The following is a 55878-nucleotide window of genomic DNA, read 5'->3' on the forward strand; positions in this document are numbered from 1 at the left end:
TTGGCTGACGGCTGCATCAAAGAAGCGGTGCGGGCAGCCAGAAAAAGCGTTGTACTCAAAGACCATTGGAAAAGCCCGCGCTTTGACCAATTTGGTTTTAACGTATTGAAAAGAAAAACAGCGCTTTTTCACTACGGTGTTATTCAAATCGCAAGCGAAACAAGCCCGTGAAGAACCTCACGGGCTTGTTTCTAATCGGTGACTTCCATGACGACAAAGTATAATAATGTTAAAAGTGAAACCGTTGCAAACAAGGCGTCAATCATGCGGAAGGCCTCCTTTCATATTATATTGTAAGCGTTTTTATACACGCGGCAAAGCAACAAATCTCCTAAATTGACTTAGAGCTTCATATAGTACATGACTTGTAAGTTCGACCTATGATAAAATAAGAGAAACATGACAATAAAATAGAGAGGAATAAGCAGTCATGAAATTGTGGATGAGAAAGACCCTTGTGGTTTTATTTACCATCGTAACGTTCGGGCTCGTATCTCCTCCGGCTGCTCTCATGGCAGACAAGCCTTCAGGACAGCCGAGCAGTCTTGAGCAGAATGATTACACCGCTTTTTATGATGAGCATGATTTGTACGATGATTATGAATCGGAAGACAGGCGAGACCCCGAATTACTTTTTCAATCGTACAAGGAACAGCTCCTTGACAGCGCTGAAAATCAGTCTTTTTTGAAATTTGGCAGCAAAATTGCTCCGGTCATTGAAGATGACTATCGGAAAGAGATTCTGCCGAAAATCGAAAACGTCATATGTGACTTTTTAGCGACATTACAAGATGACGAAGCGTATCAAGATGTTGTGATTTCAAGCAAGCCTTCAGCGGGGAAAACGGAGAAAATCTTTCATGTTTACAATCGGACAACCGGAGAAGACCTCCTCAGGTTCCATGTGCGCAGAGATCACCCTCCTCATGACGGCTACTGGTTTAATTTTCATTATCATACAGCAGAAGATGGATTTCAATCACACCATGAGCTTGGGAGCATTTATTGGGACCGCAACACACCTCCCAACTGGATGAGTGCCTAAAGGAGATGCCATTAGATATGAAAAAGTACACAATGAATGAAATGGTCGATATAACAAAAGATATGCTGAACAAACGGGGCGTTATGATAGAAGATATTGCGCGTATTGTTCAAAAACTTCAGGAAAAATACAATCCAAATCTTCCGCTTAGTGTATGTATGGAGAATGTAGAAAAAGTACTGAACAAGCGTGAAATTATCCATGCTGTTTTAACCGGGCTGGCGCTTGATCAGCTTGCAGAGCAGAAACTGCTTCCTGAACCGCTGCAGCATCTTGTTGAAACAGATGAACCGCTGTACGGCATAGATGAAATTATCCCTCTTTCAATCGTTAATGTGTACGGTTCGATCGGCTTGACCAACTTTGGTTATTTGGATAAAGAGAAGATCGGAATTATTAAGGAGCTCGATGAAAGCCCTGACGGCATCCATACGTTTTTGGATGATATTGTGGCAGCACTTGCAGCCGCAGCAGCGAGCAGAATTGCCCATACGCATCAGGATCTGCAAGATGAAGAAAAAGAACAGGACGAAAAGCCTGTTGTCAGCTGACTTATAAAAAAAATCATTTCTGGGTTCAGAAATGATTTTTTATTGTGTTACACTACTATAAGACTACTTTTAAAGGATGAATAAAATGAAACAGTATAAAGAATTATGCCGACATGTTTTAGATCATGGTGAAAAAAAGGGCGACCGTACAGGAACCGGAACAATCAGCACCTTCGGCTATCAAATGAGATTTAATTTACAGGAAGGCTTCCCGATGCTGACCACAAAAAAACTTCACTTTAAATCAATTGCGCACGAGCTGCTTTGGTTTTTAAAGGGTGATACCAATGTACGCTATCTGCAGGAAAACGGAGTGCGTATTTGGAATGAGTGGGCCGATGAAAACGGCGAGCTCGGACCTGTATATGGTTCGCAATGGCGTTCGTGGCGGGGAGCTGACGGAGAAACCATTGATCAAATTTCACGTCTTGTTGAAGATATTAAAACAAATCCGAACTCAAGACGTTTAATCGTCAGTGCATGGAATGTTGGTGAAATTGATAAAATGGCCTTGCCTCCGTGCCACTGCCTGTTCCAATTTTATGTATCTGACGGCAAGCTGTCCTGCCAGCTTTATCAGCGCTCAGCCGATGTTTTCCTCGGTGTGCCGTTTAATATAGCTTCTTATGCGCTGCTTACGATGATGATCGCGCATGTAACAGGGCTTGAGCCGGGCGAGTTTATTCATACATTCGGCGATGTTCATATTTATCAAAATCACATTGAACAGGTTAACTTGCAGCTGACCAGAGATGTCCGCCCGCTGCCGAAGCTACGTTTTGCCAGAGAGGTTGATTCGATTTTCGGCTTTACGTTTGATGACTTTATCATTGAAGATTACAATCCGCATCCGCATATTAAAGGAGCGGTCAGCGTATGATTTCATTCATTTTCGCGATGGATGCCAACCGGCTTATCGGGAAGGACAATGATTTGCCGTGGCATTTGCCGAATGACCTTGCATACTTTAAAAAAATAACCTCAGGACATTCAATCATCATGGGGCGAAAAACATATGAATCAATTGGACGTCCGCTTCCGAATCGGAAAAATATTGTTGTGACATCTGCACACGATTCAGAATTTCCCGGTTGTACCGTCGTCAGTTCAATAGAGGATGTGCTCCAGATTACCTCAGATACTGAGGAATGCTTCGTGATCGGAGGCGCACAGCTTTACACGGCGCTGTTCCCTTATGCGGACAGGCTGTATATGACAAAAATTCATCACCAGTTTGATGGAGACCGCTACTTTCCTGAATTTGATGAGAGCAAATGGAAACTTGTTTCTTCTGAGCAAGGGACTAAGGATGAAAAAAATCCGTATGACTATGAATTTTTAGTGTATGAAAAAAAGAATGTATCATCTGAAGCGGGAGGATTTTAATTGATTCGCTACAGCTGTCTAGTGATTTACATTGTGTATATGCTGTTAAAAAATATAAAACAATTGTTTAATCAAAGAATGCTGGATCCGCGTCTGTCATACAAAAAACAGATGACGCTCGTTTACGAGCAGCCAAAGGCGTTTTTGGAAGGCTGTATCGGCATTTCAGGATCTGTCATCACCATTCATCAGCCAGAGCCGATACCGAGCGGTCCTGTTTTGTATGTGCATTCTCGTTTAGGATTGCCTGAACTTGCTTTGATTGCCGGGTATATTGAAGAACCAGCCGGATTTATCACAAATCCCAAAGTGTTTCGTTTACCGATTATCGGGCAATGGCTTGAACGGATGAATGTCATTCGAGAGAGCAGTTCAGACATGGTATATGAAGATATTTTGACCCAATTAGAAAAAGGCCAAAGCATGATTCTTTCTTTAGATGGCTGTATCAATCCATTGGAACTTGCAGCCCGCTGCAGCCTTCCGGTTGTAATGGTGGAAACGAAAGGAACCGATGAACTGCTGAAGGGATCGCTTGTTAAACGCTTAAAGCCAGCAGATATAGAAGTGTCATTTTCCAAGGCTTATATACCGGCAAGTGAGAAGCAATTACGGGCCTAAAAAAGCGCAGTCACTGAGACTGCGCTTTTTCATTAGGATAAAAACGGCACTTTCACACAATAGAACAGCACGCAGAAAAACATCGCCGCACTCCCGCCTAAAACAAAGCTGTGCCAAATGGCATGATGGAAGGGGATCTTTCTCCAAATATAAAAGATCGTTCCGGCTGAATACAACAGACCGCCAAGCAAAAGAAGGCTGAATCCAGCTCCTGTCAGTGAAGCATATAAAGGCTTAACCGCGATAATCATTAGCCATCCCATTAATAAATACATCAAGGTAGATAAAATGATAAACCGTTTTACGAAGAAAATTTTGAATACGATTCCGCCAAGGGCAAGCGCCCAAACGATGATCAGCAGGGTGAAGCCGAGTGTGCCTTTTAACGGTCCAAGCAGAAAGGGGGTATAGGTTCCGGCAATCAACACGTAAATGGCGCTATGGTCAATAATCTCCAAAATATCTTTCGTCTTTTTGTGCTGAATGCTGTGAAGCAGGGTGGAGCTCAAATATAGCAGCAGCATGGAAACACCAAATATGGTAAAACTGACGATATCCCATGCGGACCCGTAATTAGCCGCAAATATGATGAGAAACACTAATGCTGGTATGGATAAGAACACACCGATGCCGTGGGTAATGGCGTTGGCGATCTCTTCTTTTATTGTATACACGTACATTCTCCTCTCTTTAGCTGCTACATCATTTGTTTTTGCAGCGTTTCTAAAAAATTCAGCCCTTCTAAAGTGATTTTCGTGCCCGCACGTCCGCGGCTTTTTGTCACATACTCTTTCTTCTCCAAATAATCGAGACGGCTTCTGACCTGCTGCGGCGTTAAAGAGATTTGGCTGTTTTTGCTGCTTTCAGAGATAATCCGTCTGCTTGCCGGTTCGCCTTTTTCATTTAACACTTTTATGGTTTCCAAAATAAACAGAAACTCGGCTTTTTCCATTAAAGTCAGAAGCTTCGCTTTTTTCTTCGTCGTTTTTTCATTTAGCCCGTCCCGTATATACGGCGGCACGTCATACGGATGAATGGTTCCTCCGCTTGATACAGCCGCCATATAATCTGCAGCGTTTTTTAATTCTCTTACATTCCCATCAAAGGGATGCTGTTCAAGCAGCGGAAAGACTGAGGGGTCAATTAACAATTGCTGCCCCGATTCCGAAAGGAAATACTGGGTCAAAAGGGGGGTATCGCTTTTTCGCTCGGACAGCACCGGCAATGTGAGCGTTAAAATGTTCAGCCTGTAAAATAAGTCCTGCCTGAATGTATTTTCAGCAACTTCTGTTATCGGGATTGCAGAAGCACAGATGATTCTCGGTTTTTCCCCATCTGAGTCAAGTGCTTCTAGAAGCTTAGCTTGTACAGAAACCGGCATACTCCATACGTCATTAAGAAAAAGTGTACCTCGGGCGGCTTTTTGAAACGCACCCAAGGCATCATCAGCGCCAAAAAGCTCGTATGCAAGGCTTTCTTCTGAATGGGTGCTGCAATTGATACTGATCAATGGTTCGCCGTTTCTTGAAGAGCCTTGGTGTATGGCTTGTGCAAAATGATCCTTGCCTGTTCCGACCTTTCCTGTGATCAGGACAGGAAGCTCTGATAGGGCGAACTGCATGGCGACTCGTTTTGTTTCGAGAAATAGTTGATGCTCTCCAATTAAATTATGAAAAGTGCAAGGTCGAGGTGCGGTAATCATTTATTGGCTCCTTTTGGTTCTAATTGGTTCTATTATAGCATGCCTTTCAGATGAAAACATCTTTTATCTTTAAGAAACTTTTTTCTTAGGCTGCTGGATACAGGTCACGCAGATGTTATCACGGGTGGGGGGAACTTAGAATACGATCCATTTTTTTATTTACTAAATAAAAATAATTGTCTTATTATTTGAATATTCGTGTTATAATGGCATATTAAATAGGGATTTAAAACAAGAAAGGAATCTGTACATGAAACCGTTGCTTAAAGAAAACTCTCTCATCCAAGTGAAAGACATTTTAAAGGCTCATCAAAACGTGAAGGACGTTGTGACTCACACACCGCTGCAAAGGAATGACAGACTTTCTGAGAGATACGAATGCAATATTTATTTGAAACGAGAAGACTTGCAGGTAGTCAGATCTTTTAAACTCAGAGGGGCTTATAACAAAATGAAGCAGCTCTCTGACGAGCAGACTAAAAACGGAGTCGTGTGCGCAAGTGCCGGAAACCACGCGCAAGGTGTAGCGTTTTCGTGTAAACACCTGGGCGTTCACGGGAAGATTTTCATGCCTTCCACAACACCAAGACAAAAAGTGTCACAAGTTGAACTGTTCGGAAAAGGGTTTATCGATATTATTTTGACAGGTGATACTTTTGATGATGCGTATAAAAACGCAGTTGAATGCTGTGAGCAGGAACATCGCACCTTTATCCATCCGTTTGATGATCCGGATGTAATGGCCGGCCAGGGAACTCTGGCGGTTGAAATTTTAAACGATATTGATACAGAACCGCATTTTCTATTTGCAAGTGTCGGGGGAGGCGGGCTTCTTGCAGGGGTCGGCACGTATATGAAAAACGTGTCTCCTGAAACCAAAGTAATCGCGGTTGAACCGGCGGGTGCTGCGTCTTATTTTGAATCTAACAAAGCTGGACATGTTGTCACGTTAGATAAAATTGATAAATTTGTGGACGGAGCGGCTGTAAAAAAAATCGGCGATGAAACCTTTCAAGCGCTAGAAACCGTTGTTGATGACATACTTCTCGTGCCAGAAGGGAAGGTATGCACAGCCATTCTTGAACTATATAATCAATGTGCGATTGTCGCTGAACCGGCGGGTGCTCTTTCTGTCGCGGCTCTGGATTTATATAAGGAAGAAATTAAAGGGAAAAACGTAGTATGTGTTGTCAGCGGCGGCAATAACGATATCGGAAGAATGCAGGAAATGAAGGAGCGGTCTATGATTTTCGAAGGCCTTCAGCATTATTTTATCGTCAATTTTCCGCAAAGAGCTGGGGCACTCCGTGAATTTCTTGATGAAGTTCTTGGGCCGAATGATGACATTACGCGATTTGAATATACGAAGAAAAACAATAAAAGCAACGGACCGGCCCTGGTCGGCATTGAGCTTCAAAACAAAGCTGACTATGGACCGCTGATTGAACGGATGAATAAAAAAGCGTTTCATTATTTAGAGGTAAATAAGGATCAAGATTTATTCCATCTGCTGATCTGATTTTTTCGGCACAACCGCGCAAAATGACAGACAGCCCGGCCGGCATTGTATATAATAGAAGAAAACAATCAAAAAATGAGGATTGATAGCTTGTTACTCAAAAGCCTAGAGTTCAAACGCAGCGACGGGATTCAGGTGAAAGTGACAGAAATACCTGTGTTAAAGGAAGATGAACATTATTTCTTTATGCTGAATCAGCATTTGCAGATCTACTTAAAAGAAGTGTTTTCATCAAAAAGCAGGGCAAAAGTGTATTCTTTCCGACAATATATGAAGCGCCGGATGAAATGGACTGATTATCAGGCTGTTTTTCATCAAGAGGTGTTAAAACACAACGCGTGATACGCCGTTTATTCCTGTGTGTCCCCTTTGCTATGCCGCTCGCAGGCGGACGAAGGGGCATGCAGGAATTTTTTTTGCGGGTATAGAATTAAACAAGATGTAAGAAGGTAAGCGCGGCATTAGTAAGCGCTTTAAGCTGGAAAGGGTGAAGGGCATGAAGATGATCAAAGGGTTGGCGGCGGGGCTGATTTTTCTGCTTTTGTGTGCCTGCGGAGGACATCAGATTAAGGATCCGCTTAATTACCAAGTGGAGTCTTTTACTTTTAAAAACCAAGATGGCAAAAATGTTTCTTTAGACAGTTTAAAAGGAAAGGTTTGGCTCGCAGACTTTATTTTTACCAATTGTGAGACCGTGTGTCCGCCGATGACGGCTCATATGACAGATCTTCAAAAGAAATTAAAGGCTGAGAATATAGATGTGCGCATCGTATCCTTTAGTGTTGATCCTGAGAATGATAACCCGAAGCAGCTGAAAAAATTTGCGGCAAATTATCCTTTATCTTTTGATAACTGGGATTTTCTAACGGGATACAGTCAAAGTGACATCGAGACGTTTGCGTTTGATAGCTTTAAAGCGATCGTGAAGAAACCTGAAGGCCAGGACCAGGTCATTCACCAATCCTCTTTTTATTTAGTAGGCCCTGACGGTAAAGTGCTGAAAGATTACAATGGAGTAGAAAATACACCATACGATGACATCATCGCTGATGTGAAAGCGGCTAGTAAACTCAAGTAATCTCGAAGACAAGGCATTTTCAAATCTCCTAAAACATGATACACTTTCCACTAGTAGAATGGGGAGGAGCAACAAGATTGAAACTGCGCATTTTTGCACTCATGGCCAGTTTGATTTTGCTTCTTACTGCATGTACGAGCATACGTACAGCATCTGAGGGAAAACAAAAAGCCCATGAACTGAAAACGAAGGAACACATTGTCATTGCCGCTGTCGGAGATTCGCTTACAGAAGGTGTCGGAGATCCTGAGGGCAAGGGATATGTCGGCAAGGTGGCGGATTCTATCCGGTCAAATGAGCAAGTCAAAAAGGTTGACGTTAAAAATTATGCCGTCAAAGGGAATCGTTCGGAAGATTTGTTAGAGAAACTAAAAGATAAAAACGTTCAAAAAGGCATAAAAGATGCAGATTATGTCTTTTTAACAATTGGCGGTAATGATCTGATGAAGGTCCTTCGTCAAAACTTTCTGCAATTAACCGTCGAACCGTTTCAGGAAGAGGAAAAGCCGTACGAAAAGCGTTTTAAAAAAATCATTTCAGAAATCCGCGCACTGAATAATCACGCAGAGCTGATTTATGTCAGCATGTATAATCCGTTTACATTTACTTTATCTGAATTACAGGAAATAAACGGGGTAGTCACTGATTGGAACAACATTGCTAAAAAAGAGCTGAAAAAAGATAAACATGCAAAAATCATTAATATAGAAGACTTGTTCAATCAAAAAAGTGACAGTAAACGAATTTCTGAGGAAGATGATTTTCATCCTAATGGAACGGGTTATTCCTTAATAGCGAAGCGGGTCTATCAAGCAATTGAAAAAGAAGGATTACCGAAAGAGTAGGGTGAAATCATGAATAACTGGAAACGACTGTTTTTTATATTGCTTGCCATCAATATTGTATTAGCAGTAGGATTTGTGACGCTGGTCATGCTGCCGGGCAAGCAAGCGGAGGTAGAGGATACCTCTAAAAGCGAGTACGGATTTCAAGTGACAAGCACAAAAGAATCCTTAGCTGCGTTTGTCAACTCATATTTAAACGAGAAAGCGTCAAATCAGCTTGATTACAAAGTGGATATAGATGACGATGTCCATGTGGCAGGGAAAATCAAAGCATTTTCCACGTCAATTGACGCGTTTATCGCATTTGAGCCGACCGTGAAAAAGAATGGCGATGTCGAGCTGAATGTAACGAAATTTTCCTTAGGGAAATTGAGTATTCCTATTAGCTTTGTGTTAAATTATATGGACAGCTTCTATGAACTTCCATCCTTTGTACATGTTCATCCCGGCGATAAAAGCATTGAGGTTCGTTTGTCTGAAATGCCATTAACGAACGGTATGTATGTCAAAGCAGATAAAATTAATTTAGAAAAAGATGAAATTGAGTTTTCCTATTACCATCCTAAACAATAGAGGTGACTGAAATGAAGCGGATTTACCAGTATTTCAGTTTGTTATCATTTACGTTTTCCCTTTACTTCGGCTGGCTGGCTTATCATCATCTGGCGGCTGAGGATATGGATCAAATGTACTTGAACATTTCGTACTGCGCATTGTTTTTGAGTGTGATGGTGTTTACATTTGGCATGAAAGACCGAAAAAAAAACCGATAAATCATGAAAAAAAGAGACATGCTGCACCGTCTCTTTTTTCATGCGGCTGGACGAAAATATAAGAGAACAAGGAGAAGAAATGAAAGCATACGATTTTACGAAGGGAAACGTGCTGAGGCAGCTTATCCTGTTTTCGATGCCTATTATGCTGGGAAATGCTCTGCAGGTTTCTTTTCAATTCATAGACAGTTTATGGATCGGCAATTTGCTGGGGGCAAAAGCGCTTGGCGCGGCCGCGGTATCAAGCACGATAGTTTTAACCGTGCTGTCTTTTATTTTGGGACTTAATAATGCGACCTTAACCATTTTGTCTCAGCAAAAGGGAAAAGATGATGAGAAAGGAATGGCGTCTTATATAAATGCCTTTGTGGTTTTATTAACAGGCTTAAGCATCGGGTTCGGCGCAGCCGGTTTTTTCCTGTCAGAACCATTGCTGCGTCTTCTGCAAACGCCGGAGTCCATGATTCCGCTTGCCGAGATCTATTTGCAGATTCAATTTATCGGCATACTGTTTTTGTTTGGTTATAACTTTATCAGTACGGTTCTTCGGGCGCTAGGCGACAGCAAAACACCGCTGCGGTTCATCGCTTTTGCCGTTGTGCTGAATGCTGTGCTGGCACCGCTCTTTATTTCTGTTTTCCGCATGGGGATTGCGGGAGCGGCTTATTCAACTGTTTTGTCACAGGGCATTGCGTTTCTTTACGGTTTGTTTTATGTCATCAAACATCAGCTGGTTCCGTTTTCTATGCCAAGAGCACCTAAGTGGGAAGAGACTGCATTGATTCTAAAACTTGGTATTCCTGCCGGTCTGCAGATGATGGTGATTACAGGCGGAATGATGGCGATCATGAGCGTCGTCAACTCTTATGGAGAGCATGTGGTCTCTGGATTTGGCGCAGTGCAGCGGCTGGACAGCATCATCACACTTCCGGCTATGGCGGCCGGTACGGCGGTCAACAGCATGGCGGGACAAAATATCGGACTCGGAAACTATAAAAGAGTGGAATCGATTGCGAAGCTTGGTGTGATGTCTGTTTTTTCTTGCATGCTCGTAATTGCTATTATCATTTGGATATTCGGAAAATATTTAATGAGGTTATTTATTAGTGAGCCTGACGCGGTAGCGTTTGGTGAACAATATTTGCGGTGGATTGCGTTTTTCTATCCCTTTATCGGTATTAATTTTGTGCTGAACGGAATTGTCAGAGCCGCTGGGGCAATGATGCAGGTTTTGGTTTTAAATTTGATTTCTTTCTGGGTTTTGAGATATCCTTTCACGGCTCTGTTTTCAGCTTGGCTTGGACAGAAAGGGATCGGTCTCGGAATCGGTATGAGTTTCTTATTCAGCAGCTGTGCGGCGTTTTTGTACTACAGATACGGCCGCTGGAAAACGATGAAATTGTTTACTGAAAGATAAGAAAGGCGCTGCGAAAAGCACATACCCTAAATGGGTATGTGCTTTTTTTACCGTTTTTTATCAAGTTTGCTGAAAAGCTCGATTAATGTGGCGAGTTCAGTATCCGTATAACAATCAAAGCGTTTAAAGAAATATTCAGTTTTTTTCTCATTGAAATGCTGAACGATTTTTTCACCTGCTTCAGTGATATGGATGCGGATGATCCGCCGATCTTCCTTCGATCTGATTCTCGTGATCCATTCTTTTTCTACCAGCGCGTCAGTCACTGCGGTAATATGGCTTGCTGATACTTCCAAAATGGGCGCAAATTCCGTCACTTTCTTAGGTCCCTGTTCACTTAGAATGCGCAAAATGGTAAATTCATTCCGCGAAAGCTCTTTATCTAGAATATCGTTGATTTCATTGCGTATTTGTTTAAAAACTTTACGGAGTAAAGTTTCCATATCATACATCATTTGTGTTCTTACTTTCAAATTTGTGAACCCCCATTACATAATTGCTAATACTCAAAACCTATAGATTTTTATTGAAAAGCAGAATCATTTTCATTCTATTTTTACATGCTATAATATAATAATACCACGTATTAACAAAGGAGGCACCAGTATGTCTGAAAAAAAAGAACTCGCCACATTTGCAGGCGGCTGTTTTTGGTGTATGGTCAAACCATTTGACGAACAGCCGGGAATTGAAAAAGTGGTGTCCGGGTATACAGGCGGCCATACTGAAAACCCTACGTATGAAGAAGTATGCAGCGAAACAACAGGGCATCGTGAAGCCGTACAAATCACGTTTGAGCCTGATGTATTCCCTTATGAAAAGCTGTTAGAGCTGTTCTGGCAGCAAATTGATCCGACAGATGCAGGCGGCCAGTTCGCTGATCGCGGCAGCTCTTACCGTGCAGCGATTTTTTATCATAATGAAAAACAAAAGGAGCTTGCCGAAGCATCAAAACAACGGCTGGCGGAAAGCGGCATTTTTAAAGATCCTATCGTGACAGATATTTTAAAGGCTGAACCATTCTATGAAGCAGAAGATTACCATCAGCATTTTTATAAAAAGAATCCAGGGCATTATCAGCGTTACCGGACAGGCTCCGGAAGATCTGGATTTATCAGTGAGCATTGGGGGGCGAAATAAATGACGCTAAATAAAGAAGAAAGAATAAAGTCATTAAACCGTATGCAATACGAGGTCACACAAAATAACGGAACGGAGCCGCCGTTTCAAAATGAGTATTGGGATCATAAGGAAGAAGGGCTTTATGTTGACATTGTGTCAGGAAAGCCTTTGTTTACTTCCAAGGATAAATTTGATTCCCACTGCGGCTGGCCAAGCTTTACAAAGCCGATTGAGGAAGAAGAAGTGGAAGAAAAACAGGATACGAGCCACGGAATGATTCGGACAGAAGTCAGAAGCCGAACAGCTGATTCCCATCTGGGACATGTATTTAATGACGGACCTGGACCTAGTGGACTTCGTTACTGCATTAATTCTGCGGCGCTGCGGTTTATTCCTAAGGATAAGCTCAAAGAAGAGGGATATGAAAGCTATCAGCACCTATTTGACAAATAAATGCAAGAAAAAACAAGCCTGCCTAATGGATAGACAGGCTTGTTTTATGCCTTTTTTTCTTTATGCAGGTCTTCAATAATTTGGGCAATTCTGTCTTTTGTAATAAGAGGAGCCTGATCAGACTGATACCCGGGCAAATTGACTTTGCGAAAATCAGGATGTTTTTCAGGTTCTGGGAGGATAGCATATAGGTTGCCCCATTCATATAGTGACTCTACTTCGTGGGGAGATGTCAATTCTTCGTGAAGCTTTTCACCTGGACGCTTGCCGACTTCTATTGCGGCCGGGCGCGGGAGACCGTGCTGCGCTGCGTATTCTTCAAATCCATGAATCAATTCCTCGAGTTTCAGTGATTCCATTTTAAAAATAAAAGTTTCTCCGCCTGTGGTTATAGCGGCTGATTGCAGTGTCAGTGTGGCCGCATCATTAATAGACATAAAAAATCTGGTCATGTTCTTGTCTGTGATGGTCAACGGTTCACCTTCCATCATCTGTTCAAATAAAATAGGGATGACTGAACCTCTTGAGCCGAGAACATTTCCGAAACGGACGGAACAAAAAACAGTTCCTCTATTTTGAACGTGGCGGTTAGCTTGATGAAACAGCTTTTCAGATAACAGCTTAGTGGCACCCATTGTGTTTACAGGGGACACAGCTTTATCTGTACTGATATTGATGACATGCTGTACTCCATTGATTAGGGCGGCCTCCACCACATTCTGTCCGCCGATGAGATTGGTCTGGATCGCTTCAAACGGATTGTCTTCGCATGTCGGTACCTGTTTCAGCGCTGCTGCGTGAAAGACGATATCGACACCTGTCATCACCTGATTCACTCTCCGGTGGTCGCGCACATCTCCAAGTACAAATGAAAGCCGCTGATCCTCCGCATACTTTTGACTCATAACATACTGTTTACTGTCGTCTTTGCTGAATACAATGACCTTTTTTGGTGTAAGCAGCAAAAGGCGTTTGACAATTTGACTTCCGATTGAACCCGTTCCGCCAGTGACTAAAACTGTTTTGTTATGGAAAAATGGTTTTAGTTCTGCTGTTTGCTGTTTAGGCATGGCTTATCCTCCAACTCTCGTTTCTCTACCATGCATCATATGTTCAACATTTTAATCGAGTTAATGAAAGCAACCAATAAAACGAAATTTAGGGGAATGATGATGTCACAAAGTGTTCTTTTTTAATAGAAAATGAAGAGATTGGCTTAATCTAACTAAATAAACAGTGTACTAAATTTTCATATTATCTTTTTTCGCTCCATATAAACAGGTCCCATATGATCTTATCACGTCCATATAAAAAGCTTTCTTTTGAATCAGAAACACTACGAAAAAAAGGTTCGATTGTCTCACTATTCATCAACTACATATATTTTACAATAAGAAATGAAGGTTAAAATAAGGAGGCTGTAAAATGAAGTATCCAAAAACTATTCTGTTTAGTGCCGCTGCGGGTTTATTGCTTAGCCTATCTGCAAACTCGGTATCGGCTCATCAGGCTGATGAAGTGAATCATTTCAAAGTGACGGCAAAGGGAGAGACTGACCCGGTTGCTTCAGGAGATGACGCAGCGGATGATCCGTCCATTTGGGTTGATGCAAAGCATCCGGAAAAAAGCAAATTGATAACGACAAACAAGAAGTCCGGGTTAGTCGTGTATGATTTGGACGGCAAACAGATCAATTCTTACGAGTTTGGCAAGCTGAATAATGTCGATCTGCGTTATGATTTTCCGTTCAACGGCAAACAGATTGACATTGCTGCTGCTTCAAACCGGACAGAAGGAAAAAATTCGATCGAAGTTTACGCCATTGATGGGGAAAAAGGTGAATTGAAAAGCATCACAGACCCAAAACATCCTATTTCCACTGATATTTCTGAAGTTTACGGTTTCAGCCTGTATCACAGCCAAAAAACAGGGGCATTTTATGCGTTGGTAACAGGAAAGCAAGGAGAGTTCGAGCAATATGAAATTGCCGACAATGGAAAGGGATATGTAACAGGGAAAAAAGTGCGGCAATTCAAATTACATTCACAAACTGAAGGTCTCGTCGCAGATGACGAGTACGGGAATCTCTATATAGCGGAGGAAGACACAGCAATTTGGAAATTTAATGCTGAACCATCTGGAGGATCGCAGGGCAAAGTCATTGATCTTGCTTCTGGAAAGCATTTGACAGCTGATATTGAGGGCTTGACCATTTATTATGCGCCGGACGGAAAAGGTTATCTTATCGCCTCAAGCCAAGGCAATAACAGCTATGTGTTGTATGAAAGACAGGGAGGCAATCGGTATATTGCCAATTTTGAAATTACGGATGGCGAGAAAATAGACGGGACGAGTGATACTGACGGTATTGATGTTCTTGGTTTCGGGCTGGGGCCAAAATATCCGTACGGCATTTTTGTAGCACAGGACGGAGAAAATATAGAAAATGGACAAGCTGTCAATCAAAATTTCAAAATTGTATCATGGGAACAGATTTCTCAGCATCTAGGCGGAAAACCTGACCTGAATAAACAGGTGAATCCAAGGAAGCTGAAGGACAGATCTGATGAATAAAGAAACAGCCTATTTTCGGCTGCTTTTTTATGTGCACGAAAAAATCGTTCATATGAAATGAACGATTTTTCAAGAAAGCGCCAGATGAATGGCTTTCAGTTTTGCGGGAAGCTCATCAAATGTATGAGCAGGAACGGTCTCTTTATAATTTAACGCCGCAGCTTTGTTTCGTTCCTCAGGATGATTGATATAGAAAGCGGCTTTTTCCTTAAAGTCGTTGATGCTGTGATAAGAAATAAAGGATGAAAAAGGATATGCCGCAGGGAGATCCACTAGTTGAAATGCTTCGCATGCAGCGATATCAAAGGTGCGGTTATTAAAGCTTGTATTTTTAATGCGGCTTTTATTTTTGTTGAACGTAAAATGATACGGCCGATGCGGATTGATCACGATGTCTGCCCCGTTATAATAATGAACGGCCTGTTCAGGCGGAACCCATGTGCTGACTACATCTATATGCGGCTGTTTGAGTACTTTTTTAGGCAGGTATTTTCTCCATTCCTTTCCGATGACCCGAACGGTGTACGGGAGATATGCCGCTTCTTTCACAAGCTGAACCCGATTAGGGTAAGGATAGCCGATGATAAGCAATTGTGAATGAAAGGAATGTTCGGTGTCCATTTTTTTAAACAGCCGATGATTAACAGGAATCGGAACATAATAGATATGCTGATAACCAAGCTCCTGATAATAGAGAGCAGCATTTTGGTCAATTGTTAAAACTGCGTCAGCGTGCTTTATCACCTGAAGACTGATATCAATATAAAATGGGTCTTCTGTCAGCCAAACATATACGGGAATACCCTTACCCTTTAACCAGGTCAGCCAGTCGTGAGGAACGTGAACTCCAACCATCATGAGTGCGAAATCCGGCTGAAACGTTTCAATGCGTGACAGCGATTCGGTGTCTGGTGTATCTGCAGACATGTATTCTGTCTGAGCGTGCCGAAAGCATTCTTCAGCCCAGCGGTCAAAATAACTGTATATTCCTCCATATCCCGACTGGATATACAAAACTTTCATCAGAGATTATGAAAAGAATGTAACGCTTTCTACTTTATCTACATCAATCAATGTTGTCGCTTGACCTGGCGGAGTTACAGAGCTTTCCTGTGTGACAAATACGATGCCGTGGACTTGATCAAAAGCCACAAAGACAACCGGACCGATCATGTCACCGGAATCTGTCACAATGCTGATGGTAGTGCCAGGTGTAATTCTGGCAAAAATCCATCTTGCAGGAAGGGAAGGATCTAAAACAGATTCAGCAGTAACCGTTTCGCTTTCGTCAACTTTTTTATCAACAGCAGCTTCAAGTAATTCTTTAAGGTTATTATTCACGTTTTCTCCTCCTTCTGTTGCATTTGTAAATAAAGGGCTTAAAAGGCTTTTAATAATATCCTTTTTTAACTGCGCATTTTCACTGCTCAACACATACACCTCCTATTAATTATTGAACTCACGTTTAATCATATTCTTCTGATTGGCAATTGGTATGAGTCGAACGCCGTACCTGAGCTATTTTTCATATATTTAAGGAAAATGCTGATTTTCTTCTATGGATGGACATTGCCTATACCGCAATTGACAGCATGTTCATATTGTGAAACAGAGGGTAAGGGAGAGAGGGAAGTTTGGATTTAGAAAACAAAGTGAACTAAGAAGAAAATGACGACGAATTGCATTTTATTCTGTTTTTATTCATTCTGCTTATACGTCAAACAGCTTCAGACGGAAATCAATCTGGTCTCAAACGCCAGCTCGTAGTTGCCAAGAGCTTGGTGTCCGATTTCAAGAGTCAATCTGATCAATGGAGATACGCTTCAAAATGTTATCGTGAAAATCCCTGGCTGATTTGGTTATTTTTCAGAACCCGCTAAATCAAACGGGATCAAATGTTGCTATTGTAAGTTGAGGTGCTTTTTACATGTTGACAGAGGCTCTGCTTGCTGCGGAGCCGTTTTCATGTGTGACAATAGGAGGCTTGCAGAGATGGGGGACAAAGTTTCCATTATTTTAACGAGTTATAACAAACCTGATTATCTGCAAATGGCGATTGAGAGTGTCATCAATCAAACTCATAGCAATTGGGAGCTTTTTGTCATGGATGACCATTCAAATGAGAAAACGATTGCGGTGATTCACAAGTACCTTCATGACCAGCGCATTCGTTATAAAAACAGCTTCGTCCATCCTCAAAATCGATTAAAAACAACACGTTATGCCACATTAATTAATAACGCTCTTCCATTTGCCGCCGGCGACTACATTTCTTATCTCACCGATGATACAGTTTATCATCCTGATCGGCTGAGCCGTATGGTGCAGACATTTTTGTGTCATCCTGAAGCACAGGCAGTCTATTCAAAACAAAAAGTTGTTCATGTAAACGAAAGAGGAGAGGAAATTTCCCATTTTTACAGAGATGCCAATGCAGTGCTTGATCAAGCCGCTTTTCAAGTCGATCATTGCTCTGTTATGCATCGCCGTTCGTTGCTTGATCGGATCAAAGATAAATATGGAAGCTATTGGGACGATGATATGATGCATTGGAATCACGGCGACTCAATTTTTTGGATTAGAGTAAACACATTTGCCCCGTTCCTGCCGATAAATGAAGTATTAGATACAACGTATAAGACCCCGAATTCCTTTCAAAACGCTTATCAGTTTCTGCCCGCCGATTTGATTGACGGCACGTTTGTAAAAGGATCTGATCAACATGTGTATTTTCTTGATCAAGGTGTGCGGCATCCTGTGGGGGAGAGATGGAGTTCAGTGTATCTGGATCGGACTGTTGTTATCCCCGATCCGCATTTATTTCAATATCATATGGGAAAATGTTTAAACATTCCGAATTATGTTTTGGTAAAAGAAGCTGACCAGCCTGCAGTATTTTACATTGACGCCGGTAAAAAAAGACGGATAGAAAGTCAGCATGCTTTTCAATTTTATCAATTTAAAAGAAAAGATATTTTGACGATTGAAAAAGAAGTGCTCGAGGATCTGCAGGAAGGGCCGCCTATCACGCGGGACAGATCTGGGGTGATCGCAAATCCGCCTGGACGAAGACTGTTTTTTATAGAACGCGAGCGGTTTCTATTTCTAAACGGTGTTTTTCATCCAATCAGCGAGCAAGTGGTGAGAAAATTCTTTTTGCAGCAGAAACCAATACCCGCTTCTTTCCGGAATATTCAGCAATTTCCAATTGGAAAGCCGTTTTATCCGGTGTACGATGAGATTATAAAGAAATTAAATATTGCAATCGAGTAAATGTATAGGTCATAAAAAGGAGACATTCATGACAGGACATTATTCAAAAACGGAGCATCAATACCTATCGTTAACGTCTGAATCGAAGTTGTTTGGTCATTACAGTGTATATAAAGATTCCAAGCTGCCGCAAATTTTTTCTCATAATTTTGTGCAGCTTCATGATACATTTCCATTGGAGCGTATACCTGATTTTTTGCCGTCCGTACCGAAGCTGCTTAATGCGAATTATATCCATTTAAAAGCGTCTCCTCAGCATGCTTTTCCGCTCGTTTTGAAGCAGTCGCTTGTGAAAAGCGGTTTTGTGGTTGAAGATGAGCTGTTATACTGCATGAAGCTTGAAGACTGGAAGGGACAGACGGGACATCCTTTCACGGCATGGGGGACGGCAAAGAGTCTTAGTGACGGATCTTCTATCATGAAAATTTATGACTCGCTTTATATAGGAGAGGCAACCGCAGAACAAAAATTAGTGAGAAAATATCCTTTTTACAAAGCGGGTACGATTTTGCTTGTCGTTTGTTACAGCGATTCATCACAGAACATTCCGATTGGCTGCGGAGAACTTTTTATTGATTCGCAAGAGAAAACGGCGAAAATTGAAGAAGTGGCGATTTTGGATCAGTTTCAAAGAAGGGGCTACGGCAGTATTCTTGTGGGTGAGATGCTGTCTATTGCCAAATCTTTAGGAATGGACGATGCTTATTTAGTGGCCTCAAATTCTGATGGCGTTACTCATTTTTATGAAAAGCTCAAATTTAAAAAATTTGAGCGGGTGCACACTGTTTTTCATTATTTCCTTACATAGATGGGCATTTGCACAAACCGTTTGGGACTTGGCCCGCATACAATGCCGTATATCGTGATAAGAAAGGATGAAAAACAATATGCATGGATATTGTCATGGATACGGTTACGGAGGATTTGGCTGCGGGACAAATACATTTGTATTGATTGTTGTCTTGTTCATTTTACTAATTATCGTCGGAGCCGCTTTTATTTGCTAGATGAAATAACACAAGAGCCTTTCGAAGTTCGGAAGGGCTCTTTTTTTGTGCGAAAAAAGATTTTATAGGGAGCGTCATGCCGCTATTTGGACACTCATACAATGTAGAAAAGGTGTTTTTGAGGTGGAGCATGAGCAGTTATTTAATTAAGCCAGAGCTTAATGCGGAATATCCGATTGTCAGTCATGCAAAGGGCACATATGTGTATGATCAGAACGGAAAAAAATATCTTGATGGCTCATCTGGTGCGGTGACATGCAATATCGGCCATGGGGTTGATGAAGTAACTGAGCAGCTGAAAGAACAGCTTGATAAGGTGTCTTTTGCTTACCGCTCGCAGTTTACGAGTGAGCCGGCCGAGCAATTAGCTGCTTTACTGGCCGAGCAGCTGCCGGGAGACTTGAATTGGTCTTTTTTTGTCAATAGCGGATCAGAGGCCATAGAAACGGCAATGAAAATCGCCATTCAATATTGGCAGGAAAAAAAGCAGACAGAAAAATCCATCTTTCTCTCACGATGGAGCAGTTACCACGGAATAACTTTGGGAGCGCTTTCATTGTCGGGATTTTATGAACGCAGGTACCGGTTCACCCATTTGCTAGAGCGTTATCCCGCTCTCTCAGCCCCGCATATATACCGGCTGAATCAAGAGGCAAAAAAAGATTTTGTTCAAACGGCTGCGGAGGAGCTGGAAACCGCTATAAAAAGAATCGGAAGTCAGTTTATTGCTGGCTTTGTGGCAGAACCTATTATTGGAGCCGCAGGAGCAGCAATCACTCCACCTTCTGGATATTATGAGAGATTGCAAGAGGTGTGCCGCTCACACGGCGTGCTGTTTATTGCGGATGAAGTGATGACCGGGCTTGGGAGAACTGGAAGGATGCTTGCGACAGAGCATTGGCATACCGTTCCTGATATCGCTGTGCTTGGAAAGGGACTCGGTGCCGGCTACGCGCCTATTGCAGCTGCAGTTGTGTCTGATACGGTTCTCCAAACGATAAAACAAGGATCAGGTGTTATTATGAGCGGTCACACATACAGTGCTCATCCCTTTTCAGCCAAAGCCGCTCTCGAGGTTTTGCGTTATGTTATCAGACACGGCTTGATCAAACAGGCTGAAGAAAAGGGCTTCAAGCTGAAAAAGAAACTTGAAGAGATGATGCACCGAAGCGGCATCATTGGGGATGTCCGCGGCAAAGGACTGCTGTTAGGCGTTGAATTTGTGGCTGATAAAAAGACAAAGCGAGTGTTTCCGCAAGATCGGTCGATGACCCAGCGTATCATCAGCGAAGCAAAAAAACGCGGGCTCATTGTCTATCCTGCCAAGGCTGGAATCGACAGCGGGGAAGGAGATGCCGTAATTATCGCTCCTCCATTCACAATATCAGATGGAGAGATGGAAGAGCTTATATCAACTTTTTCGGAAACAGTTGCAGAAGTTGAAAAAAACTGAAAAGGGACTGAAATCAATATGGCACCATTTCAAAAAACGATTAGCATTGAATCGGCAATTGCAGATGTGCGTGATGGGTCGGTCCTTATGTTTGGCGGCTTCGGAGGAGTCGGCTCTCCTCCTTCTTTGATTGAAGCCATATTGGACAGCGGTGTGAAAGAATTAACTGTCATTTGCAATGATGCCGGATTCCCGGAGATTGGGATTGGACCGCTTATTGTCAATAAAAGAGTCAAGACACTGATTGCATCGCATATCGGTTCAAATCCTGTAGCCGGAAAACAGATGACAGACGGCACATTAGAGGTTCGATTTTCGCCTCAGGGCACGCTCGCAGAACGGATTCGCGCCGGCGGATCCGGCCTTGGCGGCATTTTGACCGATATCGGCATTGATAATCAAATGGTTTGTGAGAAAAAAGAGATTGTGTCTGTAGCGGGGAAACAATACTTGGTTGAAGAAGCGCTGACAGCTGATTTTGCCTTCATCAATGCCTGCATTGCAGATGAATTCGGCAATTTAACGTATGACAAAACAGCGCGCAACATGAATCCGCTTATGGCAATGGCCGCCAAAAGAACCTTTGCCGAGGCTGAGACGATTGTGCCGATGGGTGATATTGCAGAAGAAATGATTGTAACGCCTGGGGTTTTTGTTGAGGGGGTTGTGAGAAGCGAAGGGGTGAGGTGGAAATGGGCTTGGGAGTAACAGAAAGAGAGCAGATCGCCAGACGGGCTGCTTCTGAAATCAAACCAGGCATGATGGTGAATCTCGGTATCGGCATCCCTTCCTTGGTGCCGAACTTTTTGCCGCCTGACATGCAGGTTATGCTGCAGGCGGAAAACGGCGTACTCGGGATTGGCGAAAGTCCTGAAAAAGGGAATGAGGATGAAAATTTATGCAACGCCGCGGGATTCCCTGTCCGTGCTGTAAAGGGGGCATCTTATTTTGATACAACGATGTCTTTTGCCATGATCAGAAGAGGCATGATTGACATTACGATTTTAGGCGCTTTGCAGGTAAGCCAGTCGGGAGACCTTGCGAATTGGCTTGTACCCGGAAAAAAGGTGCCAGGCATGGGCGGTGCGATGGAGCTCGCCCAAAAAGCGAAAAAAGTGGTTGTCGTCATGAGCCATACCGATCAAAAAGGGAGGCCTAAATTAACAGAAGCCTGCACCCTTCCGTTAACAGCAGCAGGCTGTGTAGATATGATCATTACTGAAAAAGCAGTTCTTGCAGTTGGCCGGCATCATTTTATTTTAAAAGAACTGATGAATGGCTCAACAATTGACGAGGTGATCGGGCTGACCGACGCTGAAATAATGGTAGATATGCCTTTTTCTTAAAAGGGGGAGTGATGATGCAGGACATTGAAAGAAAAGTAATCGAATGGCTTGATCAGCATTCAGCCAAAGCCATTCGTCTTTTGAAAAGGCTGGTTGGAGAAAAAAGCACACTTGGCAAGGAATTTAACGCCCAGGCAGTAGTTCTTGAAAAGCTTAGGCAATTTCATATGGACATTGATGTGTGGGAGCCGAGCCTAAAACAATTAAAACAGCATCCTTATTTTATATCAGACCGTTCGGATTTTCATGAGAGCCCGAACATTGTCGCTAAAAAAACGGGAGAGGGCGGAGGACGATCTCTGATTTTAAACGGGCATATCGATGTTGTGCCAGAAGGAAATTTGAAGGAATGGAAGTATGAACCGTTTCAAGCTGCCGAAGTAAATGGTAAAATTTACGGCCGCGGCTCCACTGATATGAAGGGAGGCAATACAGCCCTTCTATTTGCATTAGAAGCTCTGCACGCCTGCGATGTCAAACTGAAAGGTGATGTATTGTTTCAAAGTGTTATAGATGAAGAGTGCGGCGGCGCCGGAACACTTTCTGCCATTATGAGAGGCTATCGTGCGGACGGGGCGCTAATTCCGGAACCGACCAATATGAAGCTTTTTATTAAACAGCAGGGCTCGATGTGGTTTCGGATCACGGTTAAAGGATTAGCGGCACACGGAGGTACACGATATGAAGGTGTCAGCGCCATTGAAAAAAGCATGCATGTCATTACAGCCATTCAAGAGCTTGAAAAAGTCCGCAATGCAAGAATTTCTGACCCGCTTTATAATCATATCCCAATCCCCGTTCCAATCAATATTGGCACCATCTCAGGCGGAACATGGCCGTCCTCGGTAGCAGACCGCGTCGTCATAGAAGGAAGGTGCGGAATTGCTCCTCATGAAAAGCCTGAAGCCGTGAAAATGGAATTGGAAAACTGGCTGAAAGATTTACAATACCATGATGAATGGTTTAAACGCCATCCAATTCAAGTGGAATGGTTCGGGGCTCAATGGCTGCCGAATGATTTGCCTGATGGCCATCCTTTACTATCAGTTTTGCAATCAGCCTATCAAAAAATAAAACAAACAGAGCCGATCATCGAAGCGTCGCCTTGGGGGACAGACGGCGGCCTTTTGTATCATGCGGGAGATACTCCTGTTATCGTTTTTGGACCGGGAGAGACGAAAACGGCACATCAGGCAAACGAGTATATTGAGGTTGAAGCCATGTTAGAATCAGCTAAAATTATTGCTCTTTTTGTGATGGATTGGTGCGGGCTTCATACAGACGGGGAGGATGCTGATGATCAAAACGGTAAAGAATAACGGTGTTACGGCTGTCATAGACAATGACCGCTTTAATAAACGAATTAGAGTCATTCGTTATGAAGGCGCTATTCAGGAAGCCTTGTCTGATATTATGACAGCGGCTGAAGAGGAGGGTGCCGAAAAAATTATTGTGTACACTAAACAGCATGACGAGGCAGAGCTGGCTAAACAATTGTTTACGCCGGAGGGCTTTCTCGAAGGCTACTATCTCGGCCATCGCGCTGCCGTCATGGTCCGTTATCTCACAGAAAAACGAAGACAAACAGATACCTATTTATCCGAGCAGGAAATGATAGAGCTATTATATAAAATGAAGCCTCAGTCACAAATCGAAGACAGGTCTCCTTTTACAATGAGAAAAGCAGAAACAAACGACATGTATCAGTTATCTATGCTGTATAAAAAAGTATTCCGCACGTATCCGACTCCTGTGTTTGATCCCGCCTATATTGAAAAGACGATGAATGAGCATACGCTTTATTATGTCATGCTTGAAGATGACCGTCTGATTAGCGCGGCGAGCGCAGATATCAATCCTGAGCTGGGGCATGCCGAAATGACGGACTGTGCCGTGCTTCCCGATTATCGGGGCCGTTCGCTGACAAGTATTTTAATAGATGCATTAGAAAAAGAAATGAGAGAGCAAGATATCTTTCAAGTATTTTCACTCGCCCGCGCTGCATCTTTTGGCATGAATGCTGTCCTGTATCATTCCGGGTATCAGTATGGCGGAAGGCTGATCAATAATTGTTATATAGGAGAAGGGCTCGAAAATATGAATATCTGGTGCAAGCGCCTGTAAGTCAAAAAGAAATGCACGAGGAGGAATTTCATTTGACAAACAAATGGTATAAACCGAAACGGCATTGGAAGGAGATAGAGTTATGGAAGGATGTTCCGGAAGAAAAATGGAATGATTGGCTGTGGCAGCTGACCCATACTGTAAGAACATTAGATGACTTGAAAAAAGTGATTAACCTGACCGAAGAAGAAGAGGAAGGCGTCAGAATTTCTACTAAAACGATACCCTTAAATATCACACCCTATTATGCTTCCTTAATGGATCCCGACAACCCCAGATGTCCGATACGGATGCAGTCTGTGCCGCTCTCTGAAGAGATGCACAAAACAAAATACGACCTGGAAGACCCGCTTCATGAGGATGAAGACTCTCCGGTACCCGGTCTGACACACCGTTATCCCGACCGAGTCCTGTTCCTTGTCACGAACCAATGCTCCATGTACTGCCGCTACTGCACAAGGAGGCGTTTTTCCGGTCAAATCGGAATGGGTGTCCCTAAAAAGCAGCTTGATGCCGCGATCGCCTACATTCGGGAGACACCCGAGATCCGGGACTGCCTGATTTCAGGCGGGGACGGGTTGCTGATCAATGATCAAATTTTAGAATACATTTTAAAAGAGCTGCGCAGTATACCCCATCTGGAAATTATCAGAATCGGCACAAGAGCGCCTGTCGTTTTCCCTCAGAGAATCACCGATCAACTGTGCGATATTTTAAAGAAATATCATCCGGTCTGGCTGAACACCCATTTCAACACAAGCATCGAAATGACGGAGGAATCCGTTGAGGCTTGCGAAAAGCTGGTGAACGCAGGTGTGCCGGTCGGAAATCAGGCCGTCGTGCTAGCAGGCATTAATGATTCGGTAACAATTATGAAAAAGCTTATGCATGACTTGGTGAAAATCAGAGTCCGTCCCTATTATATATACCAATGTGATCTCTCAGAAGGCATCGGACATTTCAGAGCTCCGGTTTCAAAAGGGCTGGAGATTATTGAAGGGCTGCGAGGCCATACTTCAGGCTACGCGGTACCAACCTTTGTCGTTGACGCACCAGGCGGCGGCGGGAAGATCGCACTGCAGCCAAATTATGTTTTATCGCAAAGTCCTGACAAAATCATCTTGAGAAATTTTGAAGGAGTCATTACCTCTTATCCGGAACCTGAACATTATATCCCTAACCAGGCTGACGCCTATTTTGAGTCTGTTTTTCCTGAAGCTCTCGACAAAAAAGAGGCAATTGGACTGAGTGCCATCCTTGCCGACAAAGAGATTTCTTTCACACCGGAAAACGTGGCCAGAATCAAAAGGAGAGAAGCATATACAGCGAAGCCGGGGCATGAAACCTTAAAGGACCGGCGGGAGAAAAGAGACCAGCTAAAGGAAAAGAAATTTTTAGCCCAGCAGAAAAAAGAAAAAGAGGCAGAAAGCGGGGGGAATTCTTCATGAAAACATGTGAATGGTGCGGTGTGCCTGAGGCGCAGCCTGGCACGAACACGGTTTATTGGGAGCTTCCTGACGGCACACGAGCCATAGAGCTGACAAACACCCCCGCGATGATTTGCTCTTCTTGCGGAATGGCCTACCAAGAGGATTCGACGATAAAGGATATTGAGGATCAGCTGTTTTTAATCAACACAAAAAAACTCCCTGAAAGTCTGACGTATCAACAGCTAATGGAAACGGAAAGGATATTAAAACGCAACTATTTTGATTTTTCCTGAATGATGTTTCGTTATTCTTTTGTTGTAATTTTACACTTGCACTGTATAATAGAACAACAAAAGACAGACACCAGGAGGGGAAAGCCATGAAATCCTTTTATCACTATTTATTGAGATACAGACATCCTAAACCGCAGGACAGCATCAGCGAGTTTGCCAATCAGGCGTATGAGGATCACAGCTTCCCGAAAACATCAACCGATTATCACGAAATCAGTTCATATTTGGAGCTGAATGTTGATTATCTGGACACGATGGCTACGTTTGATGAAGCTTGGGAAAAATACGAGGCCGAGGTGTACGGCAAATAACCACATGTTTAAATCCGCAGATCCGCTGCGGATTTTTTTTGTGCGCATACACATACCATAATTGGATACTTCCAATGGTTTTCATGCCCATGCGAATTGGTGTAACCCAGCATACGATAGCGTATGAGAAATGTTGCGGCGAGGGGGAGACACCGTGAAGCAAAATAAACCGAAATTCCAAGTAGGGGATATCGTAGTCGTCATTATGTATGGGACAGTCGGCACAATCACAAAAGTACACCAAATCGATAAGCACTATCTTTATGAAGTAAACCACAATGAAGTCTTATATTTTGAATCGTCCATTCAATTATATAAAGATTATGAAGGCGTCATTGTCGATATGGAAAAACTTGATATTGAATATGAATTCCTCATTGGAGATGTCGTTTATGTAAAAGATTATGGAAAAGAACTCTTTCGCATTATCGGCCACAGAACAGAAATTTGGAGATATTTAGAAGATGGCTGGGAAGATATTATTTATGAGCTGACTCGTTTAAAGGATGGAGAGTGGCTTGAAACGGAGGAAGAGGATCTCACGCTGGTACTCAGAAAGTATGAAATGGACCAGTTTGTGCATCAGCTTTTGTTTGTCCACTATGTCGGAGAAACTGCCCATGAGATCGGCGAAGATATTGTACCGTCTGCTCTTCTTCAGTTTGAAGGCGAAGATGAAGATCAAGATACCCTGCGCATCCTGGCTGTATCAATTGTTGATGAGCTTTTGGATATTTACAACGATTACAAAATTCTGTACGAAATGTTTAAAGATGAAGAATATAAAGATATGATGATGTTTGTGCTGGAAAGTTTAAAAGAACACTTCAGTTAGTTTGTGAACAAGCGGATGATCACATATAAAAAGTAAGGCAGACAGCCCCAAATCATGACATGCGTCATACCTTTGAGCGTTTTTTCCATCACCATATCGAATCTTTCTCCGTCCAGTGCTTCCATCATTTTAGCAATCATTTGTCAGCCTCCTATGGCTTGTTTTTTTATTCAATGTATATGAATGAAAGAATTGTTTAGAACACCGGGTATAATTCATCCCGTTTTTTCATAAAACATAAAAAAGGAGGCGGTATGGTTATGAAAGAAATAGATCTTGTGATTGACACGGAAGAAATCGCTGAATTTTTTTACAGAGAGCTTGCAAGACGGGGCTACATACCGAGTGAAGATGAGCTGTTTGAAATCGCCGATATTACCTTTGATTATCTGATAGAAAAATGTATGATAGATGAAGAGCTGGATGAAGATTGTTAAGGCTTGAAACCGGAGCGGCCAGCTCCGGTTTTTTATTCGGCTGATATGAATTTTTGAGAAATAAAGGAGGGAAAATCTTGTACAAGCCAGTCAGTCTGTTTCTTCTCTTTCTTTTTTTAGCCGCGGTTATTCATACAGCTGCTGTTCAATCAGCAGATGAAATGATCAGTAAGGCAGCCGCAGCTATCCGTCAGCCTTGGCTGAACGATGTGATGATTTGGGTGACACATCTTGGTGCTACTTCCTTTTTACTGCCACTTATCGTAGTCATTGGGGCAGGGCTGTTTTTTTACAAGAGAACCTTGGACGGTCTTTTGATGCTCTTCATATTCGGTGCGGATCGTCTGTTCAACAAAATATTAAAAGAGTGGATCGAACGGGCAAGGCCGGATTTTGAACCGCTCGTTCATGAGTCGTCCTTCAGCTTTCCGAGCGGCCACTCCATGAACGCTGCTTGTGTTTATCCAGTAATCGCCTACTTTTTAGTGAAACACATCCCGTTTTTGTCAAAGCATAAAAAAGCGGTATACATAATTGCCGGTACTGTCGTTATTTTGGTTGGTGCCAGCAGAGTCTACCTCGGCGTGCACTTTTTAACTGACGTTTTAGGAGGCTTCAGTCTCGGCCTGCTGCTGTTTTTCCTCGTGAAAGGTTTTGACGAAAAGTTTCATTCGTTTCGACAAAAGTAGAGAGAGGAAAAAGAGGGCGAAACGCCAATATGTTATAGAAATAAAAGGGAGGGATCTTGATGATGTTATCCGTGTTTAAAAAGAAGTCTTGTTTTTACGATGTGACAATATTTCAAACACCCCGGTTTGGTGAAAAAAAAGGCTACAGAGCCGTCTATCGAACTGAACTGAACGGGAGCAATCATCAAGACGTGCTAAAAAGAGCATTCTCTTTGTTTAATGTATTCGATACTGTTCCAAGTGATTATGATGCGAGATTTATGGCCACAGGGGATGTGATTTTGATTGATGAAGGCAGAAAAGGGAAAACATATTATAAACTGCTTCCCGCCGGATGGAGGAAAATCAATCGTCTGATTGTGCAAACAACATAGCGAAAGAAAACTGCGGATATCCGCAGTTTTCTGTTTTTTTAAGGTTTTCGTTTGGCCGCGGAATGCTCTTTTTCGTGCGCCTCTTCAGCCGCGATAACGTCTTTAGCAGGTATGTGGTTGTTCTTTTTTTGTCCGGTTATTCGGTTACGCTGTTTTTTACCCATGTTTCATCCCTCCTTTTGTCGTTAGGTTCTCATATAAGCGGCTCAATTATCCCGATTTTCTCTAATGGCGCCTAAAAATACCTCGGATCATTTTCTTTTTTCGGAACATTCCTTTATAATCAATGCTGAAGTTTGTCTCATCATGACATCCGTTGTAAAATGAACGGACTGATCGTTAATTTTGGTTTATAGGAGGATATGAGATGAGTGTACATATCGGTGCGGAAAAAGGACAAATTGCGGATACGGTACTATTGCCGGGGGACCCTTTAAGAGCAAAATTTATCGCTGAAACGTATCTTGAAAATGTGGAATGCTATAATGAAGTCAGAGGAATGTATGGATTTACAGGTACATATAAAGGCAAAAAAATCTCTGTGCAGGGCACGGGCATGGGCGTTCCGTCCATTTCAATTTACGTCAATGAATTAATTCAAAGCTATGATGTGCAAAACTTAATAAGAGTAGGCTCTTGCGGCGCCATCCGTAAAGATGTCAAAGTGCGCGACGTCATTTTGGCCATGACTTCTTCTACTGATTCACAAATGAACAGAGTCGCTTTTGGAAGTATCGATTTCGCGCCTAACGCAGATTTCGAGCTTTTGAAAAATGCCTATGACGCCGCTAAGGATAAAGGCGTACCGGTGACGGTAGGCAGTGTATTTACTGCTGACCAGTTCTACAATGACGATTCTCAAATTGAGAAGCTTGCCCAATACGGTGTGCTCGGGGTAGAGATGGAAACAACCGCTTTGTATACATTGGCAGCGAAGCACGGTAGAAAAGCGCTGTCCATCCTGACCGTGAGCGATCACGTATTAACAGGAGAAGAAACAACAGCAGAAGAGCGTCAAACCACTTTTCATGATATGATAGAAGTGGCTTTACATTCTGTATCAAAATAAAATAAATGAAGAGGCGTGCTGGGTGCCGGCAGCCTCTTCTTTATGGATACGGAAACGATTGATAAAAGGAAGGTAATGTGATTATGAAAAAGTCCGGTAAATGGTTCTCGCTGGCCGCCGCTCTGAGTGTGACGGCAATTGTCGGAGCCGGCTGCAGCATGTCAAATGGGGATGCTCAAAAGGATACGAAAACCACTGCAGAATCAAAACAGACAGAAGAAAAAACAGCTGACAGCAAAAAAACAAATACGCAGGACAGTGAGTTCTTATTGGAAAGCAAGTTTTTCAATAACATTAAAAAAGTGGACGGCCTGGAAACCATTCAAAATCCAAAAAATATCCTCGCCCTTGTCAATAAGCAATACGCACTGCCAGGAGACTATGAACCTAGCGATCTAGTTATCCCTGATGTCGAGTTTTCTTTTAAAGAGAAAATACAAAAGCGATACATCAGAAAAGAAGCAGCAGACGCATTAAAAACGATGTTTGATGCTGCGAAAAAGGATGGCTATGAGCTGGCAGCCGTGTCAGGATACCGCTCGTATGACAGACAGCAGGTTATCTTTAAAAATGAAGTAAGCTTAAAAGGGGAAAAGAAAGCAAGAGAAGCTGTCGCATATCCGGGTGAAAGCGAACATCAAACAGGTCTGGCAATGGATATTTCCAGCCGAAGCAACGGTTTTGAGCTAAATGAGGCGTTCGGCAGCACCGAAGACGGAAAATGGGTGCAGAACAATGCATATAAATACGGTTTTATCATTCGCTACCCTAAAAACAAAGAAGACATCACGAAGTACGAATACGAACCATGGCATTTGCGTTATGTAGGCAAAAAGGCTGCAAAGGTTATTCATGAGAATGACTTAACATTAGAAGAATACTTTGAAAAAGTGAAGAAGATATAAAATAAAAACCCGCTTACCATTGGTTAAGCGGGTTTTTCCATTAAAAAAAGAATAATCCGGCGAGCGCCACACCTGTAATCAGCCCAAGGCCAATACCGTATGCGGCTCCATATCCATATCCGTAGCCGCCCCAATATCCATAGCCAAATCCGCCTCTTGGGCCCCCTGAAGTAACTGGAGCAATAAAGACCTTGCTGTTGGTTACCCGTGTAATTCTGCCCACGTGGACTCTGCCGTTTCTTTCTGTAATTCTAGCAACTTTTCCTTGGTGCTGCCGGCAGATATGATAGTATTTTTCCAATATAATTCCCTCCTAATCCGTCTTTCTATCAGCTTATGATAGATAAACAAAAAAGGTTGGACGAAAAGAGGGGGTGAAGCGCCGTTTTACTTGTATGCGATAAAGATACAATGACCCATATACTCGCTGTATGCCTGCATGAGGTCATAATGGGACTGAAGCGTTTCATAGTAGATAGGAGCGATTGCTTGCGATACATCCATTTCAGTCGTCGGTTCAAATTCCATATCTTCCGGCAAAAGGGTGATCGTTTCTGTTTTCTGAAATCCATGGGAACGAATCGAGTCTATCCACTCCGATTCGTCATAAAGCTTTGTAAAACCGTAAAAGTCCATCATTTGCTTCTTTTCGCGCGGAGGCATCGGCTTTTTAAGCGCCGCTTCAATACCGATCAGCATTCCACCCGGCTTCAATACTCTATTAATTTCTTGAAGGGAGGATGTCAGATGGGAAAAACTGAGGACGGATTCGGACAGGACGCAGGAAAAGGACGCCGAAGAAAACGGAAGATGTTCCAGCTCTCCAAGATATGCAGGGATGGCCAGCCCTTCATTTGCAAATCTTTTTTTCGCCTTCTCAAGCATGACAGGGTCTTTATCAACGACTGTGACAGGATAAAGCAAATGTCCTAAATAAGCCGCAGTTTGCCCCGTCCCGCATCCGGCATCAAGAATCGGCTGATCAGGCGGAGGTGCCGCTTTTTGCAATACGGCTTTTGAAAAAGCAAGCCCGCCTGGATGTGCACCTGAGACACCGAATAAGGACAGCATTTCTAAATATCGGCTCAAAATGGTATCCTCCTTTTTCGTTATTATATGTCGTGAAAAGACATAGGTTTATGAAACGATAAAGAAGGGCGGATCTCTATATTTTCTGCTCCGAGTTGACGAATAGGAAATCGTCCATGATAATAATGTAAGAAGAAAAGGTGGTGTTTAATTGAAACGGCAATTGAAACTGTTTTTTGTTGTGCTGATCACTGCGGTTGTCGCTTCGGCGCTGACTTTATTTATTACGGGCAATTCAAGCATTCTGGGCCAGAAATCAACAAGCACAGGAGACAGTAAGTTCGATAAATTAAATAAAGCGTATGAGCAAATCAAAAGTGATTATTACAAGGAAACAAACGATGACAAATTAGTAGACGGAGCAATTAAAGGAATGATTGAGTCTCTGGACGATCCTTACTCTACCTATATGGATCAAGAGGAAGGAAAATCATTCGAAGAAAGCATTTCTGCATCCTTTGAAGGAATAGGAGCGCAAGTAGAGGAAAAAGACGGTGAAATCCTTATTGTTGCGCCAATCAAAGGTTCACCTGCTGAAAAAGCCGGAATCAAACCGAAGGATCAAATCCTGAAAGTAAACGGGAAAAGCGTAAAAGGCATGAATGTAAATGAAGCCGTCGCTTTAATCCGCGGCAAAAAGGGCACAAAAGTGAAGCTTGAGCTGAACAGAGCGGGAGTGGGAGAGATTGATCTTTCCATTAAGCGCGATACGATTCCTGTTGAGACCGTCTATTCTGAGATGAAAGACAACAATATCGGTGAGATCCAAATCACTTCTTTCTCTGAAACAACTGCTAAAGAGCTGACAAATGCGATCGACAGTTTAGAGAAAAAAGGTGCCAAAGGCTATATTTTAGACTTGAGGGGCAATCCGGGCGGCTTAATGGACCAGGCGATTACAATGAGCAATCTGTTTATTGATAAAGGTAAAAATATTATGCAGGTTGAGTACAAAAACGGCTCAAAAGAAGTCATGAAAGCGGAAAAAGAACGAAAAGTCACAAAGCCGACTGTCGTTTTAGTAAATGACGGAACAGCGAGCGCTGCAGAAATCATGGCCGCTGCCCTTCATGAATCGTCAGGCATTCCGTTAATTGGAGAAACCACATTCGGAAAAGGCACAGTGCAAACCGCAAAAGAGTATGAGGATGGCTCAACAGTCAAACTGACAATGGCCAAATGGCTGACTGCTGACGGTGAGTGGATTCATAAAAAAGGCATCAAGCCGCAATTGAAAGCAGAGCTTCCTGATTACGCGAAGCTCCCTTATTTAGACGCTGATAAAACGTACAAATCAGGCAATACAGGCACTGAAGTCAAAGTCGCTCAGCAAATGCTGAAAGCACTTGGCTATCAGGTGAAGGTAAACAGTACGTATGATCAAGATTTTGTATCAGTCGTCAAACAGTTCCAGAAAAAAGAGAATCTGAAACAAACAGGCGTGCTGACTGGCGATACTACAACAAAACTAATGACAGAACTTCAACAAAAGCTGTCAAATAATGATACGCAAATGAAAAAAGCAATTGAAACGCTGAAAAAAGAAATGTAAAAAAGCCATACGCGGCTGCCGCGTATGGCTTTTTTTTAAGCACCCTTCTGATTCGGATTTGGTTCAGTTTTTTTACCAAATAAACCTTCTTTGACTGGATTTGAACCTGCTCTTTTTACAAACAGCGGATTGAGAATGATTACAGCGATGATATTGGCGGACAATCCCCAGAAACCTTCATAAATGCCGTGTGCAGATTGAGTGATATACACAATAAACGTAACCGCGAGGCCGGCTAATAATCCGATCACTGTCGCCTCTCTCGTTTGGTTCTTCCAGAATAAGCTGACGGCAATCGCGGGGAAGATCTGCACCATACCGGAAACGCCTAAAAGCTGAAGTGTTACTAAGGCAGTCGGGAACAGCATTCCAAATAGAAGAGCAAGACCGATCACGACAAACACCATGGAACGTGTAATAAGGGTCAGTTTGCTTTGTGACACATTTGGATGGATCAAGTCACGGTATAAGTTATTGGCAAATAAATTCGATGCTCCGATAGCCATGATCGAACAAGGGATCAATGAAGCTAGGGCGATAGTGGCATATGCAAAACCTTGTGCCACGCCGCCGTAAGACGTCTGAATCAGATGCAGCAGCGCCAGTCTTGGATTTGTATCTTCCGGCAGCACAAGAAAAGCGATAAAACCAAGGAAAATAACTAAGATTAAAACGATGTTATAAAGCGGCAAAAACATGCTGTTTTTTCTAACTGCATCGGCACTTTTCGCCGTAAATACACCTGTAGCGGCATGCGCCCACATAAAAAGTGCCAAGGCGGATACAATAGATGCTGTAATAAACCAAGGGATGCCTTTTGGGCCCTCTGTCGGTATCGTCAGCATTTGCGGCGCTTCCTTCACCAATGTATCAATCATCGGCGTCCAGCCGTTGAAATGAATAAGAGGGAGGGAAACGACCATAAACAGCATAATCACCCATACTAAAATATCTTTAATAATGGCCGTAAAAGTAGGCCCTTTAATCCCGCTGAAAAACGTGTAAAGAGCAACTAGAATAAATGAGATGATGACAACAAACTTTACGTTGATATAGCCGGTTCCCGCCACCTGAAGCGTATCTTGAATTCCGCTAAGCTGAAGACAGATATATGGGATAAGCATCAGGACACCGACAATTGCAACGAGACTTGCCAACAGCTTGCTGTCAAAACGTTCCCGCGCATAATCAGCGAGAGTTGTTAATTTGTGAATTTTCGCAACTTTCCAAAGTTTCGGCAGGAAGAAATAGGCGATAAAATAAGCCAATACGGAGTAAGGAATAGCAAAAAACGCAACACTTCCGCCTGTGTAAGCCGTACTGGTCAGGCCTAAGAAAGTATATGCCGTGTAAAGGTCAGCGCCTACTAAAAACCAAACGAGAAGGCCTCCAAAACGTCTGCCGCCGACAGACCATTCTTCCACCGAGGTTCGCGATGATTTGTCTCTCCCGGCGAGAAATCCGATACAGACAACAGTTAATACGATAATAGCCGTAATCATAAGTGCAATGAGATTTCCTTGCATCATTCAATTCCTCCATCTTTTTTTTGCATCAGGTAAATGCCAAACGAACATACCGGCGTAATAATAATCCACAGCAGCAGCCAAAAATGGAAAAAAGGAAGGCCGAAAATAATCGGTTCGATTCGATTCACAAACGGCAAAAGTGCAAGCTGAATGAATGGTAAAATGATGAGTAGAACAATAAGTGCTTTTTTAACCATTTACTTTCCTCCTGAAAGATGATAATGCTCACTATAATAGCAGTTGTAAGATAAGATCACAAGATAATTATTAGAAAAAAATGATTTTTTCAATTATTTAATTAAATCACATGGTTTGCATCCTGCACATTATAGGTTTAAAATAATAAATATCTCGAAATCAAGATAATTTAGGAGTGAAAAGATGAAAACAGAAGGATTGCATCATGTCACAGCATTTGCCAGAGATCCGCAAGAAAATTTGCGATTTTATACAGAAGTGCTCGGGCTTCGGCTTGTCAAAAAAACAGTGAATTTCGATGACCCGGGAACATATCATTTTTACTTTGGGAATCAAAATGGAGATCCAGGGACCATTATTACCTTTTTCCCGTTCCAAGGAAGCGGGCAGGGGACGGTAGGGAAAGGCCAAGCCGGCCGAATTTACTTTTCAGTCCCTAAAGGCTCTCTGGCTTTCTGGAAGGAACGCCTTCAAAATAATGGACTGAATGCAGAGGAGAAAATGCTATGCGGGGAACACGCGCTGATCTTTGATGATACAGAAGACCTTCCGTTAGCAATCATGGAAGACGGCAAAAGCGGAAAAAGCGAGTGGACACCTGACGGCATTTCAGAACATGAAGCCATCACCGGAATGAGAGGCGTGCTGCTGTACTCCTTTGATCCGCAAGCAACGATTCAATTGTTAGAGGAAAGCTTCGGATACAGCAAAGTAGCGGAAGAAGATCAGATCGTTAGACTGAAATCCGCAGCGGCTGTCGGAAACGTGATTGACGTTCATTTGCAGCCGGAAAAAAGAGGCGTCGGAGGTTATGGAACAGTTCATCATATAGCGTTTCGGACAACGAGTGAGGAGCAGGCTAAATGGCAGCCGCTTATTGCTGAAAAACATCTCCCTTCATCAGAAATTCTGGACAGGGAGTATTTCACATCAATTTATTTCAGGGAAAAAGGCGGCATTTTATTTGAAATTGCCACAGATGAACCAGGCTTTATGACAGATGAAACGTTTGATGAGCTGGGGACATCCTTAAAGCTGCCTGAATGGCTGGAGCAACACCGCAAACAAATTACAGATATTTTGCCTGAATTGTAGGAGGGGACATGATGAAGCATATTTTTGAAAGAGGGACATCTGATAACGTCTTACTGCTGTTACATGGAACCGGAGGAAATGAACATGATCTCCTTTCATTGGGCCGTTTTATAGATCCGGATGCTCATTTGCTGGGTGTCAGGGGATCAGTGCTCGAAAATGGAATGCCGCGCTTTTTCAAACGTCTCAGCGAAGGTGTATTTGATGAAAAGGATCTCGTTGAGCGGACAAAAGAATTGAAAGATTTTATCGACGAGGCGGCACAAATGCATCAGTTTGACCGGAGCCGAGTGATTGCAGTCGGCTACTCAAACGGCGCAAATATCGCAGCGAGCCTGCTTTTTCATTATGCGGATGTTTTAAAGGGGGCTATTCTGCATCATCCTATGGTGCCGATACGGGGGCTTGAGCTTCCCAATATGACAGGGCTTCCTGTTTTCATTGGGGCGGGAAAATATGATCCGCTTTGCACAAAGGAAGAATCGGAAGAGCTTCACCGCTGTTTGCTTGACAGCGGGGCATCTGCTTCAGTTTTTTGGCAGGATGGGGGCCATCAGCTCACACAGCATGAAGCTGAACAGGCTCGCCAATGGTACAAAGATACGTTTCAATAAAAAAACCTTAGTCCGTGTTTATCCGGACTAAGGTTTTTCTTAGATTTACAGCCAAGTTGATACTTTTGATAGAGGCAAGCGGTTGCTTTGGTGTGCAGGTTTCACTGCTTTCCCGATAGAAATAAGCATAACCGGAACATAGCGCTCGCTGATATCAAATTCCTTTTGGAACTGCTCCTTATTAAATCCTCCGATTGCGCAGGTGTCATAACCTTTCGCTTTTGCGGCAATCATAAGCTGCATAGCAGCCAATGAAGCATTTAAGAAAGCGGAATCGCGTGCGAACTGTTCACTTTGGTAAGCACCGTTAATTTGGCCAAGAAGCGTTTGTTTGATTTCATCCGTGATGAAACCTTGGTTTGCCAGTTCAGCGTAAACGTCTTCACCGTTTTCATTCGCTTTTAGATCGCCTAAAATGGCAACGACAGCAGAAGATTCAACAATTTGTTTTTGATTATATGCTACAGGCAGAAGAGCCGCTTTTGATTCATCGCTGTGGAAAACTGTAAAATGCCAGTGCTGCAGATTCCATGCAGAAGGCGCTTTAGTGGCGAGCTCCAAAAGATCAGTCAGTTCCTCTTTAGAGATCGGGGCATTCGTATCATATTCCTTAACAGATGCCCGTGCTTGCAAAATGTCCAGAGTATCAGTCATAATGTTTCCTCCTTCGGGTAAACGTGGTATGATAATAGAAAAGTTAGAAGCTTACTAAATGTAACTTGAAAGATAATTTTAATGGATCAGTGAATACTTGTCAAACAATAGATGAAGGGATGAAGACTAGTGGGAAATACAATGTGCCCTAAAATGGAGTCAGCTTTCTCATTGCTGGGAAAACGATGGAACGGTCTGATCATCCATGTACTAATGGATGGGCCGAAACGATTTAAAGAGATAACGGAAACCATACCGATGATCAGCCAAAAAATGCTGGCAGAGCGCCTTAAAGAGCTAGAGCAAAACGAAATTGTTGAACGCCGGGTTCTTCCCGAGACACCGGTAAAAGTGATCTATACGCTGACTGAAAAAGGAACCGCGCTGCAAGCCGTATTTCAAGAAATGCAAGCGTGGGCCGATCAATTTTGTGAGCCTGGTGTTACAGTGTGCGAAGAAGAGAAATAATGGAAAGAAACAGAGCATCCGCAGAAAGGGTTTGTTTCAGTGAGAAAGTCATGTAAGTGGGTCATACCGTTTACATGACTTTTTATTTTAGGAGCCATGATATGAATCAGCTTATATTTTACACTTATAAAAAGAGATGTTAGGATGATGTCAACATACAAAAATAGGAAAGGATCCTTCCGTGAAAAAGTTACTAACAGCTATCCTGTTGTTAATGGGAATCATCATTTATCTTGTTGTTCAAATCAGCAAACCGGAGCTCTATCTGCCTGAATTTTATATATACGATCAAAACCCTGTCAGCTTTCATTGGAATTACATAGGCATCGAAACTGGGTATAAAAAGGGAGACCCTGATTCTATCCACCAAATCTGGATCACACCGTTATATTTCGTTTTGCTGGCTGTTTTCATTCTGGTTATTTCTGCTTTTTTGAAAAAGAAATAAAAAAAGAGAGGTCTTGAATAAGGATCTCTCTTTTTTTATTTCATTGACTGGCCATTTGCTAAGTGTAAAGCAGATGAAGAAGTTTCACCATCTTATAACTTACCATTCAAAAATTGTGCCTCGCCGAGCCCGAAACTCCAATCAGCATCACCGTTTTCCGTAATGGAAACCATTAGGTCTTCCGGGGAAATACCGCATTCTGCTTCTAGTTTTTCAGCCAGCAAGGCATATAATTTCTCTTTTTGGCTCTTTGTTCTTGTTTTACTTGTAATGCTGATCACGATCAAATCCTTGCTTCTATGAAATCCTAATCCGGTATCGTGAATCACGAGCTCATTCGCGGGATGCTGGTGCACAATTTGATATCGGTCACTCTCCGGCACGCCAAACGCTTCTACCATTGCTTGATGAGCAGTGTCTAATAGCGATTGTAATGCTTTTTGATCACGGCCTTCTATCAGATCGAAACGTAATAATGGCATTTGAATTCCTCCTTTTGTGACACTGATTTTATCAGCATGTTATCACATTATTTTGTTATCTGAAGCCAATTGATAGATAAAAACATAACATATAACCAATAATTGATCAATATATAACTATATTGTTGTCTGACAGCCTATGAAATCATAAATATTACTGGCAGTAATTGATTAGGAGGTTAGTATGAAAATAATAGTTGATCAAAAGATGACAATTATATCACCACGAAGATCCTATTTCGTTGAAATGAAAGCGTTTTCTAATAAACATCCGGAGATATTGTCAAAAACAACATGAAAATGGAGGTTGGCCATGCCGAGTTTTATCACTGCTGCCGGGGTTTTTATTTTGTTATTTCTGACGGCGTGAGCATGAAGGAAACGTTTCAAACATGGACGCTGCTCACAACGGTCCTCTCGGTACAGGACTGGGCTGTGTTTTATTGGCCGGATTATTTTTGTAATAATGCTTTATCAGTAAAAATCCAATTTAACAATAGCCCAATCGTTTTTCTTCCTGGATGAATATCTTATATATAGGCAGACATAAAGGAGGAAATAATCATGTACCCTCAACACTCATATTATCGCGGGAACCCAGGTCCGGCCGGATACCCGGAACGAAACCCTTTTTTGTTTGGCGCTCCTTTAGTCGGCGGTTTATTAGGCGGTTTTCTTGGGAGTGCTCTTTTTAATTATCCGCGTCCCTATGCGTATCCGCCTGTTCCTTACGGTTACGGAGGTGCGCCATACGGCCCCGGGGGATCGTATGGCGGAGGTTATCCCGGTTTCTATTAGCAAAAACGGCCTGCACAGAAGCAGGCCGTTTTTTATCGCATAATTTCTACCTCGGACATATTGTAGTCCTGCTGTTTATGAAACATGACTTCCAGATGGCCGTCTTTATATACGGCTTTCGTTCCTTTCCGCTTGACAAGACAGGGAAGATTTATTTTTTTAGGATGAGTCAAACCCGGGAAATGTTCAATCAGTAATGTATGTGATGTATGTTTAATTTTGAGCTGTTCCAGCTGGCTTTCGCTTACTGAAACCTTTACAAACACATGGTCTGCTGTTTCGAATATATCTATATCAGGTTCGGTGCGCTTTGTTTTTTCTTTAGTCGGGAGAGGATCGCGAAATGGAAATTGAGCCGCGTAATCACTTCCGAACACACTTTCCATTACACTGTTTACATAATGCTCAACCTCTTTTGGATCGGCCTTTTTTAATGCTTCCTTGGAAAATTGATTTTGGAAAGGAAAGTACTTGTTCCACTCAAACATCTTCGTCACACCTTTCTTCACGGACAAAATAGTATATGCCTGCTCGATCTTTCACGTGATATAATATAAGATGCTCTAAAGAAAGGCAGGGACATAATATGCATCATTCAGAAACAAAAAAAGGCGTTCTTTACACAGCCGTTTCCTTTACGATGTGGGGGCTGTTTCCGCTTTATTGGAAGCTTCTTGAACAGCTGCCGGCACTTGATATTTTAGCTCACCGTATCATTTGGTCTTTTGTTTTTATGTGTATCGTGCTTTTTTTCTTGCGTCAATGGAAAACGGGGTGGCATGAGCTGCGGTCTTTAAAAAAGAACGGAGGCATACTATCTTTATTTCTCGCTTCAATTCTCATTTCGGTTAACTGGTTTGTATACATATGGGCTGTCAATCATGGATTTCTGCTAGAAGCAAGTCTTGGCTACTACATCAATCCGCTTGTGTCAGTTCTTCTCGGCATTTTGTTTTTAAAGGAAAAGCTGAATCGCCTTCAATTGGTTGCAGTTTCTATTGCGGCAGCCGGCGTTATTATTTCTGCGTTTCAATACGGCTCCATTCCGTACATCGCGCTGCTGCTTGCATTCAGCTTTGGCTTATACGGATTTACCAAAAAAAGAACAAGTCTTTCAAGCGCTATCGGTTTAACGCTGGAGACATTCATGATTATGCCGATTGCATTGGGGTATTTGCTGCTTAGCGGCCATATTCAGCCTGCGGGTGCAGAAAGCGGCGGGGCATGGGTGCTTCTCTTTTTTGCCGGTGTGTTTACCGCGCTGCCGCTCTTATTGTTTGCTGAAGGGGCGAAGCGGCTGCCGCTGTATCAAGTCGGTATATTACAATATATTGCACCGACCATCACCTTGCTGATCGGGCTGTTCATTTACCATGAGCCATTTTCAAGCTCGAAGGCATTTACCTTTGCCTGTATATGGGCTGCATTAGTCTTGTTTACGTTTTCACAAGTGAAATGGAAACGGGCATCAAAAAGCCATTGAGCCTTTGGCTTTTCAGTTTGAGTATATATTATGTATAATCATTTCATGTATGTAAGACATAAAGGAGCAGGACGATGGACAATGATATAGAAATAGGAAAAGCATACGCCTCGCTATGGAACAGCCGCTCTTTCTCAAACGAAGATGCAGAAGCGGTTACAGAGGCAATTGATCTTGAGCTTTTGGATAAGAGAACACATCCGAGACTTCGTAAACCTATGCTGGAAAAATATTATGCCGCTATACAGCGCATTGTGAATTCACAGCTGGAACCGGCTGTCAAATATCAACTGGTCAAATTACATACAGAACGCGTACAGTATTTAAAAGTAGAAAGAGGGGAGCAATTATGAAAGCAATCATAAAAGAAGATGTGCAAGCATCTTTAGAACGATATGCGGACCGCCCTGTATATATCCATTTAGAAACCACAACCGGTTCTTACTCGGCACATTTAAATGAAAAAAACATGACGGTTGTTGCTTATATACGCAATGCGAAGGTAACCTATCATCAAGCTAAAATCAAAGGGAGCGGGCCTTACCGGGTCGGCTTAAAAACAAAAGAGGGCTGGATTTATGCTGAAGGCCTGACTGAGTACACAGTGGATGAAGAAAACCGCTTATTAATGGCAGGACACTTGCCGGGCGGAAAACTGGCTATTTCACTTCAAATCAGTGAAAAACCGTTCACAGTTTAAAGAAAAGGGTGAAAAAATAATGAAAGAACACGTGCTTGTAATCCTGCCTCACCCTGATGACGAATCATACGGTGTGGCGGGTCTGATTGCTTTAAACAGAAAAAAAGATGTGCCCGTTACATATGCTTGCGCTACGTTAGGCGAAATGGGCAGAAATATGGGAGATCCATTTTTTGCTAATCGGGAAACCTTGCCATTATTAAGAAAACAAGAGCTTATCAACGCCTGCAAAGAAATGGATATTAATGATTTGCGAATGCTCGGACTTCGGGATAAAACGCTTGAGTTTGAAGACGATAAATATTTAGCTGATATCATGGAAGAAATCATAGATGATGTAAAACCAAGCTTAATTGTCACATTTTATCCGGGACATGGCGTGCACCCTGACCATGATGCATGCGGGGAAGCGGTCATCCGGGCATTGTACCGCAAAAAGAAAGAAGACCGTCCGCGCACACTATGCATGGCTATTACACGCAATAGGGAAGAGGTGCTTGGCGAAGCAGACGTCGTACTTGATATCAAAGAAGTGGCAGATATTAAAATGAACGCGTTAAGAGCTCATCGCACCCAGACGGAAGGTATGCTCCGAGAGCTTGAGGAAAAACTGAAAAACAATGAACCTGTTATGGCAACATGGTTTGAAGAAGAAGTGTATTGGACATATCAATGGAATGATTAAAAAAAGGTATAAGGCCCTTGAGGGGACCTTATACCTTTTTTAATTTCAAGTCAGATGCAATCGCTGATGCAAGAGTAGATCTCAGTGAGATGTCCTCAAAAGACAAACCGAGCTGAACCGCGGTTTGCGCAATTTCCGGGCGGATCCCCGACAATGTGGATGAAACGCCGATCAAACGCAGCGCCTCAATCAGACTGAACAGCTGGTGGGCAACCATGGTATCAATTACCGCTACTCCGGACAAGTCAATGTAAAGCTGCGTCACCTTTTTTTTCGCACATTGATTCAATGTATTTTCCATGATCAATTTAGCGCGGACGGTATCAATATCACCGATTAACGGAAGCAGTCCCACACTGTGGAACAGCACGATTACCGGGGCGCTCAATTCAGTGATCATATCCTTTTGGGCTTGAAGCTGAAGGCTTGTGTTTTTGTACATTTCTTCTATAAAAATATGAATCACAAGATCAAACGCCTTAATAAGGGTGTGATACAAATCCTCGGCTTCTTCGCTTTTCACGGTATCCTGATTGATATGAACAAAGTCCTTCACATAGGAAATATACAAGTCTCTCACTCTGACAAACTCACGGATAATATAGTGGATAGGCGTTTTTAAATGCTCTTGATCCTGGGTGACTTCAAATGCCCAGGCTTTTAGAATGGGCAAGTATACCTCTTCTTCATCTATAAAGATACGGCTGATCTTATAATTGAAAGCAAGATTCTGGCTCTTTAAATTTTTAATGACGGCCGGGTCTGTTGATGCATAGATTGAATTCGGATCAGTTTCCTCGATTGTTTCATACCATGTAGAACTTATTTCTTCTGCATGCTGAGACAGATACTCATATAATTTCTGATTTTGTGCCATGTCATATCACCTCTTTTAAAATTCCTGCTTCAATAAATAACGCTTCTGCAGTTTAACCAGCCTGAAAAACAGCCCGACTGCTCCTGCCGCTAGTCCTGCAATTAACCCGATCCAATAACCGAACGCGCCAAGTCCTGTAAACGTGCCGACCGCATAACCGACAGGAAGGCCGATAACCCAATAAGAAATAAAAGCGGCTGCAAGTGTATAATTGACATCTTTATATCCTCTGAGGGCGCCCTGAATAGGTGCTGCCACAGCATCGGAAAGCTGAAAAAACAGCGCGTAAATTAAAAAGTGCTGCGTTAGCCGGAGGACATCCTGATCAGAGGTGTACATACCTGCGATTTGCTCTCTGAATAAAAGGATACAGGCAGCTGTTAACAAAGAAAAGCCTACTGCCATCATGATGCCGATAAAGCTGTAAGAGCGAGCGTCTTTAAAACGAGCTGCTCCGGCCTCAAACCCGACAACTATCGTTAAAGCCATGGACACGCTGAGCGGCAGCATATATAAAAGTGACGCAAAGTTCATGGCGGCCTGATGGGACGCGATGGTTACTGTATTGAAATGGCTCATCAGCAAAGTGACAGCCGCGAAGATGCTCGTTTCAAAAAACACGGCAAACCCGATGGGCAGTCCGATTTTCAGCATATTTTTGCACGCTTCCCAAGAGAACTTATACATGGTAAGGAAAATGCCATATTCAGAAAACGGCGCTGCTTTATGAATGATGATAAAACTGATGATACAGATGCACCAATACGTAAGCGCTGATGCAATTCCGGCGCCGACTCCGCCAAGGGCAGGCATGCCGAATTTTCCGAAAATAAATACGTAGTTTAACACAAAATTAATCGGCAGTGAACATAGTGTAATCATCATGGTCACTCGTGTTTTTCCTAATGAGTCAATGAACGATCTCAAAACGGTGTAAACAAATAAAGGAAAAATCCCCAAAGATAAAAACCCTAAAAAGTGCTTAGCAATGTCATATACGTGAGCCTCAAGGTTCAATCGGGACAGAACAGGATCAACTATTCCATATCCAACCGCTAAAACGGCGATGCTTAGAAGCGCGGCCACATATACAGCCTGTAAGACAGTAAAGGGAATTTGTTTGGTTTTATCAGCACCTAATAGCTGTGCGACAATCGGGGTGACAGCCATTAATATACCTGCCAGTCCAGTATAGACAGGCGTCCAAAGACTTGATCCAATGGCCACACCGGCTAAATCGGCGGCGCTGACTTTCCCTGACATCACCGTATCTAAAAAGGTCATGAGAGAAAGCCCCGCCTGAGTGATTAAAATCGGAATTAAAATGTGCAAAAGCTGTTTTATCTTTTGTCCGGCGTTTTTGGTTTCTTTCATACATTGATCCCCGTTTCTTTATCATAACGAGAGAAATTATAACATTTTATGTATAAAAAGCAATGAACGCCTGGCCTATTCTTTTTTTGTCGGTTTCGTTTTTCTAAACATTTGGGCATAAATAAAAGAAAGCGAAATAACGCCTAAAAAGGTGCAGATATATTGAATGATTCTTTCCATTTCCATTCTTTACATACCTCCTTTACCAATAGAATGTACATCAATAAGATAAGCATGCGTGCAAAGTTGAAAATATGAAAAGGAGATGAAGGCCCATGCATTACGAACAGATGACAGAAAGTGTATTCACGGCAAAGATACAATCGCATTTAGAACAGATATTAGGGGATGCTTCTCTTATTTTGAAAACGTTACACGAAAAAGATCAATGCCTCCTTTGTGAATTGGATGACTTGGGACGTATTTTTGAGAATATGCACGGCATTGCCTCATCCTTTTATTTGCAATCATACATTGAACAATTTACACCGTCATTTGTGGAACTGGCCAAGGCGATTAAAAATTTATCGGAAAATAAGCATGGCGCGTTAATTGTCATTGAAAGGGCAGACCCGGTTGACGAATTTATTCAAAAAGGAACATCGCTGCATGCAGAAATCAGTGCTTCATTAATTGAAAGCATCTTTTTCCCGGGAAACCCTCTTCATGACGGCGCTTTATTAGTGAGGGATCATACACTCGTCTCAGCCGGAAACGTTCTCCCGCTGACGACACAAGAAGTGGATATTCATCTGGGAACCAGGCACCGGGCGGCTTTGGGGATGTCTGGATATACAGATGCGCTTGTGCTGGTTGTTTCTGAGGAAACAGGCAAGATGTCGTTTGCGAAGGACGGTGTGTTATATCCGCTCATCTCACCGAGAACATAAAAATAAACAAAAGGACCCGAACAGCTTTCGTCTCATGAGACAAAATGACTGGAATAGAACTCTTTTTTAAAAGCATTCATGCCATACTGAATGCTTTTTTTCTTGAAAATAGAAAGTCGGGAAATGTAACCTAGTATAAAAGTTATATTAGATTAATATTAATAAAGTTAAATACTTTACCTGATTTTGTATTTATAGTACTGTATAAAATATTACATAAATTTTAATGGAAGGGTGTGCCGCATGACTAATGTATTAATGATCGGTTTTCCGGGAGAGGGCCATATTAATCCGTCTATCGGTGTAATGAAGGAGCTGAAATCACGAGGAGAAAACATTACTTACTATGCAGTAAAGGAATATGAAGAAAAAATCACTGCGCTTGATATTGAATTTCGTGAATATAACGATTTTAGAGAAGAATATTTCGGAAAAAACGCAACTGGTAATGAGGAAAGAGATTTTGCCGAAATGATATGCGCCTTTTTGAAAGGGTGTAAGGACATCGCCACCCATATTTATAATGAAGTGAAAAACGAATCATACGATTATGTCATATATGATCACCATTTCCTGGCCGGTAAAATCATTGCCAATCTGCTGAAGCTGCCTAGATTTTCATTATGTACGACCTTTGCGATGAATGAGGATTTTTTAAAGGGAATGATGGACACCTTCAATAGCAGACCATTTGAAGACTCACCTTATTACGAATCCTATCAGCAGCTCGCAGAAACCTTAAATGCCGAGTTTCAAGCGGGAATTACCAAGCCTTTTGACGTTTTTTCGTCCGATGGAGATTTGACGATTGTCTTTACGTCAAGAGAATTTCAGCCAATGGCTGAGCAATTCGGAGAAAATTATGTGTTTGTTGGTCCTTCAATTGCAAAAAGAGCCAAAAGCAATGACTTTCCATTCGATGAGATTGACAATGAAAACGTGCTGTTTATTTCTATGGGAACCATTTTTAATAATCAAAAAGAGTTTTTCAACCAATGTCTCGAGGTGTGCAAAGACTTTGACGGAAAAGTTGTGCTGTCCATTGGGAAACATGTTAAACAAAGTGAGTTAAACGATATTCCTCACAATTTTATTGTGCGCCCGTATGTGCCGCAGCTTGAAATCCTGAAAAGAGCCAGTTTGTTTGTCACCCACGGCGGAATGAACAGCACAAGCGAAGGGTTATATTTTGAAACACCGCTCATTGTCATTCCGATGGGAGCTGATCAATTCGCTGTCGGAAAACAGGTGGAACAAGTAGGTGCGGGGAAAGTGCTGAAAAAAGAACAGCTGTCTGAAAACCTTCTGAAAGAAACCATTCAAGAAGTGATCAGCAATCCTGTTTATGCTAAGAATGCAAAAGCAATTGGCCAGTCACTGAAAGCAGCAGGCGGTGCTGAAAAAGCTGCCGGCAGCATTCTTGAATATGTTAAACACAATACTCAATCAGCTAACGCATAGTGTATACAGCCTGTTCATTTGAAATGGACAGGCTTTTAACTGTTTCGGAAAGCTGGGCAGAGTTGCAGTCAGAAGAAGGGATTTGACACTTTGATAGAGAATTGAAAGAAAAACAGACAGGAAAGGAGGAAAATCTGCTTCTTTCATCAGCATAAACCAATCATTTTACCCCCGCTTAAATAGTTCCTTAGACTTTCGATAAACCTATACAAATTATGTAAAGTATTAGGTGTTTATCTAGAGTTTTAAGGTCGAACGAAGCTGAATTTGCTGCCGGATCTATAAAAATTTGTTTATAACGCTAAAAAAGTGACGATAAAACGTATGTGTGCCATTTTTGGAAACAGAATACTAATTATTTCTGTTTGTCTCATAAAAAGTTTAGGAGGTTAAATGAATGAAAAAGAAGATCGTAGCCGGCTTGGCTGTTTCCGCAGTTGTTGGGTCATCGATGGTAGCAGCACCCGCGGACGCAAAAACGATAAAGGTGAAAAGCGGTGACTCTCTTTGGAAACTTTCGCGCCAGTATCATACGAGTATTTCAGCACTGAAATCCGAAAACAAATTGAAATCGTCAATGCTTTATGTCGGCCAAAGCCTTAAAGTTCCTGAAAGCAGCAAAAAAAGCAAAACATCCTCATCAAACTCAAGCAAAACGTCAACATACACCGTAGCATATGGTGATTCCTTATGGATGATTGCCAAAAATCATAAAATGAGTGTTTCAGAGCTTAAAAGCTTAAACAGCCTGAGCAGTGATTTGATTCGTCCCGGCCAAAAACTGAAAATTAAAGGGACAAGCAGTTCAAATGGTTCGAATGGGCAGAAAAAAAAGCAACGGTTCAAATTCTGCAGGCTCATCAAAAGGTACATATACTGTAAAGCTTGGTGATTCTCTGTGGAAAATCGCAAACAGTCTAAATATGACGGTGGCCGAATTGAAAACCTTAAACGGCTTAACATCAGATACGCTTTACCCTAAGCAAGTATTAAAAATAAAAAAAAGCAGCTCATCCAATAGCGGTAGCGGCGGTTCCAAAAAGCCGTCAAACTCAAATTCTTCAAAAACAACTACATACAAAGTGAAATCGGGTGATTCGTTATGGAAGATTGCGAATCAGCTGGGCGTTACTGTGCAAAGTATCCGTGATAAGAACAATTTGTCTAGTGATGTTCTGCGAATCGGGCAGGTTCTCACGATTTCAGGAACGACTAAATCAAATAATTCCAATAAGACAGTCCCGAAAGACAAACCAGGATCAAACGTTCAAATTGGAACAAAGATTGACAGAATGATAACGGAGGCAAAAAAATATGTCGGTGTTCCGTATCGCTGGGGCGGAAATACGCCTTCCGGTTTCGATTGCAGCGGCTATATTTATTACCTCATTAATAAAGTATCATCTATTTCAAGGCTGAGCACGGCAGGGTACTGGAACGTAATGCAAAAAGTCAGCCAGCCGTCAGTCGGTGACTTTGTTTTCTTTACGACGTATAAATCCGGACCGTCTCACATGGGGATTTACTTGGGCGGCGGCAATTTTATTCATGCAAGCTCGGACGGTGTGGGCATTTCCAATCTCAGCAATTCGTATTGGAAACAGCGCTACCTGGGCGCACGAAGCTATTTTTAAACTATAGCATCGACATTAGACAGACGGGGCGTTTGGGCAGGACGTCCTGCTGCCCTAATGTAAAAGCCTTTTAAAAGGCTTTTTTTAGTTTATATCGGAATATGATTGACCAGACTGTTAGAAAAAACAAGGGGGAGACAGCATGAATCGTTTCTTGCTCCTTATCGTGCTGGCGGCACTGGGTCTTGCGGGATGCAGTCAGGAAACACCTCCCGATCATCCGCGGCGGGTACCGGAAAAAAAGGTAATAGAAACCTCAGCGTTTCGCCATCAGATTCAGCTGGTCAATAGAGAAGGCAAAAAAGTCGGGTTTATTGAAATAAAAGAGTCAGAAGACGAAGGGCTCGATTTTCACATCTCAGCACACAGCCTGACACCTGGGGCTTCACTCGGTTTTCATATTTATGAAAAAGGATCATGTGTCAGGCCGGATTTTGAATCCGCGGGCGGACCCTTTAATCCGCTGAACAAAGAACACGGCTTCAATAATCCGATGGGACATCATGCCGGAGATCTTCCGAATCTTGAGGTCGGCGCAGACGGGAAAGTAGATGTTATTATGAATGCGCCTGAAACCTCTTTACAAAAAGGAAGCAAATTGAATATTCTCGACCAGGATGGCAGCGCGTTTATTATTCATGAACAGGCTGACGACTATTTGACGAATCCGAGCGGAAATTCAGGAGCGCGAATTGTCTGCGGAGCGCTTTCTGGCAATAACGAGAAACAGTAATATAGCGGGAGCCCTTTTGTATTGAGCATACAGGGGCTTTTTTAGTATACTCGTTAATGGAATACGAATAGGAAAGGAAACCTGTCTATGACATCTCAATTGCAGCACTTAACATTGCCGGAAGATATACAAAATAAGCTTTTATCATATAAAAGCCAGCCGATTTCTCCAGAATTTCAATCGCTCATCGGGACATCAGGCTATGAGGCGGAGGATGAAGCCATTTTATTCGATGCCATTATCGCATTAGCGATGGGGAAAAATATCCTGTTAAAAGGACCTACAGGCTCAGGTAAAACTAGGCTGGCAGAAACATTGTCCAGCTATTTTCATAAACCAATGCACAGTGTCAACTGCTCAGTTGATTTGGATGCTGAAGCGCTGGTCGGCTATAAAACCATTGAAAATCAATCTGGCCAGGCGACGATCGAGTTTATCTCGGGACCTGTGACAACGGCCATGAATGAAGGCCACTTTCTTTATATAGATGAAATTAATATGGCAAAACCGGAAACCCTGCCAATCTTAAACGGTGTATTGGACTACAGAAAAATGATGACAAATCCGTTTACAGGAGAAGTCGTTCGGGCAAAAGAAGGGTTTGGAGTCATTGCTGCCATCAATGAAGGCTACGTCGGAACCGTTCCGCTGAATGAAGCGCTTAAAAACCGTTTTGTCATCATTGATGTGCCTTATATTAAAGGCGAGCTGCTGAAACAAGTACTCATGTCTCAGTCTGCCCTTCATGATGAGAAATTGATTGACCGGTTTATCACGCTGTCTTCTGATCTGATCGTTCAGGCTAATAACGGGCAGGTGTCTGAAGAAGCGGCATCCATCAGAGCTTTAATTGATACGTGTGATTTAGCCGCTTATATTCCGCCGCTACGCGCCATTGAACGCGGAATTGTAGAGAAGCTTGACGATGACCGTGAAAAGGCGGCGGTCCGAAATATCGCAGAAACTCTGTTTGAATGAGGGATGTGCGATGAAATTTATCAAATTTAATGACAGCACAATTGACTCGTTTTTATTTATGATGCTGACCGATTTGGCCAAAACGCTCACCAAAAGTGAGGCAGTGGAAGTGGAGTATGGCGTTCAGTCCTACTACAACCCATTTGAAAAAAAAATCTACATGAGCCATTTTTGGAAGGACAGAGCAGCTGAAGATATGGAAGCAGGTCTCAAAAGCGATGTCTACCTTCGATCAGTCGGAACAAAATACAGCTCGCTGCAAGAGTTTGCGAGCCTTTTGGATTATATCCAGCACAATCTTACGTACAAAAGCTTTGCCAAACAGCTGTTTATGCTGCTTGAGGACATCAGAATTGAAGAATGTATCAAACACGAGCGTCCTGGTACAAAGTATGTATTTGCAAAACGAAAAGACATGTACAGAAAACATTTCTCCACGCAGCTGACTTTAAATTTAGAACGAAGCATTTTTACGGATGCGCTCTTTTGCGCCATGTATGTCAAGCTGACGGCGGAATCGCCTCTGGAAGCCATCCCGTCTATGCGTGATGATATTGATCTGATGCGTCCGTTTATCGAACAGCAGCTCTTGCGTGTGTATGAAGCTGATTCTACACATCACGTTCTGAAAATTGTCGAAGATATCATGGACGGACTTGAAGAGGTGCTTGATAAAGACATGCTGAATACCTACTTCTTTTTGCCTGAGTTAGATTATGCAAAAGCTGCCGAGCAGCCGTTATTTGAAGAAGAGAAAAAAGCGCCGAAGCTGAGTGATGACATAACGCTTCCGAAAAAGTCAGACGGCGATGAAGATATTCACGATGAAGAAATGCCGACTTGGCACCGTGAAACAGAAGCGCCGTCTAAAAGCTTCCTTCAATTTGATATTGAACACGGCGCAAAATCCGATTTAGGAAAAGATGCTTCTCGTGAAGGGGACGATGGAGACCAGGCCCTCGGCTCTGTTCAAGGTTCAGCCAGACAGACAAAACGAAAAGACTATTCCAAACTGGAAGCGCTGGAGTCCAAAAAAGACCAGCCGAACGGTGCGGGTCTTGCCGACGGAAAGGAAAATAAATTCGCGTTTGCGATTTATAAAGAACCGCAGCCTGCAACACAAGATGAAGAGCTTTCTTATAAACAGCAGGCAAAATCGATCGAATCGTATCAGAAGCGTTTGAAACAGATGATTCAAAAAACGCTTGAACACAAAAAAAACGCTGCCAAGGACTGACCTTCACGCGGGCCGTCTGAACAACAAGCTTCTCCGTTATTTTACGGAGCGGAATCCGCGTCTTTTTTACAAAAAACAAGAGCCTTCTTCAGAAATTGACGCTGTTTTCACATTGCTGGTCGACTGTTCAGCCAGCATGTTCGACAAAATGGATGAAACGAAGCGGGGAATCGTATTGTTTCACGAAGCCCTGAAGTCGGTAGCAGTCCCGCATCAAATTGTCGGTTTCTGGGAGGATACAAACGATGCGACCGAAACGAGTCAGCCGAACTATTTTAATACGGTAATTCCATTTCAGTCATCCTTAAGACAGGCGGCGGGACCGGCGATTATGCAGCTTGAACCTGAGGAAGACAACCGTGACGGCTATGCGATCAGGCAAATGACGAAAAAAATGCTGCAGCGGAGCGAGGCGCAAAAATTCTTAATCGTGTTCTCTGACGGAGAGCCGGCCGCATTTGGTTATGAGCAAAATGGAATTGTCGATACAAGTGAAGCGGTTATCGAAGCTCGAAAAAGAGGAATAGAAGTCATAAATGTTTTTCTCTCCAACTCGGAAATTGAAGAATCACAAATGAAAACGATACAGGATATGTACGGGAAGTTCAGTATATTTGTCCCGGATGTCGATCAGCTTCCGGATGTACTGTATCCGCTTCTTAAAAAACTGCTCCATAAAAGCATAGGATAACCCTTTATTCTATGCTTTTTGGCGTTTCTTTTTTTAAATGATTAAATTTTTTGTTTTTTATAAAGGTTTTTTACTATTTTGTGAACAATCAAGGTAGAATCAAATTGCAAACAGTGGTAAAATATCGTTGGAAGCGTTTTTATTACATAATTTTGGACACAGCGTTCGAAAGTTATTTTAAGATAGTGAATAAATCACTTGATTATCTAGGTTGGGGGTAATATTCAAATGTTTCAAAATAATATGAAACAACGAATGAATTGGGAAGATTTTTACGGTCCGAACCTCGGCTATGCGCTGGAGCTTTACGATCAGTACACCCAGGATCCGAACAGCATTGATCCGGATCTGAAGGAAATGTTCGACGAACTCGGAGCTCCTCCAAGCGATATAAAAGAGGCATCGGGAACAAAAGAAAAGGGACGTGTTACAGCCGATCTGATACAAAAGATCGCATCAGCAATCAGACTTGCAGAAGATATACGAACCTATGGCCATTTGAACGCTTCCGTCAATCCGCTCAGAAAGGATGGGAAAAAGAGCGAGCTCTTTCCATTATCCGATTACGGGCTAACAGAAGAGGAAATAAAAGAAATACCTGCGTCGGTCATTTGTAAAGACGCTCCTACAAACATTACGAACGGTTTAGAAGCCATTCAATATTTGCGAAATACGTATAAAAGAACCATCTCATTTGAATTTGATCATGTACACGATTTTAAAGAGCGCGAGTGGCTGACTCAAAAGATTGAATCCGGTGAATTGTTCCAAAAGAACTCAGCCGAAAAGCTGTCAGCTGTGCTGGAGAGACTGATGGAAGTAGAGGGATTCGAGCAATTTTTACACCGGACCTTCGTCGGGCAGAAGCGTTTTTCAATTGAGGGTCTGGACGCTCTCGTTCCAGTGCTTGATGACATTATTGCACAATCTGTCAAATCAGGTACAACGAGCGTCAACATCGGTATGGCGCACAGGGGCCGCCTGAATGTGCTGGCACATGTGCTGGGCAAACCGTATGAAATCATATTCTCAGAATTCCAGCACGCGCCGAACAAAGATCTTGTCCCGTCTGAAGGATCAATCGGCATCAGCTACGGATGGACGGGGGATGTCAAATATCATCTGGGAGCGAACCGTGAGCTTCATGACGCTGAAACGAAGTCAGCGCGCATTACGCTGGCGAATAACCCGAGCCACTTGGAATTTATCAATCCGATTGTTGAAGGCAGCACAAGAGCGGCTCAGGAAACAAGAACACAAAGCGGATATCCGGTTCAGGATGAAACAAAATCACTTGCGATTTTAATTCATGGAGATGCTGCGTTCCCGGGGGAAGGAATTGTAGCTGAAACATTGAATTTAAGCTCTTTAAAAGGGTATCAAGTCGGCGGTGCGATTCATATTATCGCCAATAACATGATCGGATTCACAACAGAAAGCGCTGAATCAAGATCAACAAACTATGCCAGTGACCTGGCGAAGGGCTATGAAATTCCGATTGTTCACGTAAATGCGGACGATCCTGAAGCCTGTCTTTCAGCTGTTAAGTTTGCGGTAGAATACCGAAAAACATTCAACAAGGACTTTCTGATTGACTTGATCGGGTACAGACGCTACGGACACAACGAAATGGATGAGCCGTCAACTACTCAGCCGATGCTGTATGACGCTGTAAGAAAGCATCCGACTGTCAAACATATTTTCGCGGAAAAGCTCGTTAAAGAAGGGGTGCTTACCGAGGAAGTTGTTCAAAACATTGAAAAGTCGGTAACGAAACGCATAGAAGACGCTTATCAAAAAGTGCCGGCTAAAAAGGAACATATCGCCAGTGAAATAGAACTTCCGGAACCTGTTTCAAACGGCTTTCCGGATGTAGATACATCTATTGATTTTGATGTGCTCCGCAAGCTGAATGGCGAACTGGTCAATTGGCCGGAGTCGTTTAATGTATTCGGTAAGCTAAAACGCATTTTGGAAAGACGGGCCAAGGCGTTTGATGATGACAGAAAAGTGGAATGGTCATTGGCTGAATCTCTCGCGTTTGCTTCCATTCTGAAAGACGGAACACCGATTCGATTAACAGGACAGGATTCTGAGCGCGGAACGTTTGCTCAAAGAAACCTTGTGCTTCACGACAGTGAGACAGGCAAGGAATTTGTGCCGCTGCACCATTTGTCAGATTGTGACACATCATTTGCGGTTCATAACAGCCCGCTGTCTGAAGGATCTGTACTCGGTTTTGAATACGGCTATAATGTGTATTCACCTGAAACACTTGTCCTTTGGGAAGCGCAGTATGGGGATTTTGCCAATGCTGCTCAAGTGTACTTTGACCAATTTATTTCTGCCGGACGAGCAAAATGGGGCCAAAAATCTGGATTAGTGATGCTGCTGCCGCACGGTTATGAGGGACAGGGCCCTGAGCATTCAAGCGGTAGAATCGAGCGGTTCCTGCAGCTAGCTGCTGAGAATAACTGGACGGTTGCCAACCTGACAAGCGCCGCTCAATATTTTCATATATTAAGAAGACAGGCTAAAATGCTGCTGCGTGAGGAAATTCGTCCGCTCGTCATCATGACGCCGAAGAGCCTTCTGCGCAATCCGAATACCGTTTCTGAAGTGCAGGAGCTCAGTGAAAGCCGCTTCCAGCCTGTTTACGAACAGTCAGGACTTTCTCATGAGTATGAAAAAGTAACGCGGCTCGTATTATCCAGCGGTAAAGTATCTATAGACATCAGCGATCATTTCAACAAGTTAGAAGACGGGAAAGAGTGGCTTCACATTGCGAGAATTGAACAGCTGTATCCATTCCCTGCAAAAGGAGTCAAAGAATTATTTGCAAAGCTTCCGAACCTAAAAGAAATCGTTTGGGTTCAGGAAGAGCCGCAGAACATGGGGGCTTGGAGCTACATCAGCCCTTATTTGACAGAACTTGCACCAGAAGGAGTAAGCGTTCAATATATTGGACGAAGAAGACGATCCAGTCCTGCAGAGGGAGATCCGACAGTTCATAAAAAAGAACAGGAACGTATTGTATCTGATAGCTTGACTCGCAAAAACTAAGGGGGAAATGAAAAAATGGCGGAAATTAAGGTACCTGAATTAGCAGAATCAATCTCAGAAGGAACAATAGCCCAATGGTTAAAGCAGCCCGGTGATTATGTAGAACAGGGTGAATATCTGCTTGAACTTGAAACGGATAAAGTAAATGTTGAATTGACAGCAGAAGAATCGGGTGTTCTTCAAGAGGTATTGAAAGATTCGGGTGATACCGTCCAAGTTGGAGAAATTATCGGTACCATTACAGAAGGCGCGGGTGAAAGTTCTGCCCCTGCTCCTTCAGAGAAGGCTGAAAGCAAAGAAAGTGAAAAAGAAGAAAAGCAAGCTGAACCAGCGGCGCAAGAAGTGAGCCAGGAAGCGCAAACTGAAGCAAAATCAAGAACAATCGCATCTCCTTCTGCACGTAAGCTGGCGAGAGAGAAAGGGATTGACCTGTCTCAGGTTCCGACTGGCGACCCGCTTGGAAGAGTGCGCAAACAGGATGTTGAGGCGTATGAAAAACCGGCTGCGAAACCA

The 55878-nt window shown here is 42.7% G+C and carries 65 protein-coding genes and 5 pseudogenes (2 of these 70 running past the window's edge); 53 read left to right on the forward strand and 17 right to left on the reverse strand.

Annotated elements, in window-relative coordinates:
- The 6 genes from H7F27_RS10160 to H7F27_RS10185 form a co-directional block, all read left to right on the forward strand.
- Positions 1-171: the 3' portion of a class I SAM-dependent methyltransferase gene (locus H7F27_RS10160; protein ID WP_185848896.1), read on the forward strand. It extends 615 nt beyond the left edge of the window; 171 of the gene's 786 nt are visible here — the last part of the coding sequence; its start codon lies beyond the left edge, outside the window; its stop codon occupies positions 169-171.
- Positions 172-430: 259 nt separating this feature from the next.
- Positions 431-1045, forward strand: a complete 615-nt coding sequence (locus H7F27_RS10165; RefSeq protein WP_095713138.1) for a YpjP family protein — start codon at positions 431-433, stop codon at positions 1043-1045.
- Positions 1046-1062: 17 nt separating this feature from the next.
- Complete coding sequence (locus H7F27_RS10170; RefSeq protein ID WP_003230797.1) at positions 1063-1596, forward strand: phosphatidylglycerophosphatase A family protein; 534 nt, start codon at positions 1063-1065, stop codon at positions 1594-1596.
- Positions 1597-1681: 85 nt separating this feature from the next.
- On the forward strand, positions 1682-2476 hold the full coding sequence (locus H7F27_RS10175; RefSeq protein ID WP_010334650.1) for a thymidylate synthase: 795 nt from the start codon (positions 1682-1684) through the stop codon (positions 2474-2476).
- Positions 2473-2982, forward strand: coding sequence for a dihydrofolate reductase DfrA (dfrA, locus tag H7F27_RS10180; RefSeq protein ID WP_106019998.1), 510 nt, complete (start codon positions 2473-2475; stop codon positions 2980-2982). Before H7F27_RS10175 ends, dfrA begins: the two co-directional genes overlap by 4 nt.
- A complete protein-coding gene (locus tag H7F27_RS10185; RefSeq protein WP_103671792.1) occupies positions 2983-3603 on the forward strand; it encodes a lysophospholipid acyltransferase family protein in 621 nt (206 codons plus the stop codon). It begins immediately after the preceding gene.
- A gap of 32 nt (positions 3604-3635) precedes the next feature.
- On the opposite strand, the gene H7F27_RS10190 is transcribed toward H7F27_RS10185, so the two are convergent.
- The gene (locus H7F27_RS10190) at positions 3636-4277 is read right to left on the reverse strand and encodes a PAQR family membrane homeostasis protein TrhA (RefSeq protein ID WP_044155470.1); all 642 of its coding nucleotides are present in this window, start codon (positions 4275-4277) and stop codon (positions 3636-3638) included.
- A gap of 23 nt (positions 4278-4300) precedes the next feature.
- The gene (locus H7F27_RS10195) at positions 4301-5305 is read right to left on the reverse strand and encodes a sigma 54-interacting transcriptional regulator (protein WP_185848897.1); all 1005 of its coding nucleotides are present in this window, start codon (positions 5303-5305) and stop codon (positions 4301-4303) included.
- Between the two features lie 250 nt (positions 5306-5555).
- Between H7F27_RS10195 and ilvA the strand changes: the two genes are divergently transcribed.
- The 7 genes and pseudogenes from ilvA to H7F27_RS10230 all read left to right on the forward strand — a co-directional run bounded on the left by ilvA (position 5556) and on the right by H7F27_RS10230 (position 10937).
- Positions 5556-6824: a threonine ammonia-lyase IlvA gene (ilvA, locus tag H7F27_RS10200; RefSeq protein WP_095713134.1), complete on the forward strand. Its 1269-nt coding sequence runs from the start codon at positions 5556-5558 to the stop codon at positions 6822-6824.
- A gap of 90 nt (positions 6825-6914) precedes the next feature.
- Complete coding sequence (locus tag H7F27_RS10205) at positions 6915-7166, forward strand: DUF2535 family protein (protein ID WP_024121785.1); 252 nt, start codon at positions 6915-6917, stop codon at positions 7164-7166.
- Positions 7167-7320: 154 nt separating this feature from the next.
- Positions 7321-7902, forward strand: a complete 582-nt coding sequence (locus tag H7F27_RS10210) for an SCO family protein (RefSeq protein WP_101860403.1) — start codon at positions 7321-7323, stop codon at positions 7900-7902.
- Between the two features lie 77 nt (positions 7903-7979).
- The gene (locus H7F27_RS10215) at positions 7980-8747 is read left to right on the forward strand and encodes an SGNH/GDSL hydrolase family protein (RefSeq protein WP_095713132.1); all 768 of its coding nucleotides are present in this window, start codon (positions 7980-7982) and stop codon (positions 8745-8747) included.
- Between the two features lie 9 nt (positions 8748-8756).
- Positions 8757-9320 (forward strand): YpmS family protein, encoded by a 564-nt coding sequence (locus H7F27_RS10220; RefSeq protein WP_069487337.1) that lies wholly within the window; start codon positions 8757-8759, stop codon positions 9318-9320.
- 11 nt (positions 9321-9331) lie between these two features.
- Positions 9332-9527: pseudogene (ypmT, locus tag H7F27_RS10225) on the forward strand (protein YpmT).
- Positions 9528-9599: 72 nt separating this feature from the next.
- Positions 9600-10937, forward strand: a complete 1338-nt coding sequence (locus tag H7F27_RS10230) for an MATE family efflux transporter (protein WP_095713154.1) — start codon at positions 9600-9602, stop codon at positions 10935-10937.
- Between the two features lie 47 nt (positions 10938-10984).
- Here H7F27_RS10230 and H7F27_RS10235 read toward each other — a convergent pair whose 3' ends face one another.
- Positions 10985-11410: a MarR family transcriptional regulator gene (locus H7F27_RS10235; protein WP_024121778.1), complete on the reverse strand. Its 426-nt coding sequence runs from the start codon at positions 11408-11410 to the stop codon at positions 10985-10987.
- 133 nt (positions 11411-11543) lie between these two features.
- Here H7F27_RS10235 and msrA point away from each other — a divergent pair, with 133 nt between their 5' ends.
- Both msrA and msrB read left to right on the forward strand, forming a co-directional pair.
- Positions 11544-12077 (forward strand): peptide-methionine (S)-S-oxide reductase MsrA, encoded by a 534-nt coding sequence (gene msrA, locus H7F27_RS10240; RefSeq protein WP_024121777.1) that lies wholly within the window; start codon positions 11544-11546, stop codon positions 12075-12077.
- Entirely contained in the window at positions 12078-12512 is a 435-nt protein-coding gene (msrB, locus tag H7F27_RS10245; protein WP_024121776.1) for a peptide-methionine (R)-S-oxide reductase MsrB, read from the forward strand.
- Positions 12513-12556: 44 nt separating this feature from the next.
- On the opposite strand, the gene H7F27_RS10250 is transcribed toward msrB, so the two are convergent.
- The gene (locus H7F27_RS10250; RefSeq protein WP_024121775.1) at positions 12557-13582 is read right to left on the reverse strand and encodes an SDR family NAD(P)-dependent oxidoreductase; all 1026 of its coding nucleotides are present in this window, start codon (positions 13580-13582) and stop codon (positions 12557-12559) included.
- 355 nt (positions 13583-13937) lie between these two features.
- Here H7F27_RS10250 and H7F27_RS10255 point away from each other — a divergent pair, with 355 nt between their 5' ends.
- Entirely contained in the window at positions 13938-15086 is a 1149-nt protein-coding gene (locus H7F27_RS10255; protein ID WP_185848899.1) for a phytase, read from the forward strand.
- 69 nt (positions 15087-15155) lie between these two features.
- Here the strand turns inward: H7F27_RS10255 and H7F27_RS10260 are convergent, their stop codons facing one another.
- Together H7F27_RS10260 and cgeA are read right to left on the reverse strand one after the other, a co-directional pair.
- Positions 15156-16109, reverse strand: a complete 954-nt coding sequence (locus H7F27_RS10260) for a spore maturation protein CgeB (RefSeq protein ID WP_101860536.1) — start codon at positions 16107-16109, stop codon at positions 15156-15158.
- Positions 16110-16115: 6 nt separating this feature from the next.
- Complete coding sequence (cgeA, locus tag H7F27_RS10265; protein WP_024121772.1) at positions 16116-16517, reverse strand: spore crust protein CgeA; 402 nt, start codon at positions 16515-16517, stop codon at positions 16116-16118.
- 248 nt (positions 16518-16765) lie between these two features.
- Between cgeA and H7F27_RS10270 the strand changes: the two are divergent.
- The 13 genes and pseudogenes from H7F27_RS10270 to H7F27_RS10330 all read left to right on the forward strand — a co-directional run bounded on the left by H7F27_RS10270 (position 16766) and on the right by H7F27_RS10330 (position 27158).
- Positions 16766-17001: pseudogene (locus H7F27_RS10270) on the forward strand (protein CgeC).
- A gap of 77 nt (positions 17002-17078) precedes the next feature.
- Positions 17079-18359, forward strand: coding sequence for a spore maturation glycosyltransferase CgeD (locus tag H7F27_RS10275; protein WP_185848900.1), 1281 nt, complete (start codon positions 17079-17081; stop codon positions 18357-18359).
- A gap of 28 nt (positions 18360-18387) precedes the next feature.
- On the forward strand, positions 18388-19167 hold the full coding sequence (locus tag H7F27_RS10280; protein WP_185848901.1) for a spore maturation N-acetyltransferase CgeE: 780 nt from the start codon (positions 18388-18390) through the stop codon (positions 19165-19167).
- A 67-nt stretch (positions 19168-19234) separates the two neighbouring features.
- On the forward strand, positions 19235-19366 hold the full coding sequence (locus H7F27_RS10285) for a YjcZ family sporulation protein (RefSeq protein ID WP_373271217.1): 132 nt from the start codon (positions 19235-19237) through the stop codon (positions 19364-19366).
- 130 nt (positions 19367-19496) lie between these two features.
- A complete protein-coding gene (locus H7F27_RS10290) occupies positions 19497-20819 on the forward strand; it encodes an aspartate aminotransferase family protein (RefSeq protein ID WP_185848902.1) in 1323 nt (440 codons plus the stop codon).
- Between the two features lie 18 nt (positions 20820-20837).
- Positions 20838-21527: a CoA transferase subunit A gene (locus H7F27_RS10295; protein ID WP_044155490.1), complete on the forward strand. Its 690-nt coding sequence runs from the start codon at positions 20838-20840 to the stop codon at positions 21525-21527.
- On the forward strand, positions 21512-22165 hold the full coding sequence (locus H7F27_RS10300; protein WP_024121766.1) for a 3-oxoacid CoA-transferase subunit B: 654 nt from the start codon (positions 21512-21514) through the stop codon (positions 22163-22165). Before H7F27_RS10295 ends, H7F27_RS10300 begins: the two co-directional genes overlap by 16 nt.
- 8 nt (positions 22166-22173) lie before the next feature.
- Positions 22174-23484, forward strand: a complete 1311-nt coding sequence (locus tag H7F27_RS10305) for a peptidase (RefSeq protein ID WP_095713126.1) — start codon at positions 22174-22176, stop codon at positions 23482-23484.
- A complete protein-coding gene (gene ablB / locus H7F27_RS10310) occupies positions 23462-24289 on the forward strand; it encodes a putative beta-lysine N-acetyltransferase (RefSeq protein WP_185848903.1) in 828 nt (275 codons plus the stop codon). Before H7F27_RS10305 ends, ablB begins: the two co-directional genes overlap by 23 nt.
- Positions 24290-24321: 32 nt before the next feature.
- The gene (gene ablA, locus H7F27_RS10315; protein WP_024121763.1) at positions 24322-25737 is read left to right on the forward strand and encodes a lysine 2,3-aminomutase; all 1416 of its coding nucleotides are present in this window, start codon (positions 24322-24324) and stop codon (positions 25735-25737) included.
- Positions 25734-26012: a YokU family protein gene (locus tag H7F27_RS10320; RefSeq protein WP_024121762.1), complete on the forward strand. Its 279-nt coding sequence runs from the start codon at positions 25734-25736 to the stop codon at positions 26010-26012. Before ablA ends, H7F27_RS10320 begins: the two co-directional genes overlap by 4 nt.
- An 86-nt stretch (positions 26013-26098) precedes the next feature.
- Entirely contained in the window at positions 26099-26323 is a 225-nt protein-coding gene (locus H7F27_RS10325) for a YozE family protein (RefSeq protein WP_185848904.1), read from the forward strand.
- A 154-nt stretch (positions 26324-26477) separates the two neighbouring features.
- The gene (locus H7F27_RS10330; RefSeq protein ID WP_010334614.1) at positions 26478-27158 is read left to right on the forward strand and encodes a hypothetical protein; all 681 of its coding nucleotides are present in this window, start codon (positions 26478-26480) and stop codon (positions 27156-27158) included.
- Here the strand turns inward: H7F27_RS10330 and H7F27_RS10335 are convergent.
- Complete coding sequence (locus tag H7F27_RS10335) at positions 27155-27298, reverse strand: hypothetical protein (protein ID WP_103671803.1); 144 nt, start codon at positions 27296-27298, stop codon at positions 27155-27157. The genes H7F27_RS10330 and H7F27_RS10335 overlap by 4 nt on opposite strands.
- A gap of 120 nt (positions 27299-27418) precedes the next feature.
- Here H7F27_RS10335 and H7F27_RS10340 point away from each other — a divergent pair, with 120 nt between their 5' ends.
- The 3 genes from H7F27_RS10340 (at position 27419) to yodL (ending at position 28658) form a co-directional block, all read left to right on the forward strand.
- A complete protein-coding gene (locus tag H7F27_RS10340; protein WP_010334612.1) occupies positions 27419-27595 on the forward strand; it encodes a YozD family protein in 177 nt (58 codons plus the stop codon).
- 77 nt (positions 27596-27672) lie between these two features.
- Positions 27673-28284 carry a phosphatase PAP2 family protein gene (locus H7F27_RS10345; protein WP_185848905.1) on the forward strand — a complete coding sequence of 204 codons (612 nt, stop codon included), beginning with the start codon at positions 27673-27675 and terminating at the stop codon, positions 28282-28284.
- A gap of 59 nt (positions 28285-28343) precedes the next feature.
- Positions 28344-28658 carry a shape determination protein YodL gene (gene yodL, locus H7F27_RS10350; RefSeq protein ID WP_038954208.1) on the forward strand — a complete coding sequence of 105 codons (315 nt, stop codon included), beginning with the start codon at positions 28344-28346 and terminating at the stop codon, positions 28656-28658.
- A gap of 38 nt (positions 28659-28696) precedes the next feature.
- On the opposite strand, the gene H7F27_RS10355 is transcribed toward yodL, so the two are convergent.
- Entirely contained in the window at positions 28697-28822 is a 126-nt protein-coding gene (locus tag H7F27_RS10355) for a hypothetical protein (RefSeq protein ID WP_024121758.1), read from the reverse strand.
- Positions 28823-29025: 203 nt separating this feature from the next.
- On the opposite strand from H7F27_RS10355, the gene deoD reads away from it, so the two are divergent.
- Both deoD and H7F27_RS10365 read left to right on the forward strand, forming a co-directional pair.
- Positions 29026-29727, forward strand: a complete 702-nt coding sequence (deoD, locus tag H7F27_RS10360) for a purine-nucleoside phosphorylase (protein ID WP_024121757.1) — start codon at positions 29026-29028, stop codon at positions 29725-29727.
- An 83-nt stretch (positions 29728-29810) separates the two neighbouring features.
- Entirely contained in the window at positions 29811-30632 is an 822-nt protein-coding gene (locus tag H7F27_RS10365) for a M15 family metallopeptidase (protein ID WP_095713120.1), read from the forward strand.
- Between the two features lie 40 nt (positions 30633-30672).
- Here the strand turns inward: H7F27_RS10365 and H7F27_RS10370 are convergent, their stop codons facing one another.
- Both H7F27_RS10370 and H7F27_RS10375 read right to left on the reverse strand, forming a co-directional pair.
- A complete protein-coding gene (locus tag H7F27_RS10370; protein WP_024121755.1) occupies positions 30673-30933 on the reverse strand; it encodes a hypothetical protein in 261 nt (86 codons plus the stop codon).
- 86 nt (positions 30934-31019) lie between these two features.
- Positions 31020-31721, reverse strand: a complete 702-nt coding sequence (locus tag H7F27_RS10375) for a class I SAM-dependent methyltransferase (protein WP_095713119.1) — start codon at positions 31719-31721, stop codon at positions 31020-31022.
- Positions 31722-31872: 151 nt separating this feature from the next.
- Between H7F27_RS10375 and H7F27_RS10380 the strand changes: the two genes are divergently transcribed.
- Complete coding sequence (locus H7F27_RS10380) at positions 31873-33273, forward strand: carboxy-terminal processing protease CtpA (RefSeq protein ID WP_103671806.1); 1401 nt, start codon at positions 31873-31875, stop codon at positions 33271-33273.
- 35 nt (positions 33274-33308) lie between these two features.
- Here H7F27_RS10380 and H7F27_RS10385 read toward each other — a convergent pair whose 3' ends face one another.
- Positions 33309-34799: a sodium:solute symporter family protein gene (locus H7F27_RS10385; protein ID WP_185848937.1), complete on the reverse strand. Its 1491-nt coding sequence runs from the start codon at positions 34797-34799 to the stop codon at positions 33309-33311.
- Complete coding sequence (locus H7F27_RS10390) at positions 34799-34999, reverse strand: DUF3311 domain-containing protein (protein WP_024121752.1); 201 nt, start codon at positions 34997-34999, stop codon at positions 34799-34801. The genes H7F27_RS10385 and H7F27_RS10390 overlap by 1 nt, the downstream gene beginning before the upstream one ends.
- A 184-nt stretch (positions 35000-35183) precedes the next feature.
- Here H7F27_RS10390 and H7F27_RS10395 point away from each other — a divergent pair, with 184 nt between their 5' ends.
- Positions 35184-36095 (forward strand): ring-cleaving dioxygenase, encoded by a 912-nt coding sequence (locus tag H7F27_RS10395; protein WP_024121751.1) that lies wholly within the window; start codon positions 35184-35186, stop codon positions 36093-36095.
- Positions 36096-36106: 11 nt separating this feature from the next.
- A complete protein-coding gene (locus H7F27_RS10400; RefSeq protein ID WP_185848906.1) occupies positions 36107-36709 on the forward strand; it encodes an alpha/beta hydrolase in 603 nt (200 codons plus the stop codon).
- A gap of 45 nt (positions 36710-36754) precedes the next feature.
- Here the strand turns inward: H7F27_RS10400 and H7F27_RS10405 are convergent, their stop codons facing one another.
- Positions 36755-37363 carry a nitroreductase family protein gene (locus H7F27_RS10405; RefSeq protein WP_024121749.1) on the reverse strand — a complete coding sequence of 203 codons (609 nt, stop codon included), beginning with the start codon at positions 37361-37363 and terminating at the stop codon, positions 36755-36757.
- A 129-nt stretch (positions 37364-37492) separates the two neighbouring features.
- Here H7F27_RS10405 and yodB point away from each other — a divergent pair, with 129 nt between their 5' ends.
- Entirely contained in the window at positions 37493-37831 is a 339-nt protein-coding gene (gene yodB, locus H7F27_RS10410; protein WP_024121748.1) for a transcriptional regulator YodB, read from the forward strand.
- A 181-nt stretch (positions 37832-38012) separates the two neighbouring features.
- A complete protein-coding gene (locus tag H7F27_RS10415; protein WP_024121747.1) occupies positions 38013-38279 on the forward strand; it encodes a hypothetical protein in 267 nt (88 codons plus the stop codon).
- A gap of 92 nt (positions 38280-38371) precedes the next feature.
- On the opposite strand, the gene H7F27_RS10420 is transcribed toward H7F27_RS10415, so the two are convergent.
- Positions 38372-38761, reverse strand: a complete 390-nt coding sequence (locus H7F27_RS10420) for a tautomerase family protein (RefSeq protein ID WP_024121746.1) — start codon at positions 38759-38761, stop codon at positions 38372-38374.
- Positions 38762-39124: 363 nt separating this feature from the next.
- On the opposite strand from H7F27_RS10420, the pseudogene H7F27_RS10425 reads away from it, so the two are divergent.
- Positions 39125-39225 (forward strand): annotated as a pseudogene (locus H7F27_RS10425) (transporter); the annotation flags it as partial.
- A gap of 100 nt (positions 39226-39325) precedes the next feature.
- The gene (locus tag H7F27_RS10430; protein ID WP_101860550.1) at positions 39326-39559 is read left to right on the forward strand and encodes a hypothetical protein; all 234 of its coding nucleotides are present in this window, start codon (positions 39326-39328) and stop codon (positions 39557-39559) included.
- Positions 39560-39591: 32 nt separating this feature from the next.
- Here H7F27_RS10430 and H7F27_RS10435 read toward each other — a convergent pair whose 3' ends face one another.
- Positions 39592-40047 carry an Hsp20/alpha crystallin family protein gene (locus H7F27_RS10435; protein ID WP_101860551.1) on the reverse strand — a complete coding sequence of 152 codons (456 nt, stop codon included), beginning with the start codon at positions 40045-40047 and terminating at the stop codon, positions 39592-39594.
- A gap of 98 nt (positions 40048-40145) precedes the next feature.
- Here H7F27_RS10435 and rarD point away from each other — a divergent pair, with 98 nt between their 5' ends.
- From rarD to bshB2, 4 genes are all read left to right on the forward strand, one after another.
- Positions 40146-41042 carry an EamA family transporter RarD gene (gene rarD / locus H7F27_RS10440; RefSeq protein WP_024121741.1) on the forward strand — a complete coding sequence of 299 codons (897 nt, stop codon included), beginning with the start codon at positions 40146-40148 and terminating at the stop codon, positions 41040-41042.
- 74 nt (positions 41043-41116) lie between these two features.
- A complete protein-coding gene (locus H7F27_RS10445; RefSeq protein WP_095713112.1) occupies positions 41117-41395 on the forward strand; it encodes a hypothetical protein in 279 nt (92 codons plus the stop codon).
- Positions 41392-41742 (forward strand): YojF family protein, encoded by a 351-nt coding sequence (locus H7F27_RS10450; protein ID WP_185848907.1) that lies wholly within the window; start codon positions 41392-41394, stop codon positions 41740-41742. The genes H7F27_RS10445 and H7F27_RS10450 overlap by 4 nt, the downstream gene beginning before the upstream one ends.
- Positions 41743-41761: 19 nt before the next feature.
- The gene (gene bshB2 / locus H7F27_RS10455) at positions 41762-42427 is read left to right on the forward strand and encodes a bacillithiol biosynthesis deacetylase BshB2 (protein ID WP_185848908.1); all 666 of its coding nucleotides are present in this window, start codon (positions 41762-41764) and stop codon (positions 42425-42427) included.
- 28 nt (positions 42428-42455) lie between these two features.
- Here the strand turns inward: bshB2 and H7F27_RS10460 are convergent, their stop codons facing one another.
- Together H7F27_RS10460 and H7F27_RS10465 are read right to left on the reverse strand one after the other, a co-directional pair.
- Entirely contained in the window at positions 42456-43304 is an 849-nt protein-coding gene (locus tag H7F27_RS10460; RefSeq protein ID WP_095713111.1) for an RsbT co-antagonist RsbRC, read from the reverse strand.
- A 15-nt stretch (positions 43305-43319) separates the two neighbouring features.
- Entirely contained in the window at positions 43320-44678 is a 1359-nt protein-coding gene (locus tag H7F27_RS10465; RefSeq protein ID WP_044155533.1) for an MATE family efflux transporter, read from the reverse strand.
- Positions 44679-44953: 275 nt separating this feature from the next.
- Between H7F27_RS10465 and cdaS the strand changes: the two genes are divergently transcribed.
- The 8 genes and pseudogenes from cdaS to odhB form a co-directional block, all read left to right on the forward strand.
- The gene (gene cdaS / locus H7F27_RS10470; protein ID WP_103671810.1) at positions 44954-45568 is read left to right on the forward strand and encodes a sporulation-specific diadenylate cyclase CdaS; all 615 of its coding nucleotides are present in this window, start codon (positions 44954-44956) and stop codon (positions 45566-45568) included.
- Between the two features lie 243 nt (positions 45569-45811).
- Positions 45812-47029 (forward strand): macrolide family glycosyltransferase, encoded by a 1218-nt coding sequence (locus tag H7F27_RS10475; protein ID WP_185848909.1) that lies wholly within the window; start codon positions 45812-45814, stop codon positions 47027-47029.
- Between the two features lie 397 nt (positions 47030-47426).
- Positions 47427-48663 (forward strand): annotated as a pseudogene (locus H7F27_RS10480) (LysM peptidoglycan-binding domain-containing protein).
- 142 nt (positions 48664-48805) lie between these two features.
- Positions 48806-49396, forward strand: a complete 591-nt coding sequence (locus H7F27_RS10485) for a superoxide dismutase family protein (protein ID WP_024121733.1) — start codon at positions 48806-48808, stop codon at positions 49394-49396.
- An 87-nt stretch (positions 49397-49483) separates the two neighbouring features.
- Positions 49484-50374, forward strand: a complete 891-nt coding sequence (locus H7F27_RS10490) for an AAA family ATPase (RefSeq protein WP_185848910.1) — start codon at positions 49484-49486, stop codon at positions 50372-50374.
- Between the two features lie 10 nt (positions 50375-50384).
- Positions 50385-52302 (forward strand): annotated as a pseudogene (locus tag H7F27_RS10495) (vWA domain-containing protein).
- A 228-nt stretch (positions 52303-52530) separates the two neighbouring features.
- Entirely contained in the window at positions 52531-55365 is a 2835-nt protein-coding gene (sucA, locus tag H7F27_RS10500; RefSeq protein WP_059293273.1) for a 2-oxoglutarate dehydrogenase E1 component, read from the forward strand.
- Between the two features lie 15 nt (positions 55366-55380).
- Positions 55381-55878 carry the start of a 2-oxoglutarate dehydrogenase complex dihydrolipoyllysine-residue succinyltransferase gene (gene odhB / locus H7F27_RS10505; protein WP_059293272.1) on the forward strand. It continues 756 nt past the right edge of the window, so the window shows 498 of its 1254 coding nt (coding positions 1-498); its start codon is at positions 55381-55383; the stop codon falls past the right edge of the window.

The organism is Bacillus sp. PAMC26543, from assembly GCF_014250375.1.
GTDB lineage: Bacteria > Bacillota > Bacilli > Bacillales > Bacillaceae > Bacillus > Bacillus halotolerans.

Coding starts and splice junctions, on each gene's coding strand:
- H7F27_RS10365 (WP_095713120.1), top strand. CDS start 29,811: ATGAAAAAGTCCGGTAAATGGTTCTCGCTGGCCGCCGCTCTGAGTGTG.
- H7F27_RS10210 (WP_101860403.1), top strand. CDS start 7,321: ATGAAGATGATCAAAGGGTTGGCGGCGGGGCTGATTTTTCTGCTTTTG.
- H7F27_RS10295 (WP_044155490.1), top strand. CDS start 20,838: ATGGCACCATTTCAAAAAACGATTAGCATTGAATCGGCAATTGCAGAT.
- cdaS (WP_103671810.1), top strand. CDS start 44,954: ATGCATTACGAACAGATGACAGAAAGTGTATTCACGGCAAAGATACAA.
- H7F27_RS10485 (WP_024121733.1), top strand. CDS start 48,806: ATGAATCGTTTCTTGCTCCTTATCGTGCTGGCGGCACTGGGTCTTGCG.
- rarD (WP_024121741.1), top strand. CDS start 40,146: ATGCATCATTCAGAAACAAAAAAAGGCGTTCTTTACACAGCCGTTTCC.
- yodL (WP_038954208.1), top strand. CDS start 28,344: ATGATGTTATCCGTGTTTAAAAAGAAGTCTTGTTTTTACGATGTGACA.
- H7F27_RS10290 (WP_185848902.1), top strand. CDS start 19,497: ATGAGCAGTTATTTAATTAAGCCAGAGCTTAATGCGGAATATCCGATT.
- H7F27_RS10165 (WP_095713138.1), top strand. CDS start 431: ATGAAATTGTGGATGAGAAAGACCCTTGTGGTTTTATTTACCATCGTA.
- ilvA (WP_095713134.1), top strand. CDS start 5,556: ATGAAACCGTTGCTTAAAGAAAACTCTCTCATCCAAGTGAAAGACATT.
- H7F27_RS10430 (WP_101860550.1), top strand. CDS start 39,326: ATGTACCCTCAACACTCATATTATCGCGGGAACCCAGGTCCGGCCGGA.
- H7F27_RS10280 (WP_185848901.1), top strand. CDS start 18,388: ATGACAGGACATTATTCAAAAACGGAGCATCAATACCTATCGTTAACG.
- H7F27_RS10175 (WP_010334650.1), top strand. CDS start 1,682: ATGAAACAGTATAAAGAATTATGCCGACATGTTTTAGATCATGGTGAA.
- bshB2 (WP_185848908.1), top strand. CDS start 41,762: ATGAAAGAACACGTGCTTGTAATCCTGCCTCACCCTGATGACGAATCA.
- sucA (WP_059293273.1), top strand. CDS start 52,531: ATGTTTCAAAATAATATGAAACAACGAATGAATTGGGAAGATTTTTAC.
- H7F27_RS10390 (WP_024121752.1), bottom strand. CDS start 34,999: ATGGTTAAAAAAGCACTTATTGTTCTACTCATCATTTTACCATTCATT.
- H7F27_RS10170 (WP_003230797.1), top strand. CDS start 1,063: ATGAAAAAGTACACAATGAATGAAATGGTCGATATAACAAAAGATATG.
- H7F27_RS10435 (WP_101860551.1), bottom strand. CDS start 40,047: ATGTTTGAGTGGAACAAGTACTTTCCTTTCCAAAATCAATTTTCCAAG.
- H7F27_RS10260 (WP_101860536.1), bottom strand. CDS start 16,109: ATGAAAGTTTTGTATATCCAGTCGGGATATGGAGGAATATACAGTTAT.
- H7F27_RS10385 (WP_185848937.1), bottom strand. CDS start 34,799: ATGCAAGGAAATCTCATTGCACTTATGATTACGGCTATTATCGTATTA.
- H7F27_RS10220 (WP_069487337.1), top strand. CDS start 8,757: ATGAATAACTGGAAACGACTGTTTTTTATATTGCTTGCCATCAATATT.
- msrA (WP_024121777.1), top strand. CDS start 11,544: ATGTCTGAAAAAAAAGAACTCGCCACATTTGCAGGCGGCTGTTTTTGG.
- deoD (WP_024121757.1), top strand. CDS start 29,026: ATGAGTGTACATATCGGTGCGGAAAAAGGACAAATTGCGGATACGGTA.
- H7F27_RS10400 (WP_185848906.1), top strand. CDS start 36,107: ATGAAGCATATTTTTGAAAGAGGGACATCTGATAACGTCTTACTGCTG.
- msrB (WP_024121776.1), top strand. CDS start 12,078: ATGACGCTAAATAAAGAAGAAAGAATAAAGTCATTAAACCGTATGCAA.
- H7F27_RS10300 (WP_024121766.1), top strand. CDS start 21,512: ATGGGCTTGGGAGTAACAGAAAGAGAGCAGATCGCCAGACGGGCTGCT.
- H7F27_RS10395 (WP_024121751.1), top strand. CDS start 35,184: ATGAAAACAGAAGGATTGCATCATGTCACAGCATTTGCCAGAGATCCG.
- H7F27_RS10325 (WP_185848904.1), top strand. CDS start 26,099: ATGAAATCCTTTTATCACTATTTATTGAGATACAGACATCCTAAACCG.
- H7F27_RS10445 (WP_095713112.1), top strand. CDS start 41,117: ATGGACAATGATATAGAAATAGGAAAAGCATACGCCTCGCTATGGAAC.
- ablB (WP_185848903.1), top strand. CDS start 23,462: ATGATCAAAACGGTAAAGAATAACGGTGTTACGGCTGTCATAGACAAT.
- H7F27_RS10275 (WP_185848900.1), top strand. CDS start 17,079: ATGGGGGACAAAGTTTCCATTATTTTAACGAGTTATAACAAACCTGAT.
- H7F27_RS10195 (WP_185848897.1), bottom strand. CDS start 5,305: ATGATTACCGCACCTCGACCTTGCACTTTTCATAATTTAATTGGAGAG.
- H7F27_RS10285 (WP_373271217.1), top strand. CDS start 19,235: ATGAAAAACAATATGCATGGATATTGTCATGGATACGGTTACGGAGGA.
- H7F27_RS10255 (WP_185848899.1), top strand. CDS start 13,938: ATGAAGTATCCAAAAACTATTCTGTTTAGTGCCGCTGCGGGTTTATTG.
- H7F27_RS10250 (WP_024121775.1), bottom strand. CDS start 13,582: ATGCCTAAACAGCAAACAGCAGAACTAAAACCATTTTTCCATAACAAA.
- H7F27_RS10335 (WP_103671803.1), bottom strand. CDS start 27,298: ATGATTGCTAAAATGATGGAAGCACTGGACGGAGAAAGATTCGATATG.
- H7F27_RS10355 (WP_024121758.1), bottom strand. CDS start 28,822: ATGGGTAAAAAACAGCGTAACCGAATAACCGGACAAAAAAAGAACAAC.
- H7F27_RS10460 (WP_095713111.1), bottom strand. CDS start 43,304: ATGGCACAAAATCAGAAATTATATGAGTATCTGTCTCAGCATGCAGAA.
- H7F27_RS10490 (WP_185848910.1), top strand. CDS start 49,484: ATGACATCTCAATTGCAGCACTTAACATTGCCGGAAGATATACAAAAT.
- H7F27_RS10475 (WP_185848909.1), top strand. CDS start 45,812: ATGACTAATGTATTAATGATCGGTTTTCCGGGAGAGGGCCATATTAAT.
- H7F27_RS10420 (WP_024121746.1), bottom strand. CDS start 38,761: ATGCCATTATTACGTTTCGATCTGATAGAAGGCCGTGATCAAAAAGCA.
- H7F27_RS10450 (WP_185848907.1), top strand. CDS start 41,392: ATGAAAGCAATCATAAAAGAAGATGTGCAAGCATCTTTAGAACGATAT.
- H7F27_RS10320 (WP_024121762.1), top strand. CDS start 25,734: ATGAAAACATGTGAATGGTGCGGTGTGCCTGAGGCGCAGCCTGGCACG.
- dfrA (WP_106019998.1), top strand. CDS start 2,473: ATGATTTCATTCATTTTCGCGATGGATGCCAACCGGCTTATCGGGAAG.
- H7F27_RS10405 (WP_024121749.1), bottom strand. CDS start 37,363: ATGACTGATACTCTGGACATTTTGCAAGCACGGGCATCTGTTAAGGAA.
- H7F27_RS10340 (WP_010334612.1), top strand. CDS start 27,419: ATGAAAGAAATAGATCTTGTGATTGACACGGAAGAAATCGCTGAATTT.
- H7F27_RS10230 (WP_095713154.1), top strand. CDS start 9,600: ATGAAAGCATACGATTTTACGAAGGGAAACGTGCTGAGGCAGCTTATC.
- H7F27_RS10465 (WP_044155533.1), bottom strand. CDS start 44,678: ATGAAAGAAACCAAAAACGCCGGACAAAAGATAAAACAGCTTTTGCAC.